Annotated in this window: 51 protein-coding genes (2 of these 51 running past the window's edge); 24 read left to right on the top strand and 27 right to left on the bottom strand. The window is 31.8% G+C overall.

The window, feature by feature from the left end; genetic code table 11:
* On the bottom strand, positions 1 to 1,032 hold the beginning of the coding sequence (locus Q0050_RS13155) for a TonB-dependent receptor (protein WP_298396672.1). It extends 1,410 nt beyond the left edge of the window; 1,032 of the gene's 2,442 nt are visible here — the first part of the coding sequence; the start codon lies at positions 1,030 to 1,032; its stop codon lies off the left edge, out of view.
* 99 nt (positions 1,033 to 1,131) lie between these two features.
* The gene (gene arsC / locus Q0050_RS13150) at positions 1,132 to 1,473 is read right to left on the bottom strand and encodes an arsenate reductase (glutaredoxin) (protein ID WP_298396669.1); all 342 of its coding nucleotides are present in this window, start codon (positions 1,471 to 1,473) and stop codon (positions 1,132 to 1,134) included.
* A 74-nt stretch (positions 1,474 to 1,547) separates the two neighbouring features.
* Here arsC and Q0050_RS13145 point away from each other — a divergent pair, with 74 nt between their 5' ends.
* The 3 genes from Q0050_RS13145 to Q0050_RS13135 are packed head-to-tail and all read left to right on the top strand — an operon-like array spanning position 1,548 to position 4,114.
* Positions 1,548 to 2,720: a CPBP family glutamic-type intramembrane protease gene (locus Q0050_RS13145; RefSeq protein ID WP_298396666.1), complete on the top strand. Its 1,173-nt coding sequence runs from the start codon at positions 1,548 to 1,550 to the stop codon at positions 2,718 to 2,720.
* A complete protein-coding gene (locus Q0050_RS13140) occupies positions 2,713 to 3,759 on the top strand; it encodes an AMP-binding protein (RefSeq protein WP_298396663.1) in 1,047 nt (348 codons plus the stop codon). Before Q0050_RS13145 ends, Q0050_RS13140 begins: the two co-directional genes overlap by 8 nt.
* A gap of 10 nt (positions 3,760 to 3,769) precedes the next feature.
* Positions 3,770 to 4,114, top strand: a complete 345-nt coding sequence (locus Q0050_RS13135) for a hypothetical protein (RefSeq protein ID WP_298396660.1) — start codon at positions 3,770 to 3,772, stop codon at positions 4,112 to 4,114.
* 1 nt (position 4,115) lies between these two features.
* On the opposite strand, the gene Q0050_RS13130 is transcribed toward Q0050_RS13135, so the two are convergent.
* The 3 genes from Q0050_RS13130 to Q0050_RS13120 form a co-directional block, all read right to left on the bottom strand.
* A complete protein-coding gene (locus Q0050_RS13130) occupies positions 4,116 to 5,732 on the bottom strand; it encodes a M1 family metallopeptidase (protein WP_298396657.1) in 1,617 nt (538 codons plus the stop codon).
* An 87-nt stretch (positions 5,733 to 5,819) separates the two neighbouring features.
* Complete coding sequence (locus tag Q0050_RS13125) at positions 5,820 to 6,356, bottom strand: hypothetical protein (RefSeq protein ID WP_298396654.1); 537 nt, start codon at positions 6,354 to 6,356, stop codon at positions 5,820 to 5,822.
* A 23-nt stretch (positions 6,357 to 6,379) separates the two neighbouring features.
* A complete protein-coding gene (locus Q0050_RS13120) occupies positions 6,380 to 8,008 on the bottom strand; it encodes an acyl-CoA carboxylase subunit beta (RefSeq protein WP_298396652.1) in 1,629 nt (542 codons plus the stop codon).
* Positions 8,009 to 8,164: 156 nt separating this feature from the next.
* On the opposite strand from Q0050_RS13120, the gene Q0050_RS13115 reads away from it, so the two are divergent.
* From Q0050_RS13115 to Q0050_RS13095, 5 genes are all read left to right on the top strand, one after another.
* A complete protein-coding gene (locus Q0050_RS13115) occupies positions 8,165 to 8,809 on the top strand; it encodes a DUF47 domain-containing protein (protein ID WP_298396649.1) in 645 nt (214 codons plus the stop codon).
* Positions 8,810 to 8,835: 26 nt separating this feature from the next.
* Positions 8,836 to 10,164 (top strand): inorganic phosphate transporter, encoded by a 1,329-nt coding sequence (locus Q0050_RS13110; RefSeq protein ID WP_298396646.1) that lies wholly within the window; start codon positions 8,836 to 8,838, stop codon positions 10,162 to 10,164.
* Between the two features lie 89 nt (positions 10,165 to 10,253).
* Entirely contained in the window at positions 10,254 to 11,477 is a 1,224-nt protein-coding gene (locus tag Q0050_RS13105) for a porin (protein WP_298396643.1), read from the top strand.
* Between the two features lie 145 nt (positions 11,478 to 11,622).
* Complete coding sequence (locus Q0050_RS13100; protein ID WP_298396641.1) at positions 11,623 to 12,123, top strand: hypothetical protein; 501 nt, start codon at positions 11,623 to 11,625, stop codon at positions 12,121 to 12,123.
* Between the two features lie 275 nt (positions 12,124 to 12,398).
* Positions 12,399 to 14,942 (top strand): zinc-dependent metalloprotease, encoded by a 2,544-nt coding sequence (locus Q0050_RS13095; protein ID WP_298396636.1) that lies wholly within the window; start codon positions 12,399 to 12,401, stop codon positions 14,940 to 14,942.
* Between the two features lie 128 nt (positions 14,943 to 15,070).
* Here the strand turns inward: Q0050_RS13095 and Q0050_RS13090 are convergent, their stop codons facing one another.
* Both Q0050_RS13090 and prfB read right to left on the bottom strand, forming a co-directional pair.
* Positions 15,071 to 16,300 carry a hypothetical protein gene (locus Q0050_RS13090; protein WP_298396633.1) on the bottom strand — a complete coding sequence of 410 codons (1,230 nt, stop codon included), beginning with the start codon at positions 16,298 to 16,300 and terminating at the stop codon, positions 15,071 to 15,073.
* A gap of 27 nt (positions 16,301 to 16,327) precedes the next feature.
* A protein-coding gene (gene prfB, locus Q0050_RS13085; RefSeq protein ID WP_298396630.1) for a peptide chain release factor 2 occupies positions 16,328 to 17,423 on the bottom strand; the annotation gives its coding sequence in 2 pieces (ribosomal slippage) (positions 16,328 to 17,359 and positions 17,361 to 17,423; 1,095 coding nt in all).
* Positions 17,424 to 17,470: 47 nt separating this feature from the next.
* On the opposite strand from prfB, the gene Q0050_RS13080 reads away from it, so the two are divergent.
* Positions 17,471 to 18,496, top strand: coding sequence for a low specificity L-threonine aldolase (locus Q0050_RS13080; RefSeq protein WP_298396628.1), 1,026 nt, complete (start codon positions 17,471 to 17,473; stop codon positions 18,494 to 18,496).
* Positions 18,497 to 18,557: 61 nt separating this feature from the next.
* Here the strand turns inward: Q0050_RS13080 and Q0050_RS13075 are convergent, their stop codons facing one another.
* Positions 18,558 to 18,881 (bottom strand): YbaB/EbfC family nucleoid-associated protein, encoded by a 324-nt coding sequence (locus tag Q0050_RS13075; protein WP_298396625.1) that lies wholly within the window; start codon positions 18,879 to 18,881, stop codon positions 18,558 to 18,560.
* 284 nt (positions 18,882 to 19,165) lie between these two features.
* Here Q0050_RS13075 and Q0050_RS13070 point away from each other — a divergent pair, with 284 nt between their 5' ends.
* Together Q0050_RS13070 and Q0050_RS13065 are read left to right on the top strand one after the other, a co-directional pair.
* Positions 19,166 to 21,226 (top strand): S9 family peptidase, encoded by a 2,061-nt coding sequence (locus tag Q0050_RS13070; RefSeq protein WP_298396622.1) that lies wholly within the window; start codon positions 19,166 to 19,168, stop codon positions 21,224 to 21,226.
* A 69-nt stretch (positions 21,227 to 21,295) separates the two neighbouring features.
* Complete coding sequence (locus Q0050_RS13065) at positions 21,296 to 22,336, top strand: PLP-dependent cysteine synthase family protein (protein WP_298396619.1); 1,041 nt, start codon at positions 21,296 to 21,298, stop codon at positions 22,334 to 22,336.
* Between the two features lie 103 nt (positions 22,337 to 22,439).
* Here Q0050_RS13065 and Q0050_RS13060 read toward each other — a convergent pair whose 3' ends face one another.
* The 7 genes from Q0050_RS13060 to Q0050_RS13030 form a co-directional block, all read right to left on the bottom strand.
* Positions 22,440 to 23,054, bottom strand: a complete 615-nt coding sequence (locus Q0050_RS13060; RefSeq protein ID WP_298396615.1) for a hypothetical protein — start codon at positions 23,052 to 23,054, stop codon at positions 22,440 to 22,442.
* Positions 23,047 to 23,460: a hypothetical protein gene (locus Q0050_RS13055; protein WP_298396613.1), complete on the bottom strand. Its 414-nt coding sequence runs from the start codon at positions 23,458 to 23,460 to the stop codon at positions 23,047 to 23,049. The genes Q0050_RS13060 and Q0050_RS13055 overlap by 8 nt, the downstream gene beginning before the upstream one ends.
* Positions 23,453 to 24,175, bottom strand: a complete 723-nt coding sequence (locus Q0050_RS13050) for a carboxypeptidase-like regulatory domain-containing protein (RefSeq protein ID WP_298396610.1) — start codon at positions 24,173 to 24,175, stop codon at positions 23,453 to 23,455. The genes Q0050_RS13055 and Q0050_RS13050 overlap by 8 nt, the downstream gene beginning before the upstream one ends.
* A 197-nt stretch (positions 24,176 to 24,372) precedes the next feature.
* Complete coding sequence (locus Q0050_RS13045; RefSeq protein ID WP_298396607.1) at positions 24,373 to 24,750, bottom strand: DUF4258 domain-containing protein; 378 nt, start codon at positions 24,748 to 24,750, stop codon at positions 24,373 to 24,375.
* Positions 24,751 to 24,806: 56 nt separating this feature from the next.
* Entirely contained in the window at positions 24,807 to 26,000 is a 1,194-nt protein-coding gene (locus Q0050_RS13040) for an alanine dehydrogenase (protein WP_298396604.1), read from the bottom strand.
* 78 nt (positions 26,001 to 26,078) lie between these two features.
* Positions 26,079 to 26,486 carry a tRNA (adenosine(37)-N6)-threonylcarbamoyltransferase complex ATPase subunit type 1 TsaE gene (tsaE, locus tag Q0050_RS13035; protein WP_298396601.1) on the bottom strand — a complete coding sequence of 136 codons (408 nt, stop codon included), beginning with the start codon at positions 26,484 to 26,486 and terminating at the stop codon, positions 26,079 to 26,081.
* Positions 26,487 to 26,558: 72 nt separating this feature from the next.
* Positions 26,559 to 28,112 (bottom strand): bifunctional response regulator/alkaline phosphatase family protein, encoded by a 1,554-nt coding sequence (locus Q0050_RS13030; RefSeq protein WP_298396599.1) that lies wholly within the window; start codon positions 28,110 to 28,112, stop codon positions 26,559 to 26,561.
* A gap of 136 nt (positions 28,113 to 28,248) precedes the next feature.
* On the opposite strand from Q0050_RS13030, the gene Q0050_RS13025 reads away from it, so the two are divergent.
* The 4 genes from Q0050_RS13025 to Q0050_RS13010 all read left to right on the top strand — a co-directional run bounded on the left by Q0050_RS13025 (position 28,249) and on the right by Q0050_RS13010 (position 33,262).
* Positions 28,249 to 30,282, top strand: a complete 2,034-nt coding sequence (locus Q0050_RS13025; RefSeq protein WP_298396595.1) for a M13 family metallopeptidase — start codon at positions 28,249 to 28,251, stop codon at positions 30,280 to 30,282.
* Between the two features lie 65 nt (positions 30,283 to 30,347).
* Positions 30,348 to 30,974, top strand: a complete 627-nt coding sequence (locus tag Q0050_RS13020) for a matrixin family metalloprotease (RefSeq protein ID WP_298396592.1) — start codon at positions 30,348 to 30,350, stop codon at positions 30,972 to 30,974.
* Between the two features lie 72 nt (positions 30,975 to 31,046).
* Entirely contained in the window at positions 31,047 to 32,777 is a 1,731-nt protein-coding gene (locus Q0050_RS13015) for a DUF885 domain-containing protein (protein ID WP_298396589.1), read from the top strand.
* A 194-nt stretch (positions 32,778 to 32,971) separates the two neighbouring features.
* Entirely contained in the window at positions 32,972 to 33,262 is a 291-nt protein-coding gene (locus Q0050_RS13010) for a putative quinol monooxygenase (protein WP_298396587.1), read from the top strand.
* Positions 33,263 to 33,426: 164 nt separating this feature from the next.
* Here the strand turns inward: Q0050_RS13010 and Q0050_RS13005 are convergent, their stop codons facing one another.
* The 12 genes from Q0050_RS13005 to Q0050_RS12950 all read right to left on the bottom strand — a co-directional run bounded on the left by Q0050_RS13005 (position 33,427) and on the right by Q0050_RS12950 (position 46,124).
* Positions 33,427 to 33,672, bottom strand: a complete 246-nt coding sequence (locus tag Q0050_RS13005) for a 4a-hydroxytetrahydrobiopterin dehydratase (RefSeq protein ID WP_298396584.1) — start codon at positions 33,670 to 33,672, stop codon at positions 33,427 to 33,429.
* Positions 33,659 to 34,405 carry an Asp/Glu racemase gene (locus tag Q0050_RS13000; RefSeq protein ID WP_298396582.1) on the bottom strand — a complete coding sequence of 249 codons (747 nt, stop codon included), beginning with the start codon at positions 34,403 to 34,405 and terminating at the stop codon, positions 33,659 to 33,661. The genes Q0050_RS13005 and Q0050_RS13000 overlap by 14 nt, the downstream gene beginning before the upstream one ends.
* A gap of 80 nt (positions 34,406 to 34,485) precedes the next feature.
* On the bottom strand, positions 34,486 to 35,394 hold the full coding sequence (locus Q0050_RS12995) for a fumarylacetoacetate hydrolase family protein (protein WP_298396580.1): 909 nt from the start codon (positions 35,392 to 35,394) through the stop codon (positions 34,486 to 34,488).
* Positions 35,394 to 36,578 carry a retropepsin-like aspartic protease gene (locus tag Q0050_RS12990; RefSeq protein WP_298396577.1) on the bottom strand — a complete coding sequence of 395 codons (1,185 nt, stop codon included), beginning with the start codon at positions 36,576 to 36,578 and terminating at the stop codon, positions 35,394 to 35,396. The genes Q0050_RS12995 and Q0050_RS12990 overlap by 1 nt, the downstream gene beginning before the upstream one ends.
* A 62-nt stretch (positions 36,579 to 36,640) precedes the next feature.
* Entirely contained in the window at positions 36,641 to 37,747 is a 1,107-nt protein-coding gene (locus Q0050_RS12985) for a cupin domain-containing protein (RefSeq protein WP_298396574.1), read from the bottom strand.
* Positions 37,748 to 37,759: 12 nt separating this feature from the next.
* Positions 37,760 to 38,329 (bottom strand): hypothetical protein, encoded by a 570-nt coding sequence (locus Q0050_RS12980; protein WP_298396571.1) that lies wholly within the window; start codon positions 38,327 to 38,329, stop codon positions 37,760 to 37,762.
* 4 nt (positions 38,330 to 38,333) lie between these two features.
* Positions 38,334 to 39,314 carry a carbon-nitrogen hydrolase family protein gene (locus Q0050_RS12975; protein WP_298396569.1) on the bottom strand — a complete coding sequence of 327 codons (981 nt, stop codon included), beginning with the start codon at positions 39,312 to 39,314 and terminating at the stop codon, positions 38,334 to 38,336.
* 103 nt (positions 39,315 to 39,417) lie between these two features.
* Positions 39,418 to 39,843 (bottom strand): thioesterase family protein, encoded by a 426-nt coding sequence (locus tag Q0050_RS12970; protein ID WP_298396567.1) that lies wholly within the window; start codon positions 39,841 to 39,843, stop codon positions 39,418 to 39,420.
* 45 nt (positions 39,844 to 39,888) lie between these two features.
* Positions 39,889 to 41,469, bottom strand: coding sequence for an FMN-binding glutamate synthase family protein (locus Q0050_RS12965; protein ID WP_298396564.1), 1,581 nt, complete (start codon positions 41,467 to 41,469; stop codon positions 39,889 to 39,891).
* Positions 41,470 to 41,506: 37 nt separating this feature from the next.
* Positions 41,507 to 43,099, bottom strand: a complete 1,593-nt coding sequence (locus tag Q0050_RS12960) for an AMP-binding protein (protein WP_298396561.1) — start codon at positions 43,097 to 43,099, stop codon at positions 41,507 to 41,509.
* 75 nt (positions 43,100 to 43,174) lie between these two features.
* Positions 43,175 to 45,475, bottom strand: a complete 2,301-nt coding sequence (locus Q0050_RS12955) for an FAD-dependent monooxygenase (protein ID WP_298396558.1) — start codon at positions 45,473 to 45,475, stop codon at positions 43,175 to 43,177.
* Positions 45,476 to 45,524: 49 nt separating this feature from the next.
* Positions 45,525 to 46,124 carry a flavin reductase family protein gene (locus tag Q0050_RS12950; RefSeq protein ID WP_298396555.1) on the bottom strand — a complete coding sequence of 200 codons (600 nt, stop codon included), beginning with the start codon at positions 46,122 to 46,124 and terminating at the stop codon, positions 45,525 to 45,527.
* A 258-nt stretch (positions 46,125 to 46,382) separates the two neighbouring features.
* Here Q0050_RS12950 and Q0050_RS12945 point away from each other — a divergent pair, with 258 nt between their 5' ends.
* From Q0050_RS12945 to acs, 9 genes are all read left to right on the top strand, one after another.
* Positions 46,383 to 46,802: a helix-turn-helix domain-containing protein gene (locus tag Q0050_RS12945; RefSeq protein ID WP_298396552.1), complete on the top strand. Its 420-nt coding sequence runs from the start codon at positions 46,383 to 46,385 to the stop codon at positions 46,800 to 46,802.
* A 97-nt stretch (positions 46,803 to 46,899) separates the two neighbouring features.
* Positions 46,900 to 48,276 carry a porin gene (locus tag Q0050_RS12940; protein WP_298396549.1) on the top strand — a complete coding sequence of 459 codons (1,377 nt, stop codon included), beginning with the start codon at positions 46,900 to 46,902 and terminating at the stop codon, positions 48,274 to 48,276.
* Between the two features lie 26 nt (positions 48,277 to 48,302).
* Positions 48,303 to 49,841 (top strand): MFS transporter, encoded by a 1,539-nt coding sequence (locus Q0050_RS12935; protein ID WP_298396546.1) that lies wholly within the window; start codon positions 48,303 to 48,305, stop codon positions 49,839 to 49,841.
* A gap of 11 nt (positions 49,842 to 49,852) precedes the next feature.
* Positions 49,853 to 50,068: a DUF6814 family protein gene (locus Q0050_RS12930; protein ID WP_298396543.1), complete on the top strand. Its 216-nt coding sequence runs from the start codon at positions 49,853 to 49,855 to the stop codon at positions 50,066 to 50,068.
* A 355-nt stretch (positions 50,069 to 50,423) separates the two neighbouring features.
* Entirely contained in the window at positions 50,424 to 53,117 is a 2,694-nt protein-coding gene (locus tag Q0050_RS12920; RefSeq protein ID WP_298396538.1) for an ATP-binding protein, read from the top strand.
* A gap of 3 nt (positions 53,118 to 53,120) precedes the next feature.
* Complete coding sequence (locus Q0050_RS12915) at positions 53,121 to 53,483, top strand: response regulator transcription factor (protein ID WP_298396535.1); 363 nt, start codon at positions 53,121 to 53,123, stop codon at positions 53,481 to 53,483.
* 93 nt (positions 53,484 to 53,576) lie between these two features.
* A complete protein-coding gene (locus Q0050_RS12910; protein ID WP_298396532.1) occupies positions 53,577 to 54,446 on the top strand; it encodes a helix-turn-helix domain-containing protein in 870 nt (289 codons plus the stop codon).
* A gap of 131 nt (positions 54,447 to 54,577) precedes the next feature.
* Positions 54,578 to 56,473 carry an acetate--CoA ligase gene (locus tag Q0050_RS12905; RefSeq protein ID WP_298396529.1) on the top strand — a complete coding sequence of 632 codons (1,896 nt, stop codon included), beginning with the start codon at positions 54,578 to 54,580 and terminating at the stop codon, positions 56,471 to 56,473.
* 202 nt (positions 56,474 to 56,675) lie between these two features.
* Positions 56,676 to 57,671 carry the 5' portion of an acetate--CoA ligase gene (gene acs / locus Q0050_RS12900; RefSeq protein ID WP_298396525.1) on the top strand. It continues 912 nt past the right edge of the window, so the window shows 996 of its 1,908 coding nt (coding positions 1-996); it begins with the start codon at positions 56,676 to 56,678; its stop codon lies beyond the right edge, outside the window.

Raw genomic sequence — 57,671 nt, 5'->3', positions numbered from 1 at the left:
ATTATCTTGGTTATCTCCAGTTGTCTTTCTGTAGTTAACAGTATTTGTCCAAGTTGTATTTTTATCTAAAAACCATTCAGCACCAAAGTTACCATTGTATCCTTTATTGATTCTGTCGTTATCTCTAGTTTCATTAATGAATCTTGGAGCTGTAGGACTTGCATTCAAATATTCAGTTTCTACTAACGAGTTACCCGGATTGTTTCTGTAGTTGTATCCTTGAGTTGTGAATAAATTAAACTCAGTTGTTTTGTAGTTTAAATTCCCACTCAAACCGTGATTATCAGGATAACCAGTGTTGGCAATAATTACGCCATTTAAACCATTAGTTTTACCTTTTTTAAGGATGATGTTTAATAAACCACCGCCACCTTCAGCATCATAACGAGCCGATGGATTGGTAATAACTTCCACTTTATCAATGGCATCAGCAGGAAGCATTCTTAAAGCGTCATTAATATTAATAGCGTTTGAAGGTTTTCCGTCAATTAAGATTCTAACATTTTCGTTACCTCTTAAACTTATGTTACCTTCAGCACTAACAGCAACCGATGGAATATTATCTAACACATCACTAACTGTTCCACCTTTTACCATTAAATCATTACCAACATTGTAAACTTTTTTATCAAGTTTGATTTCAACAGTAGTTTTCTCTGAACGAATGATAACTTCATTTAGTTTCGTACTTTCATCTTCAAGTGAAATAGTACCTAAATTAGTATTATCTTTAATTTCTTTTCCTTTAATTTCAAGTGGTTTAAAAGAAATAAATTCAACTTTTACGTTGTAAGTTGCTGGTGAAGCATCAAAATTAAATTCACCTTTAGCATCGGTAATTCCTCCTGCGGTAATTTTGTTTGTAGTAGTGTTGACTAAAGAAACGGTTGCATACTCAAGCGGTTGACTGCTTACTTTTTCTACGATTTTTCCTGATACTTTAACCTTTTTACCTTCAGGTCTTTGTTGCGAATAATTTAAAAATGTACTTAGCAACAACGCTAAAGTTAAAAAGAATTTAATTTTTTTCATAGTTTGATGTTTATATTTCATAATCCTAATTAGACTACAAAACTAATCCTTCGTTTAACCATCAAATCACAAAGGTTTGTTAAAAGAAGTTAAAGAACGTTAAAGTATACTTTTAACCTTGTCAAATGGTCTTGCAATCACTGCTTTATTGCCTTTCACAGCTATAGGACGTTCCATCAAAATTGGATATTCGACCATTGCATTAACGATTTGTTCATCTGATAAATCCTTTCCTTTGAAATTAGAAATCCAAATAGATTCTTTGGTTCTAACAACTTCTATTGGTTTCAAGTTTAGCTTTTTTATCAAAGTACTTAATTCATTGAATGTTAATGGTTTTTCTAAATACTTAATTACTTCAAACGCTTCATCAGAATTTTCTAAGAAAGCCAAACATTCGCGCGACTTTCCGCATCTTGGATTGTGGTAAATTGTTATCATATATTTTTTGTGTAAATTAAATAAATATTGCAATAATTATAGTATTTTTATTAAAATTTAAATTTGATAAAATTATGTTTTTAGAGCAAGGTGTAAAAAAAGAAAATCCCTTTTGGAAGTACTTGGTTGGTTCGTTAGTAATCTTTTTAGCGTCTGTAATCGGACAACTCCCATTTGGGATAGCTTTGATTTTTAAAACATTTGATGGTGGAGAAATTCCTACAGATAGTGCTGGAATGCTTAAAATGCTGGATTCTAATTTATCTTTATTTTTGATAATGCTTTCTTTTGTTTTTGGATTAGCTGGTGTTTTTCTTGTGGTAAAATATTTTCATAAACAAACTATTTTAGAAGTCACCACATCAAGAAGTAAAATCGATTGGAAGCGCGTTTTCTTTTCTTTCTTCTTATGGGCTTTGTTTACCATTGCCAGTGTTTTAGTTAGTTATTATTTGAATCCTGAAGAAATCGTTTGGAATTTTAAACCTGTTCCGTTTTTGATTTTAGTACTAATAGGAGTAATTTTTATACCGATTCAAACCAGTACAGAAGAATATGTTTTTAGAGGATATTTAATACAAGGATTTGCAAATGGTTCTTTAAATAAAAAATTTATTATTGGAATTTTTTATTCATTACTATTTGTACCAATTTTTTTAATGCTAAAATCAATAATTGCAACAATTATTGATATAGAATTTTTAGCACTTATTTGGAACTTTGTGTTGTTTATTATAACTTTAATAATACTCGTTTTGTTGGATATCTTATTAACAAAATTTAATTTTTTTGAAACTAATTTTTATGAAAAACTATTCAATATTGGAAAAAGTAAATTATTTCCATTGCTGATAACTTCATTTATATTTGGTGGAATGCATTTTTTCAATCCAGAAGTTGATAAAATGGGTAACCTAATAATGGTTTACTATATCGGTACAGGCTTATTTTTAGGAATCATCACATTGATGGACGATGGAATGGAATTGGCACTAGGATTTCACGCAGCCAATAATTTGGTTACGGCATTATTAGTAACTTCTGATTGGTCGGCACTGCAAACCAATTCTATTTTTAAAGATGTTTCTGAACCTTCGGCTGGTTTAGAAATAATTATTCCAGTTTTTGTTGTATTTCCATTATTACTTTTACTTTTTGGAAAAAAATATAAATGGACCGATTGGAAAGAAAAACTTACAGGCGAAATCAAATTAGAAACTAATTCAAACGAAATAAACAATGATTAATCCAACTTACGAAAACGTTCATAATTCATTTAAATTAAATGGATTTCATTTTGATAAAGATGACTTGTGCCGTGTGGCTTACAGTTTTATAAAAGAAGGTGACGATTGGGAAAAACCCGTTGGCGATTTTCTTTTGGATTGGTTCGACGGAAAATCCTATGTTGAAATGAAAACTTCAGGCTCAACAGGAATTCCAAAAACAATTAGAGTTGAAAAACAAGCTATGGTAAATTCAGCTTTAGCTACAGGTGATTTTTTTGGTTTACAACCTGGTAATCGTGCGTTGCAATGTTTACCAGTAAAATACGTTGCCGGAAAAATGATGTTAATTCGTTCGATAATTCTTGGTTTAGATTTAGATTATGTTGCTCCAACATCGCATCCGATGGAAAATTTGGATGATACCAATTATGATTTTGTCGCGATGGTACCAATGCAAGCTCAAAATTCTCTTAAAGAATTAAAAAATGTGAAAAAATTAATTGTTGGAGGTGCAAGAATCAGTAAAAATTTAGAAAAAGATCTTGCTAAACTACCAACTGATGTATACGAAACTTATGGTATGACCGAAACCATAACACATATTGCAGCTAAAAAAGTAGGAGAGAAGGCATTTACAGTTTTACCAAATGTGACAATTAGTTATGATGAAAGAAATTGTCTAGTGATTCACGCACCAAATGTTATTGCAGAAGATACTGTAATCACAAATGATTTAGTAGAATTGGTAAATGAAAACCAATTTTTGTTTCTAGGAAGAATAGATAATATTGTGAATAGTGGTGGCGTAAAAATTATGCCCGAGCAAGTAGAGAAAAAATTAGACGGAAAAATAAACCGCAGATTTTTTATCGCATCCAAAGAAGATGCTGAATTGGGCGAAAAAGTAATTTTGATTATTGAAGGCGAATCCTATGATATTGATAAAGTTATATTTGAAGGTTTGGACAAATATGAACGTCCGAAAGAAATTGTCTTTGTTTCAAAATTTAAAGAAACTGAGAACGGTAAAATTTTGAGAAAAGAGAGTTTAACTTAAATAGATTATTATGAAAAAAGTGGCATTAATTATACTAATTGGTTCCTTACTGTCGTGTTCTACAACGAAAACAAAGGAAACAACTACAACTGAATCAAATGATACTTCAATTGTTTCAGGTGTTCAAGATGGTTCATCTTATGAAAATGCGATAATTATCAAAGCAAAAGATGAAATGACAGGTGTTTCTAAAGTTTATTCAAAACTAAAAGAAATGTATCCAGGTTACAAATTGGTAAGCCAAGGTTCAGGTTCCAAAAACGGAAAACAATATGACACGATGCGAATTATAACTTCAAATGGTGAAGAAAAATCGGTTTACTTTGACATATCAAGTTTTTATGGCAAATTCTAGACTATTTTGAAACTTTTACAAAATACTCATTTGTAAGCACTTCAACCTCGTCTAAAGATTTGATTTTGAATTTCGATTTTTTCCATTTGTTGGTTGGCTCGATTCTAATTTCTTGACCATTAACTTTAATATCAATAGGCATTTTGAAATCGGTTACATCGGTTTTCCATTCAAATTCTAATTTGTTTTTACTTAGTTTTAGTTCTAAGACTGGTATTTTTTTGTAATTCAAATATTGATTGAAAATTGGCGTAAGATCCATTTTACTTTCTTCATTAAAAAAGGCAATTACTGTTGGTGTATCGATGATTTTATGACGGAATGTTTCAGAATATTTCAAAATTGTTTTCCACCACAACTCGTCGTTATTAAAAACGTGACGCAATGTATTTAAAAGTAAAGCTCCTTTTGGATACATATCACCTGAACCTTCGTGATTAACACAACAAGTTCCGATTATTGGTCGATCACCTTGTACATTTTTATGCAATCCACGTGCATATTTCATAGCTTTTTCATAACCATACTGACATTCGATATAAACAATTTCGGTATATTGCGTGAAACCTTCGTGAATCCACATATCTGCAATATCAGCCGATGTGATGCTGTTTCCAAACCATTCGTGGCCACTTTCGTGAATAGTTATATAATCAAATAAAAGGCCAACTCCAGTCATTGATAAGTCACTTCCCATATAACCTTTTTTGTACTTATTGCCATAAGCTACAGCACTTTGATGCTCCATACCTAAATAAGGAGTTTCAACCAATTTGTAGCCATCATTAGCAAAAGGATACGTTCCGAATTTCGCTTGAAAACAATCCATCATTGGTTTTACTTCTTCAAAATGTTTTTTGGCTGTTTCTTCATTATCACGCAAAACATAATAATCTAAATCAAGTCCGTCGTGATTATCGTGAATGTGAGCGTAATCGGCAATATTCACTGTGATATCATAATTGTTTATCGGATTTTTTACTTCCCAATCCCAACGTGTATAGCCGTTTTTTAAATCTTCAGATCCAGTAAATCGGCCATTAGAAACATTCATTAATCCGTTTGGTACAGCAACTTTGATAGTCGCACCAAGGTTAGGTTCATCAGTTTGTGAATCTTTAACTGGATACCATAAACTAGCTCCAGTTCCTTGAACTGCAACTCCAATCCAATGCTTTGATTGTTTGTCTTTTCTAAAAACAAATCCGCCATCCCAAGGTGCATTTTTGGCCACTTTAGGTTTACCAGAATAATAAAAACGAATTTTTTCAGAAGCATTAATTGTCAAATCATTTGGAAAATCAATAAAAACTGCATCAAATTCGCGCTTGTATTCTAGCTTTTTTCCATTGAAAACAATCGAATCAACTTTCATATTTTCAAACAAATCGACTTGAATTTTAGCTGATTTTTCAACTACTTTAAATGAAATATCATTGAATCCTACTATAGTTCTTTCCTCTGGATTTATAGTGATATTTAAATCATATCGTTGCACATCGTAACAAGTACGTTCTAGACGCAAACCGCCTTGCAAAGAATCTCTTCTTGTAAAGTTTTGTGAAAATATAGTTTGAAAACCAATAAAAGCGAAACCAATAATAAAGATTTTTTTCATAACGATAGTATTTGATAGTATATGTAGTTTCTTTTGATGATTTGTTACTAAGAAGAAAATAATAACGGTTGCAACTTTACTTTTTAATTATTTTTTAGAGTTATTTAATTTGTAATATTCTATTTCTTGGTTAATAGTTGAACTAAAAAGTTTTACATTTTTATTGTTCAAATGGATGTGTATTTTTAACAATTCCAATTCACCATGAGAACAATGATCCATTACAAGAATAACTTTATTTTCGAAAATTAAAACAAAACTTTCATTACTTTTAGTAAGTATTTTTTTTGCGACTTTCCACTTTTTTCTTCCGCTTTCATTTAAATTTATATCAATCGCACGATCATCACTTTTTTCGTTAATACACGTTTCATTGGAAATAGCAACATCAAGAAAATCACTGGATGTTAAAATTGGATTCTTTTCAATTCCATAGACAATATTATAGTTTGGATTTATATCATTGACCAATTTACTATCTTTTTCATTTTCAGATAAATAATAAAAACCGTTTTCTAAATTATTTTGTTCTTTTTGATTAAAAGATGTTGTTAAAAAGCAAACAATATTTAATAAAAAAATAATAAACAGTTTTTTCATATAGTTAATTTTTAGATTTTCCAATATCTACCTTGAGTTTGAAAACACTAAACCTGAATCACACCCAAGTTAAACTTTTTCTCAATAGGTGAGTGGTTTGCGGCTTCAATTCCCATTGATATCCAAGTTCTTGTTTCTAATGGATCGATGATAGCGTCTGTCCACAATCGTGATGCTGCATAATAAGGAGAAACCTGTGCGTCATATTTTGCTTTGATTTTATCAAACAATTCTTTTTCTATTGTTTCATCGACCGTTTCACCTTTAGCTTTTAATGAAGAAGCCTCAATTTGTGCTAATACTTTTGCAGCTTGCGTTCCACCCATAACAGCTAATTCGGCACTTGGCCAAGCAAAAATTAATCTTGGATCATAAGCTTTGCCACACATTGCGTAATTTCCTGCACCATAAGAATTCCCCACAACAACCGTAAATTTAGGCACAACCGAATTAGAAACAGCGTTTACCATTTTGGCACCATCTTTAATAATGCCGCCGTGTTCTGATTTACTTCCAACCATAAAACCAGTTACGTCTTGAAGGAAAACTAACGGAATCTTTTTTTGATTACAATTGGCAATAAATCGGGTAGCTTTATCAGCTGAACTGGAGTAAATTACACCTCCAAATTCAATTTCACCTTTTTTAGTTTTAGAAACGGTTCGTTGATTAGCCACAATTCCCACAGCCCAACCATCGATTCGTGCATAACAAGTGATTATTGACTTCCCGTAATCAGGTTTGTACATATCCATTTCAGAATTATCAACCAATCGTTTGATAACCTCCATCATATCATATTGATCTGAACGAGACTTTGGAATGATTCCGTAAATATCTTGTTCGTTTAAAGCCGGTTTTTGAGGTTTTTCTCTATTGAAACCCGCTTTATCGTAATCGCCAATTTTTCCAACAATATTTTTAATGCGATCTAATGCATCTTTGTCGTCTTTTGCTTTGTAATCAGTAACACCTGAGATTTCGCAATGTGTTGTTGCTCCACCAAGTGTTTCATTGTCGATGTTTTCTCCGATAGCAGCTTTAACTAAATAACTTCCGGCAAGAAAAATACTTCCTGTTTTGTCAACAATCATTGCTTCGTCACTCATTATCGGAAGATAAGCACCACCAGCAACACAGCTTCCCATCACTGCGGCAATTTGCGTAATTCCCATACTTGACATTATCGCATTATTTCTAAAAATTCTACCAAAATGTTCTTTATCGGGAAAGATTTCGTCTTGCATAGGCAAATAAACTCCAGCAGAATCGACCAAATAGATTATTGGAAGACGATTTTCCATTGCAATTTCTTGCGCACGGAGATTTTTCTTTCCAGTGATAGGAAACCACGCACCAGCTTTTACAGTAGCATCATTGGCAACAACAATACATTGCTTTCCTGAGATATATCCGATTTTAACCACAACGCCACCAGAAGGACATCCTCCGTGTTCGGCATACATTCCGTCACCTACAAAAGCACCAATTTCAATGCTATTAGATTTATTGTCAAGCAAATAATCAATACGTTCTCTTGCAGTCATTTTACCTTCTGCATGTAATTTTTCTATACGTTTTTCGCCACCTCCAAGTTTGACTTTGGCAAATTTTTGTTTTAAATCAGATAATAAAAGTTTGTTATGATCTTCGTTTTTGTTGAAGTTTAAATCCATAAAATATTGCTTATTTTTAGTTTTGCTAAAGTACGAAAACGTTTGAAAAAAAGAAGTTCTTGTAATAAAATTCAAAATAATATTATTTACCTAGATTTCTTGTAACTTAACATTCTCTTAATATTAGTTGAATACATTTGCACAAAATTATATAAAATGACACTAAACAATATTTTTCAATTTTTTGTACCGAAAGATAAAAAGTTCTTTCCTTTATTTGAACAAGCTGCAGCAAATTTAATAATTTTAGCTGATACGCTGCACGAAGCTGTAAATGCTCCAAAGGCTGAACGTGAAGAATATTTCAAAAAAATAGAAGAACTTGAGGCAACAATTGAAGAAATAACTCACAAAACACACTTAGAATTAAGCAGAAATTTCATCACTCCATTTGATAGAGAAGATATACACTCCTTAATTAAATCTATTGATAACGTGGCCGATAATATGCACGGTGCTGCTAGTAGAATTAGATTATATCAAGTTGATAAAATTACTAAATCTATTAGAAAATTAACTGAGATAAATCTTGAAGCTTGTCAATTAATAGGAGAAGGCATCAAGCAATTGAAAGATATGAGTAATATCAAAATGATTAAGGAAACTTGCAAAAAAATCAATAAACTTGAAAGCAAAGCTGATGTAGTATTTGATAAAGCAGTAGCAGATATTTTTGAAAACGAAACGGATGCTAAAAATATCATCAAATATAAAGAAGTACTTTCAGCTTTAGAAATGGCATCAGACAAATGTAAAAGTGTTTCTAACGTAATGGAACAAATTTCTGTAAAACATTCATAAATAATTTTACTTAAAATTCTCTATTTATGGATTTTACTTTATTAATAGTAATTATATTTCTTGCCTTAGTATTTGATTATATTAATGGTTTTCACGATGCTGCAAACTCAATTGCTACCATCGTCGCTACTAAAGTATTAACGCCTTTTCAAGCGGTTCTTTGGGCAGCATTTTTTAACTTTTTAGCTTATTGGGTTTTCGGATTTGGTGTAGCCGATACTGTTGCAAAAACAGCACACACGAGTAGTATTGATTTAACTGTAATTTTAGCAGGTGTTATTGCAGCAATTATTTGGAATATCATCACTTGGTTAAAAGGTATTCCGTCTTCATCATCACATACTCTTATTGGCGGATTTGCTGGTGCTGCAGTTGCACACGGTTTTTCTGGTGTAACCGACGTTGAACACGCTGGTTTCAGAATTGTAAATTGGTATAAAGTTGCAAAAGAAGGTGAATTATTACCTTCAGGTGTATTTATTGTTATTTTATTTATCGTTTTGGCTCCACTATTAGGAATGATCATTTCTTACTTTATGTCGATTTGGTTAATGTATTCTTCTAAGAAAAATATTTATCCTAAAATCGTGACTCTTATTTTAATGGTTTTAGTAGCTTGGTTTTTAGTTTCTGTTATGGTGAACTATGAAGATATTAAAAAACCAAGATTTGAAAGTCATTTTTGGAGCGTTGTTACCGAACCTCACAATATTAAATGGTTTTTAGTTGCTTTTATATTTTATAGTTTAGCCATCTTTAATTTATTCTTTAGTAGTTTTTCAACAGCTACGGCTGAAAAGGTTTTAAAGAAAATGCAACTTTTATCCTCTGCTGCCTTTAGTTTAGGTCACGGTGGAAATGATTCGCAAAAAGTTATGGGAATTATTGCTGCTGCAGTAGCAGTATTTATTAAAGATAATCCGAATTTTGATTTATCTGGATATTGGTTAGATCTAAACGTAAAACTTCCGTCCGATGCAAATGGTGTTCATTTTGATGGCGTTATGCCCGAATGGATTCCGTTAACTTGCTACACAGTTATCGCTTTAGGAACATTAAGTGGTGGATGGAAAATTGTAAAAACAATGGGTTCTAAAATTACGAAAGTAACAGCGTTTGAAGGTGTTGTAGCCGAATCTGCTGGAGCTTTAACCTTGTTTACAACAGAACATTTTAAAATTCCTGTATCAACAACACATACTATCACAGGTTCGATCATCGGCGTAGGTGTTACCAAGAGAGTTTCTGCTGTACGTTGGGGTGTAACCGTGAAATTACTTTGGGCCTGGGTTTTAACCATTCCGGTTTCGGCTGTTTTAGCCGCGCTAATGTATTATTTTATTAAATTATTTTAGACAAATTATCTATTCATTATATAAACTCCTAAATAAAGTATGCTTTTTTAGGAGTTTTTTTATATTTGCTACTATCAAATTCTAAATAAATGAAATTATTTTTCGCGTTCATTTGTATTCTTTTCTTAAATTTTTCTTGTGCTCAAATTACTATAAATCAATCTAAAATTGATAATGATTTAAAGTTATCTGCTTTGCCTTATTATAGTTTTGGAAAAGGATTAGGATTGACTTCTCCTGATAGTTTATTTCAATTGAACATTCGATTTAGAATGCAAAACAGGGTTACCTATATTGAAAATGATGGTGAAAATGGCGCTTATGATGGACAAATTCGTCGTTTGCGATTGCGTTTTGATGGTTATGTTGGAAATCCAAAATTTCTTTATGCTATTCAATTATCTTTTGCGCCAGGCGATGTTGGCGAAATCAAAGAAGGTGAAAATCTAAATATTATTCGTGACGCTGTTGTTTTTTATCGTCCAAATAACCATTGGAATATTAGTTTTGGTCAAACGAAGTTACCCGGAAATAGGCAACGCGTAAATTCTTCTGGTGGATTGCAATTAACCGATAGAACAATTAACAATGCTCGATTTACAATTGATAGAGATTTTGGATTTCAAGTCCACAATATTAATGAGTATACAGATAAATTCTCCTATAATTTAAAAACGGCAATTTCTTCAGGTGAAGGCAGAAATAGTACTGATAATCCGGATGATGGAATTGCAATTACCGGAAAAGCAGAGTTGTTTCCTTTTGGTGCTTTCGCTAAAGACGGAACCAATTTTGAAGGAGATATTGTTAGAGAAAAGAAACCCAAGTTAATGGTATCGGGTGCATTTCAGCAAAATAACCAAGCACGACGAACGCAAGGACAACTCGGAAATGATTTGTTTGAACCACGAACAATGAAGTCAGTTTTACTTGATGCTATGTTTAAATACAATGGTTGGGCTGCGATGACAAGTTATATGTCAAGAACTACTAATGACAATGCGGTTACTTTTAATCCGTTAAATCTGTCGGAATCAAATTATGTTTTTGTAGGCAATGGATTTGATTACCAGTTAAGTTATAATACAAAAACCAATTACGAATTTATAGGAAGATATTCTATTCAAAAAGTTGGAAATGATATTGAGCAACTTACTCCAAACACTAAACAGTTTAGTTTAGGACTAACCAAATACATTTGGGAACATTCCTTTAAAGTTCAGGGCGAAATCAACTATGATGTTTTAGATTTCTATGATGGAACTTCAAAAAATAACTGGTATGTTCGTTTTCAAATAGAGATAGGTATATAAAAATATAGCACTTCAAATTTTAATGTCCAATGTTAAGTTTTCAGCCAAATCAAAAACTTAACATTGGATAATCGTTTTATGTTGTATTTTTGTTAACATAAATTTACATTGAATTTACACAAAATAAATATAAGATAACCTCATAATGATGAACAACACAGAAAACACAGAAGAGAATAACTTAGAAGCAGTAACTAATTTAGAAGAGTCAGCAATTGTTTCGACGGAAACTAAAGCTGAAGAAGTAGCTGCTGAAAAACCTAAAACACGAACTAGAGCGCCTAGAACAACAACTCCAAAAGCGACTCCAACTCGAACAAGAACAAAAGTTGTTAAAGAAGCAACAGTAACCGAAGTAAAAGCAGAAGAAGTTTTAGAGGAAGCTACATCTGGAAATACAGATAACATTGAAATTATTAATGATTCAGAAAAAGAGAAAAAGTCTAAAGCTAAAGAAAAAGCAAAAAAGAAAGCGGTAGCCAAAAAAGAGACTCAAAAAGAGAACGATAAGGATAAAAAGAAAAAAGCTAAGAAGAAAGAGAAAGCTAAAAAACAAAAAGCTAAGGATAAAGCCAAAGCTAAAAAGAAAGAAAAAGCAAAGAAAAAAGCTAAAGCTAAAAAGAAAGCTAAGGCAAAAAAGAAATAATTAGAAAGGGATAAAAGTATTTACTTCCTTTAAAAGTACCAAAAAGCCATCTTAATTAAGGTGGCTTTTTTTTATTCAATAACTATATAAAAATACAAAAGCCGATCTGGAGCGATCGGCTATTGTGGTGAGGTGTAACTTCCTTTCGGAATCCTCGATGCAAAAGTAAGCTAATATTTCGAATAAATTCATAATTTTTTATTAAACTTTATTTAACTGCGAATAATTCAACTTTTTTCAAATTATATTTGTTCAAATTAACTAAACTAAATTTTATGATTAAAAAATCTCTTCAGATTATTTTTTGTTTAGCTCTTTTGTCAAATACAACAAGTTTTTCACAAAAGAATGACAAAAAGAAAGGCAACACTCCAGCTCCACCAATTGCTGCGGAAGCCAAAAAACCAGATGCAAAAAAAGAGCCTAAACCTTATAAAAAGGTTATTGATTCTACCGCTGTAACTCAAAAAGGTTTAATTGATGTACACAAAGTTGGTGACAAATATTTATTTGAAATTTCTGAATCATTATTAGGTAAAGAAATTATGACCATTACAAGATATTCTAAAACACCTGCTGGTGGAGGAATTTTTGGTGGTGAAGAAATTAATCGTCAAGTGGTGCGTTTTGAGAAAGGAATGAACAACACGATTTTATTACGTTCTATTACGTATGTGATTACAACTCCTGATGAAAATAAGCCAATTACAAAATCGGTTAAAAATTCGAGTGCTGATCCAATCATTGGTATCTACGATGTTTTAGCCTACAAAAAATCAGAATCAGGAAAAGAAAATGAAGCTAGTGTTATAGATATGACAGCGGCTTTTGATTCGGATACTCAAATTTTTTCATTGAATCCGGTAAACAAGCAATTGCTAAGTATTCAGGCTTTTCAAAAAGATAAATCGTTCATTCAATTTGTAAAAAGTTTTCCGATAAATACTGAAATAAGAACTACAAAAACTTTTTCAACCGTTGCTCCTCAAATTTCAAGAAATCCAACGCCTAAAATTGGAACTGATTTTCCTGCTGCGTTAGATGCTGGAGTGGTTACAATGGAAATAAATACTTCATTTATTTTATTACCAGAAAATCCGATGCGCAAGCGTGCTTTTGATAAAAGAGTAGGATATTTTGCCAATGGATATGATGTTTTTGAAGAAGATTCTCAAAAAGCAGATTCAGAAATTTTTGCTGTTAGATGGAGATTAGAACCAAAAAATGCAGAAGATGCTGAAAAGCAAAAGCGTGGAGAATTAATTGAACCTAAAAAACCAATTGTTTATTATTTAGATCCAGCAACTCCTGATAAATGGAAGCCTTTTATCAAGCAAGGTATTGATGATTGGCAAGCTGCATTTGAATTTGCAGGATGGAAGAATGCCATTCGCGGCGAATATTGGCCAGAAAACGATCCAACAATGAGTCTTGAAGACGCTCGTTTTTCGGTTGTACGATATTTTGCAGCAGAAATTCAAAATGCTTACGGTCCAAATGTACACGATCCAAGAACAGGTGAAATTATGGAAAGTCATATTGGTTGGTACCACAATATTATGAGTTTGTTACGTGACTGGTATTTGATTCAAACCGCAGCAGTTGAACCTAAAGCGAGAAATAAAAAGTTTGATGACAAATTAATGGGTGAATTAATTCGATTTGTAGCTGCTCACGAAGTTGGACACACACTAGGTTTACGTCACAATATGGGTGCAAGTAACGCTACGCCTTTAGAAATGCTAAGAAATCCGGAGTTTCAAAAGAAAAACGGACATACTTCTTCAATAATGGATTATGCAAGATTTAACTATGTTGCGCAACCTGAAGATGGTGTTACTGATTTGTTCCCGAGAATTGGCGATTACGACAAATGGGCGATCAAATGGGGTTATTCTTATTTTAATGATGCCAAATCAGAAGATGCTGAGAAAGCATTGTTAAATGAAATGACCAAAGAGGCTTATAAAAATCGTAGATTATGGTTTGGTACAGAATCAAGTCCGTTTGATCCACGTTATCAAACTGAAGATTTGGGCGATAATGCAATGAAAGCATCAGAATATGGAATCAAAAACCTAAAAAGAATTTTGCCAAACTTAATTGAATGGAGCAAAGAAAAAGGTGAGGACTATTCTGAACTAGAAGGTTTATACAATTCTTTAATAGGTCAATTCCGTCGCTATACGGGTCACGTTACCAAAAATATTGGTGGAATTTATGAAAATCCTAAAACCTATGATATGGTTGGAAACGAATATGAAGTGGTTCCATCGGCTATCCAAAATGAAGCTGTTGCTTTCTTAAATGAGCAAGTATTTAAAACGCCAACTTGGTTATTAGATCAAAATATTATCGCTAAAATTAGTCCAGATAATGGAGTAGAATTAATGAAAAGTGTTCAAGATGGAACATTATCTAATGTATTATCGCTTGACAGAATGGCGCGATTAATAGAAACTTCCTCTTTAAACAAAGCAAACTATTCTGTAGATGAATTAATGACAGATTTAAAGCGCGGTATTTTTTCTGAATTAAAAACTAATGCAGCCATTGATGTATACAGAAGAAATTTGCAAAAAGGTTTTGTAACAAAATTAATTGATGCCATCAGTTTAGAAAGAAATGTAACTGCCAATTTCAACGGAAGAAGAATTGTTATTGCCGATACCGATTTACCTTCGATTGCAAGAGGACATTTGGTTGAATTAAGAACTCAATTAAAAATTGCTTCAACAACTGCAACCGATAGATTAAGCAAATTTCATATTGCTGATTTAGTGGCAAGAATTGACAAAGCATTAAATCCGAATAGGTAATCAAAATTCTTATAAATTTTAAATCCCCAAATAGTTATAAACCGTTTGGGGATTTTTTTTACTTAGCCGTTAATGTATTTCAATTAATGATTTCCAAAAGTTACTATTTTAACTTCACAAATCTTTTTTTAGAACAATTTATATTTCAAGTTTAATGACATATTTTTGAAAGTATCCGAAACATCTTCATTTGAAACCGTTTTTAATTCTAAATTACTATACTGAACAAGTTCAATGCTTATTTTATTAAATTGATATCCAATTCCTAATAGGAAATTAAATCTATTACCTTCGTAATTTATAGTTCCTTGTCTTTCAACATTAAGTTCAGATTTTTTACTTATAAAAGTTAAATTCATACCAAAATTAAGAAATAACTTTGATTTAGGTGAAAAATGAAAATACCTTCTTCCTGCAATTGGAATATTTAAATAATTTAAATTAGCCGAAACTGCATAATACGGAGTAATATATTGTGGATAATATAGAGTAGCATTTCCATCATAAGTATTGTAAGTAGGTTGAATATAGAATGACCAATTATTATTGTTAAAAGGTAGTATAAATTCAATTTCACCACCAAAGGATAATGAAACTTCTTTTGATAAATCGTGACTACCATTAATATTTCCGAATTTTCGATAAATATTAATGGAACTATTATTTATTCCTATTACAGGTTTAAAATTAACTTTAATGGATTTATCTTTAGCAGCGAAGCTATTATTTGCAATTCCGTTACAACTGTTAGCTTTAATAAAAAAATCTGCCAATTTATTTTTTCTATATTCTAAATTAGCAGCATTTAAAATTATGTTTTCTGGACAAGTAACCGTTTTATTAAGTTCAATTTTATAAGCTTCATTACTGTAAACATTAGTTTGACCACTGTCAGAATTCATATATCTTTTATAAACTAATTGTTTAATTTCTGAATTATCAACTTTATAAAAAAAGCGCTCTGAAATAGCTTCACTTTCAAAGTTGTATAAGGAATATTTACCTTCAACTAAGACTTTTAAAAATACAGTAAAACTTTTAAAAATTGGCTCTTTGGACTTCGTTAAAGTATTGTAACCACCATCAGGAGAAGTATCAATATCTACTGTTTGTTTGATAAACTTTGATTCATTATCAATAGAAAATTCTTTACATTCTTGAATTGTAATATCTATATTTTGAGAATCTAATGTTTGCTTAGTTTCAATTTTTGTTGGATTGTTTTTCCAGTCATAATTTTTAATGTAGCAATCAACTTTAGTACCATTATTAAGAATATAATGTCCTTTTTGATATTTGTTTTGAGCCACCATTATAGAGGTGAAAAATAAGAGCAAATAGATTTTTGTTAGTTTCATAAATATTTTGGTTTGAGTTAAATTAGATTACTCTTCTTTTTGTCCCATCATCATTAAATAGGCTTTTAAAAACTCGTCAATTTCACCATTCATTACACCATCAACATCGCTAGTTTCTTTTCCTGTTCGAACATCTTTGACCAGTTTGTAGGGTTGCATTACATAATTTCTTATTTGTGAACCCCATTCAATTTTCATTTTTCCTGCTTCAATATCGGCTCTTTGTGCTAATTGTTTTTTTAATTCAATTTCATACAATTGTGAACGTAACATTTGCATAGCACGATTTCTATTATCGTGTTGCGAACGAGTTTCTGAGCACTGAATTTGAATTCCGGTTGGTTTGTGAACTAATTGTACTTTGGTTTCAACTTTATTTACGTTCTGTCCACCAGCACCACTTGATCGCGCCGTTGTAATTTCAATATCAGCGGGATTGATTTCAATTTCGATAGTATCATCAACCAAAGGATAAACATAAACAGAAGCAAATGAAGTATGCCTTTTAGCATTGCTATCAAATGGAGAAATTCGAACTAATCGATGTACGCCATTTTCTCCTTTGAGATATCCAAAAGCAAAATCACCTTCAATTTCTAGCGTAACGGTTTTAATTCCGGCAACGTCTCCTTCTTGAAAGTTCAATTCTTTTATTTTAAATTTTTGCTTTTCGGCCCACATCAAATACATTCGCATTAACATTGAAGCCCAATCGCAACTTTCTGTACCGCCAGCACCAGCAGTAATTTGCAAAACAGCACTCAAATTATCACCTTCATCAGATAGCATATTTCTGAATTCAATGTCTTCGAGATGTGTTCTTGTAAGTTCAAATTGCAAATCAAGCTCTTCTTCTGAAGCATCACCTTCTTTATAAAAGTCATAAGTCATTTGAAGTTCTTCAGTAAGCGAATGTGCTTTCTCAAAATCTTCTACCCATTTTTTCTTAGAGCGAAGGTTTCTGACGAGAATTTCAGCTTCTTTGGCATTGTTCCAAAAATCAGGTGCGAAGGTCTTTTCTTCTTCGTTGTTTATTTCGATAAGCTTGGCATCAATGTCAAAGATACCTCCTCAACGCACCAAGACGTTCTACAATACCTTTAATTTGTTCGGTATTTGTCATAAATAATGTAATTTTGTAGTCACAAATATAATGCATCAGAATTTGATATGGAAATAAATTTAATAAGTGATACGGTAACTAAACCAAGCAACGAAATGTTGCAGTTTATGTTTAATGCTAAAGTAGGTGATGATGTATACAAACAAGATCCAACTGTAAATGAACTAGAAGCTGCTGTTGCTCAATTATTTGGAATGGAAGCAGCTTTGTTTTTTCCGAGTGGAACTATGGCAAATCAAACGGCAATAAAACTTCATACGAATCCAGGAGAACAAGTAATTTGCGATAAATATTCCCATATTTTTCATTATGAAGGTGGTGGCGCGTCATTCAATAGTGGCGTTTCCTGCTGTTTAGTTGACGGAAAACGCGGAATGATTACCGCTGATTTAGTAAAAAATGCTATTAATGATCCTGAATTTTATCACGCACCTTTGAGTACTTTGGTTAGTATCGAAAATACAACTAACAAAGGTGGTGGCGCTTGCTATGAAATTGGTGAACTGAAAAAAATCAAACAAGTTTGCGTTGAAAATAATCTTAAATACCATTTAGATGGTGCACGATTATGGAATGCAATGGTCGCTAAAAAACAACATCCAAAACAATTTGGAGAATTATTTGATACTATTTCGGTTTGTTTATCTAAAGGACTTGGTGCACCAATTGGTTCTTTATTATTAGGAACAAAAGCAGATATGAAACGTGCTTTGCGAATTAGAAAAATTTTAGGTGGTGGAATGCGTCAATCGGGCTATTTGGCCGCTGCAGGAATGTATGCTTTGCAAAACAATATTTTAAGATTGGAGGAAGATCACAAAAGAGCAATAGAACTGGGCGAACTTTTAAGCACACTTTCGTGGGTTGAAAAAGTAGAACCAATTGAAACTAATATTCTTATTTTTTCAGTGAGAGCAAGTCTTGAAGAAAAATGGGTGATTGAAAAATTAAAGCAAAAAAACATCCACATAAGTTCAATGGGACACGGAAAACTAAGAATAGTAACCCACTTAGATTATAAACAAGTGATGCATAACTATGTTATGGAAGCACTTGCTAAAATTCAATTCTAAAAATACCAAATTCCAATTTTTAATTATTGAAAATTGGAATTTGAAATTTAATTTTTGGACTTTATTTAAACATATCCATTCCAGGAATATTTGGCATTCCTTCTTTTGCAACAGCTGCAAGTTCAGCTTCATTTACATTGGTAGCCTTTGCAATAGCTTTGTTCAAAGTTAAAATCAGGTAATCTTCTAGTTGTTCTTTATCTTGCAATAAACTTTCATCAATTTCTATTGATTTTATCGTTCTATTGGCAGTTAACGTAACTTTGAGTAAATTATCGCTACTTTTTTCATCAACCAAAACCGTATCTAAACGTTTTTTAGTTTCTTCAATTTTTTGCTGGGTTTCTTTAAGTTTTCCCATCATTCCCATCATATCTCCAAACATAATATTAAGTATTTAGTAAGGCAAATTTAGGAAATTCATCTTAAAAAATCATCTTCAAAAATCAACTTCAAAAATCAACTTCAAAAATCAACTTCAAAAATCAACTTCAAAAATCAATTTCAAAAATCAATTTCAAAAATCAATATACAACAATACAATATACAATCATGCATAATGAAATAGTGGAACAAAAAATGTCAATAACAATGTTAATATCAATATCAATAGTTAACATTTATTAAAGACTAGTTTGCAATACATTTGCTTTGAATTTTAATACAATTATGAGTACAAAAATACAACCGCCCATTGCTAAAATAATTCCGCATACTCTTGAAAAGCACGGTCACGTTAGAACCGATAATTATTATTGGTTAAATGATAGAGAAAATCCTGAAGTGATTGATTATCTTAACAAAGAGAACGATTATTACAATCAGTCAACAGCTCATACCAAAGATTTTCAAAAGGATTTATTTGAAGAAATGAAAGCTCGAATTAAGGAAGATGATTCCTCAGTTCCTTATTTTTATAATGGTTATTTTTACATCACCAGATTTGAAAAAGGCAAAGATTATCCAATTCATTCTCGCAAAAAAGGTTCGTTAGATGCCGAGGAAGAAATCATGTTTGATTGCAACGAAATGGCTAGCGGATTTTCTTATTTCAATTTAAACGGAATCAGCATTAGTGAAGATAATAAATGGGTATCTTATGGTGTTGATACTGTTTCTAGACGTCAATATACAATTCAAATAAAGAATTTAGAAACGAACGAAATTCTGCCATTAAAAATTGAAAACACTACTGGTGGAGCAACTTGGGCAAGTGACAATCAAACGTTATTTTATTCAAGAAAAGATGATGTAACATTACGACCTGATAGAATTTACAAACATAAACTAGGAACAAATCCTGAGGACGACAGTGTAGTTTATTTTGAAAAAGATGATACTTTTAATGTGTCGGTTTATAAATCGAAATCTAAAAAATACATCATTATTTCGTCTGAAAGCACCTTAACATCTGAATTTCAAATACTTTTATCAGCTACGCCTGATGCTAAATTTAAAATTTTTCAAAAACGTACGCGTGAGTTAGAATATTCTATTTCGCATTATGAAGATAGTTTTTATATCGTTACCAATAAAGATGATGCTACCAATTTTAAAGTAATGAAAACTCCTGAGAATAAAACATCTAAAGATAATTGGGTAGATTTAATTCCGCATAGAGAAGACGTTTTATTAGAAGGTATTGATATATTTAAAGACTATTTGGTGGTTTCTGAACGATTTGATGGTTTAAATAAAATCCGAATTATGCCTTGGAGTGGAGAAGGAGAATATTATTTGCCTTTTGAATTAGAAACTTATACGGCTTATACCACTACAAATATCGATTTTGATACCGAAATTCTACGTTATGGCTACCAATCAATGGCAATTCCGTCATCGGTGATTGATTTTAATATGCGAACTAAGGAAAAAACCATCTTAAAAGAGCAAGAAGTTTTAGGAGGAAAATTTGATAAAAATAATTATTCCGAAGAACGTATTTGGGCTACAGCCGAAGATGGAACTAAAATTCCGATTTCAATGGTTTATAGAAAAGGAGTGGAGCTAAATGGTAAAAATCCATTTTTATTATATGCTTATGGTTCTTACGGAATGACAATGGAACCTTATTTTTCAACTACGCGATTGAGTTTACTTGATAGAGGATTTATTTATGCTATTGCTCATATTCGTGGTGGAGAAGATATGGGTAGAATGTGGTATGAAGACGGAAAATTGTTAAAAAAGAAAAATACTTTTACCGATTTTATTGATTGTTCTAAACACGTTATTGCTCAAAAGTATACCTCTGCTGAGCATTTATATGCCGAAGGTGGATCAGCTGGAGGATTATTAATGGGAGCAATTATTAATATGAATCCTGAATTGTATAATGGTGTCATTGCTCAAGTACCTTTTGTTGATGTAGTTACGACAATGTTAGACGAAACAATTCCGTTAACTACAGGAGAATATGACGAATGGGGAAATCCTAACGTTAAAAAGTATTATGAGTATATGTTGTCTTATTCACCTTATGATAATGTAAAAGCACAAGATTATCCAAATTTATATATAGCTACCGGATTGCACGATTCTCAGGTACAATATTGGGAACCAGCAAAATGGGTAGCCAAATTAAGAGCTTTAAAAACCAATTCTAATCAATTATATTTTGATGTAAATATGGATGCAGGTCACGGTGGTGCATCTGGAAGGTTTGAATCCCTTAAAGAAGTTGCAAAAGAATTCAGTTTTTTGTTAGATTTAGAAAAAGTTAAAAATTAATTTATTAAATTTGCAAGGTTTTGTGGCAAGCTAATTTTAAATATTTGCCCCGACACTAATTTTTTATTTATGAAAGAAGAAATAAAAGCCTATAATAATGTTTTGGAATTGATAGGAAACACACCTCTTATTAAGCTGCATAAAGTAACCGAGAATTTAGAAGGTAACTTCTATGCCAAAGTTGAAGCTTTCAATCCAGGACATTCTTCAAAAGATAGAATTGCATTATACATTATTGAGGAAGCTGAAAGAAAAGGTATTTTAACTCCAGGCGATACCATCATTGAAACTACTTCGGGTAATACAGGATTTAGTTTAGCAATGGTTAGTATCATCAAAGGATATAATTGCATATTAGCCGTAAGTTCAAAATCGTCTAAAGACAAAATTGATATGCTTCGTAGTTTAGGAGCAAAAGTTTATGTTTGCCCAGCACACGTATCTGCAGATGATGAACGCTCTTATTATAATGTAGCCAAACGTTTGCACGAAGAAACTAAAGGTTCTGTTTATATCAATCAATACTTTAATCAATTAAATATTGATGCGCATTACTTAACAACTGGACCAGAAATTTGGGAACAAACTTCAGGTAAAATCACGCATTTAGTTGCTTGTAGCGGAACAGGAGGAACAATTTCTGGTATTGCAAAATTTCTTAAAGAAAAAAATCCAAATATTAGAATTCTTGGTGTTGATGCCTTTGGTTCGGTTTTGAAAAAATACCACGAAACCAAAGAATTTGATAACGATGAAATTTATCCATACAGAATTGAAGGTTTAGGAAAGAACTTAATTCCAACAGCTACCGATTTTGAATCAATAGATAAATTTATGAAAGTTACCGATGAAGAAAGTGCACATACTACAAGAGAAATAGCTAAAACAGAAGGTTTATTTGTTGGATATACATCTGGTGCAGCTTTACAAGCGGTGAAACAATTCGCAGAAGAAGGTGAATTCACATCTGAAAGTAATGTTGTGGTAATTTTTCCAGATCACGGTTCAAGATACATGAGTAAAGTATTTAGTGACGATTGGATGAATGAACAAGGGTTCTTTGACAGTATCAATGCCGAAGAAGTACAAAAAATAGAATTTATCAAGTAATAGTTTGCTTTTTATATAAAAATAAAAACTCCAATATAACATTGGAGTTTTTTTATGGCATTGAATACCGAATTTCTAAATTATTTTAAAAAATAAATGATTTTTAAATTTTCTTTTTTACTGAAATGACATAGGTACAAAACGGATGATTATTTATATTGATATGAAAATCATACAAACCAGCTTTGGCGAAAGAATACTTTATTTTTAGTGTATCATTTTTCAATTGTTCTATTTTTGGTTTAATGAGTTGCGTATTTTTTCCAGAATTTATTTGAATATAAATAGTATTTACATCAATTCCTTTTAAATCTTTAACGATGAAATAAAGTTCTTTGCTTTTTTCTACTTCCAAACGCATTAAAGCTGGTTCCATTGGGAAAATGGAATATTTATAAGCATTATCATAAATAATTGGCGAATTAAAAAAATCGGATATCGGTATACTATTATTCAATAATAACCAAGAACTATCATTTGGTAAATGATCTTTTGCAAATAATTCAGGTGTTGCTAAAAAATAACCATCATTGTAATCAAATTCAAAAGCATAATTTCCCAAATTAAAGGCTCCACTTGACCAAGTAGCATCGCACAAATACCACTTATCGTTGAGTTGAACCGCATTCCAAGTATGATTTGGAAATTTCAATTCAGAGGTTGCTGTATTTTCATTTCGACCATAACCATCAACTAGTTCACATTTAATATTAGCCAAATTTGCTAAGTTTTTTTATCAAATAGGCATAACCAGTACATATCGTTTTCTTCTCTTTTAACAATTTTATAAAGACTTGTTTGCTAAACCCAGCATTCCATTTGTATTGTTCTATAGTATCCTTTTGAAATTTTACTCTTTTTGAATGATTTTTTCTATAACCGTAATAATCATTTTCAATATTGGTGCAAACCCAGGTATAAATGGCTCTAAATTTCTCAACATCAGAAGTCAAACTGTTAGTAAGATTATAGGCCAAACCTGGCAAATTGGATAAATCAGCACCTTTCAAATTCAAAGCAATTTTATCTGCATTTTCAAAATTAACCGATTTAAAATCTGATAATTGAGCTTCAATATTTGTTTGAAATAAAAAGAAAAGCGCTGAAAAAAACCACTTAGTCATTTGTAAAAAGAGATTTTATTTTCTGAAAAACGGTGCGTTTAGATTTATAAATTTTATCAGTTGAAACTTCTCCTAACATTATGCGCTCATAAGTATCAAGCTTAATATTTAAATTGATAGTATCCGATTGATTTTGTCTTGAAACTTTAATTTCTTGATTTTTATATCCAATATAAGACACTATTAATACATCATCGGTTGTTAATTGTTGCGGAAATGTAAATTTGCCTTGCGAATTGGTTTGAACACTAATGTTTTTATTTTTTACGTAAATATTTACATCTGCCAAAGGTCCAATTTCATTAGAAACTATACCCGAAACTGTAAATTTATCATTTGAATCCATTTGATTTGACTCTTTAGAAACTGCAGTTTTTTCTTTTTGTACTACTTCAGATTTACTACTTTTTTCTTGTGCATAACTCGTAGTAAAAGCCAATATTGATAGGAGTGAAAGTCCAAAAATACTAGAAAGAAAAGGATTTAGTTTTTGTTTAGCTACATCCGAATAACTTTTTAATTGCGAATCGAGAAACAATCCACAGGTTTTAACTTTTTGATCACTAAAGTATTTGATAATTTCTTCATCGCTCATTTTAGTGAAATCAATTACCGATTTATTACAAGATTTGCAGAAACCTCCTTTTTCAGTTTTTGAAAAAGTATTGAAATTTTCAGAGCATGGTTGGTTGATTTGAATGTTAATTTTTTCCATCTTTATACTATTTAGTTTATTATATAGAGATGATTTTTAAAAGAAAGGTTGGAATAACAATCAAAAAAAATTATTGATATAAAAATTGCTATTTTGAAAAGTGATAATTATTTGTTTTAAAACACTGAAAATCAAACAAAAAAAAAGAGTCCGAAATGATATCGAACTCTAATTTATTTTTTGCTATTTATATAAACTTATTTTTTTCTAATGATATCCTCTAAAACGGCTTTTGAAGGATAATTGATAACTCTTAAGGTAATCGTATCGTTTTTTACAGTTTTACCTTCAATAATGTATAATTTCCCTTTTTGGTAAGTAACATTACTTTTATCAAAGTCTACATCACCATAGGTTAAAGTATTTTTAATATCAATGGTATCAATCCAATCTTCAGATAATTTTCTTGATGCTTCAATACTATAATTAAAAGGTTTATTTCTTAAATCATTTAAAACACGAGCATTGGGAAAATAATTGCAACGCGTATCTTTCCCAGTTAAAACAAGAGCCACCACAAATGAGCCCAAAACGAATCCAACTAAATAATAGGCTAATCTTTGATAAAATTTCATTTTTAATTTTTTTGCAAATGTAAGCTAAACTCGATGATCTAGACAATAATTATGATTTAAAAAACTATTAAATTGATATCGCTATCAGGTAAATTAAACCAATCACCAATAGCTTTGTTGGTCAAAATTCCGTGGTACAAGTAAATGCCATTTTTCAACCCTTTATTGCATCTAATAGCACTTTCTATTCCACCATCTTCAGCAATTTGAAGTAGGTAAGGAGTGATGATATTACTAATTGATAACGAAGCAGTTTTCGAATATCTAGAAGGAATATTGGGTACACAATAGTGAATTACATTACTTTTAATGAATGTTGGTTTTTCGTGTGTTGTAATTTCAGAAGTTTCAAAACAACCTCCGGTATCGATGCTTACATCTACAATCACAGCACCTTTTTTCATATGTTCAACCATAGTTTCCGTAACTACAACTGGACAACGATCTTTTCCTCTCATTGCACCAATGGCTACATCACAACGACGAAGTGCTTTTAACAATGATTTGGGCTGTATAGTAGAAGTAAAAACGCGTTGATTTAAATTATTTTGAAGTCTTCGTAATTTTGTAATTGAATTATCAAATACTTTTACGTTAGCACCAAGACCAATTGCCGTTCTTGCAGCAAACTCTCCAACAGTTCCAGCACCAAGAATCACAACATCTGATGGTGGCACTCCAGTAATATTTCCGAAAAGTAAACCTTTACCAAATTGATTGTTAATCATTAATTCAGCAGCAATTAATATCGATGCTGTTCCTGCAATTTCACTCAATGATTTCACTGCAGGATAAGAACCATCTTCATCTTTTATATATTCAAAAGCAAGTGCTGTAATTTTTTTTCTAGTTAATGCTTCGAAATATTCTTTTTTTCTAGTTTTTAATTGAATAGCTGAAATTATGATTGCATTTTGGTTCATCATTTCTATTTCAGTCATAGTTGGTGGTTCAACTTTGAGAAGCATTGGGCACGAAAGCACCTTTTTGGTATCGTTAGTGATTTCAGCACCAGCATCACTATATTCTTTATCAGTATAACTAGAACTTTCTCCTGCTCCAGCCTCCATCATCACACGATGTCCGTGGGAAGTTAGTGAATTTACAGCATCTGGAGTCAAGCAAATACGTCGCTCTTGGTAGCTAGTTTCTTTTGGAATACCAATAAATAATTCGCTTTTATGACGAGCAATTTCAAGTTTCTCTTCTTGTGGTAGAAGTTGTTGTTTTGTAAAAGGTGTAAGTGACATAGTTACAAATGAATTATGGCACAAGTTACAAAAAATATGATAGTAACAACTATTGTAAAATCAAAATTATACACTAATCTAGGTCAACGTTAAGTGTCTTTTTCCGTCGGGAAGAATTTCTATTTTAATAATAGAATGCTCGTCAGGAATAAGGTTCGGAATGTTTTCGGCCCATTCTATAAAACACCAATTGCCAGAATACAAATATTCATCGATTCCCATATCTAAGGCTTCTGATTCTTTTTTTAATCGGTAAACATCAAAATGATAAATATACTGATTATTAGCTATATGATACTCATTAACTAAAGAAAAGGTTGGGCTACTTGTTGCGCCGTTTACACCCAATGTTTTTGCTAATGATTTAATCAAGGTTGTTTTTCCAGCACCCATATTACCATTAAAAAGCAAGATTTTTTTAGGATTTTCTGATAGCACTTTTTTTGCTACTTGATCAATTTCATCTAACGAAAATATAATTTCCATATGTTGTAGTATTCAATTATTTAGTAATCAGTGTTGCAAATTTAGTCGATACAACACTGATTACAAAAAAAATTATCGCGGATTAAATACTAAAAACGGTACGATTACTTCTTCTAAGGAAATTCCACCGTGTTGATAAGTATTTCTGTAGTAACTTACATAATGATTGTAGTTGTTGACGTAGGCTAAAAAGTTATCATTTTTTGCAAATATGTAAGAACTACTCATATTTATAGCAGGTAAACCAATAATCTTCGGATCTTTTACAGCATAAACATCCTTGTCTTCATAGGTTAAACTTCTTCCAGTTTTGTATCTTAAATTCAAACTAGTGTTTTTATCACCAATAACTTTAGATGGATTTTTTACGTTAATCGTTCCGTGGTCTGTTGTAATGATTAATTTGAATCCTAACTTTTGACCTTGTTGAATAATATCTAACAACGGAGAATTTTTAAACCAACTCAAAGTCAACGAACGATAGGCTTTATCATCGGATGCTAATTCTTTAACAACATCCATTTCAGTTTTTGCGTGAGATAACATATCTACAAAGTTATACACGACTGTAACTAAGTTATTGTCTTTAAGCGCACGAAAATTATCTGCTAATTTTTTTCCGGCCGCAATATTTGTGATTTTAAAATAATCTTGTTTTATGTTCAATCCTAATCGCTTTAAATGCGCTGTTAAAAACTCAGCTTCAAATAAATTTTTTCCGCCTTCTTCCACATCATTTTTCCAATATTGTGGAAATTGTTTTTCCATTTCTAAAGGTGTTAACCCTGAAAAAATAGCATTTCTAGCATACTGCGTTGCTGTTGGAAGAATAGCATAATAAGGTACTTCTTTCTCTAATTTATAATAATTATTGACCGTACTTTCCATTGCTTTCCATTGGTCGTATCTTAAATTATCAATAACAATAAAAAGTACAGGCTTGTCTTTTTTAACTAATTCAGGAACAACTAATTCTCTAAATAACGTATGGGATTGAATAGGTTTATCTGCTTTTGGAGCAAACCAATCTTCATAATTTCGTTCGATAAATTTTCCGAATTGTGAATTAGCTTCTACTTTTTGAGACTCTAAAATTTCAATAAGATTGGTGTCCTCAATATTTTCTAATTCTAATTCCCAGAAAATTAGTTTTTTATACAACTCAATCCAATCTTCATAGGAATTAACCATTGAAAGTTCTAAAGCAATTTTTCGAAATTCCTTTTGATAATCAAGTGTTGTTTTTTCAGATATTAATCTTGAATGATCTAAATTCTTTTTCAAACTCAATAATATCTGATTCGGATTTACGGGTTTAATCAAGTAATCGGCTATTTTAGAACCAATTGCTTCTTCCATAATATATTCTTCTTCACTTTTAGTAATCATAATTACTGGTGTAGAAGATTTTTTTTCTTTAATCTCTTGTAACGTATCCAATCCGCTCATACCAGGCATATTTTCGTCTAAAAAAACAACATCAAAATTGTTTTCAGCAAAAACATCGACTGCGTCTCGACCATTATTACAAGTGGTTACTTCATAGTTTTTCTTTTCTAAAAAAAGTATGTGTGGTTTCAACAAGTCAATCTCGTCATCAACCCAAAGTATTTTTATTTTGTCCATAATGGTAATTAATTTGGTGCAATTTACTATTAATAGAACGATAGATGTATTAAAATTATTGTAAAATAATTAGTAATAAATAATTTGATAAATGGAATACTAAAATTGACTAAATTTGAAATTTAAAATAAATATTATGATAGTACTAAAACGATTGTCGCTTATTACATTGGTTTCTTTAGCAGTTGTAAGCTGCGATAAGAAAGAAAAAGCCTTTGTTGATCCACTTTTAACTAACAGAGATACAACAATTAATCCATCAGATGATTTTTTTAATTATGCTAATGGCGGATGGTTTAAAAAACACCCAATTCCATCTTCTGAAAGAAGCAACGGAATTTTCAGAATGATTCAAGATACTATCAACAATCAAATAAAATCTATTTGTGAAACCTCTGCCGAAGCTGGTGCTGATAAAGGTAGTAACAAACAAAAAATAGGCGATTTTTATGCATCTGGAATGGATTCTGTTGCAATTAATAAAGCAGGAATTACGCCATTGAAAGAGGAGTTAGCAAAGATTGAAGCAATAAAAGATGTACCAAGTTTATTAAAAGAAATTGGTCATTTACATACCATTGGTTCTGGTGCTGGATTCGGATTTTATGTAGGACAAGATGATAAAAACAGCTCTAAAAATGCTATATTCTTGCAACAAGGAGGTTTAGGTTTAGGACAAAGAGATTATTATTTTAACACCGATGAAGAAACAGTAACTATTCGAAAGGAATACGTAATGCACATTGAAAAAATGATGCAATTAATTGGTGTAAAAAACGATGTTGCAATCAAAAACGCGGCTTCAGTTATGAAACTTGAAACGGAATTAGCTAAGGCGTCAAGAAAGTTAGAAGTACTACGTGATCCAATTAAGAATTATAATAAAATGAGCGTGGCGCAATTGAATGCAATAACAACTAATATAGATTGGAATGCTTCATTGAAAGACTTCGGAATTGCAAAAGCCGATACAATAATTGTTGGTCAACCAGAATTTTATAAAGCTTTTAATGGGATGCTAAAATCATATTCTATTGCCGATTGGAAAACCTATCTAAAATGGGATTTAGTTAATACTTATGCGTCTTATTTAAACAAAGAAATTGAAGATCAAAATTTCAAATTTTATTCTACAGTCTTAAGTGGTATTAAAGTACAAAAACCACGATGGAAGCGCATTGTTGAACAAACTGATGGTGCTTTAGGTGAGCTTATCGGTCAAGTTTATGTTGATGAATATTTACCAAAAGGAACTAAAGAAAAACTTCTTGAAATTGGTAATAACATTCGCGATGTCTATGCTGTTAGAATCAAAAATCTTGATTGGATGAGCGAACCAACTAAGAAAAAAGCTTTAGATAAATTGAGCAAAATTGTTATGAAAGTTGGTTATCCTGATAAATGGAAAGATTTGAGTTCGGTAACAATTGAACGAAATGAGTATCTAAAAAACATTATGGCTGTCAACAAATGGTCTTACAATTATATGATAAATAAATATGGTAAACCAGTTGATCGAACTGAATGGGGAATGTATCCACAAACCTATAATGCCTATTACAATCCGAGCAATAATGAAATTTGCGTACCTGCGTGTAATATAATCGTACCCGGATATGAAGGAAGAATGCCAGATGATGCTATTTTATACGGAATTATTGGTGGTTCAACTTTTGGACACGAAATCACACACGGTTTCGATGACCAAGGAAGTCAATATGACGATAAAGGAAATTTAAACAATTGGTGGACTGCTGAAGATTTGAAGAAATTTAAACAAAAAACAGCTTTAATTGTTGCGCAGTATAGCAAATTCAAAGTAGGCGATAAGAATGTTAATGGCGACGCTACACAAGGCGAAAACATTGCAGATTTAGGTGGAGTAGTTATGGGATATGAAGCTTTTAAGAAAACAAAGCAATATAAAACCAATGAAAAAATTAGTGGTTTAACACCTGACCAACGTTATTTCTTAGCCTATGGTTATGCTTGGATGGTTAATGGAACCAAAGAGTATTTATCGCAACAAGTAATGACCGATGTGCATTCTCCAGCAAAATATCGAATTAATGGTCCGTTGGCCAATATTCCTGAGTTTCATAAGGCATTTAATATAAAACCAGGCAGCACAATGTATCAACCTGATTCCTTAAGGGTTGTAATTTGGTAAAAATTAAAAGAAATTAGTAAAAGAAAAGGCACAATTATTGTGTCTTTTTTTGTTTAAAATTCAAAATGAAATTTGTTATCTTCTTATTGTTAGTAACGCTTTTTTCTTGTTCAAAATCAGATAAAATTACAGCCAATAAAGTTGTTGGTATTCAAATTTATGATGGATTTCCGAAAGAAAAAGCTAAAGTTATAGCTCAAGAAATATTCAAATTTTATAAAATTAAAACAATTGTTTTATCAGAAATTGAGTTGCCCAAACGAGCATATGTCACAATTAAATCACCAAGATATAGAGCTGATAGCCTAATCGCAATTCAAAACAGAACTATAATTGATAGTTTAGATTTCGTTTTAGGAGTAACGGACAAAGACATTTCAATTACTAAACATAATAAGCAAGGAAAAATTAAAGAACCCAAATGGAAATACAACGATTTTGGAGTTATGGGATTAGCGTATTGTCCTGGAAAAAGCGCCATTATTTCGTCATTTCGACTAAAAAATAAAGACAAAAAACTTGAATTGACAAGACTTAAAAAAGTTGCTATTCACGAGTTTGGTCACAACTTGGGCTTATCTCATTGTTTAAACAAAAGTTGTGTTATGACCAGTGCTTCAGAAAAAATTAGTACCATAGATAACGAAAAAATGCAATTGTGTGAGAAATGCAAAACACAATTGAAAATTTAAAGTAGGCTCATAATTTAAAATGTGTTTTAAATAATACTTGAAAATCGTATATTAGCATATTAAATTATTTTTATGAAAAAAAGTATTGTTGCTTTAAGTCTTGTTTTACTGATGGCATCTTGTAAAAAAGAAGAACACGTTAATACAGATTCAGAATTTGAAAATTATAAAAAAACCTTTGTAGACCATCTTTGGAAAATGAATCCAGGTTGGGCTTCTAGTGTAGGTTTTCATAAATATGATAGTGTTTTGGTTATTCCAAATGCTGATTATTCTAAGAAATTGGTAGATTTTGCTAAAGCCAATTTAGATTCGTTAGAAACTTTTTCGGTAGAAAATTTATCCGATAATAATAAAACGGATTTTTACATGATTAAGAATTATGCTGAAAGTTCTATTTTTTCAATAAACGAATTAAAATCTGATACTTGGAATCCTTCTGATTATAATGTATGTGGTGCTTTCGCAGAAATATTAAATGGAAATTACGACACTTTAGAAACTCGATTGAAAAATTTCGGAACTAAAATGAACAATATTCCGGCTTATTATGAAGCTGCAAAAAAGAATGTTAAAAATCCAACAATTGAGCATACACAATTGGCTATTGATCAAAATTTGGGTGGTATTTCAGTATTTGAATCCGATTTAAAAGCATCATTAGATAAAAGCCAATTAACTGAAACAGAAAAATCGGCTATTTTAATAAAAGCTAAAAAATCAGTTGAAGCTATTAAAAGTTACGTTGCTTGGTTGCAAAAACTAGAGCACAAAACACCAAGATCATTTCGATTAGGAAAAGAATTGTACGCTAAAAAATTTGATTTTGATATTCAATCAAGTTATTCAGCCGACGAAATTTATCAGAAAGCAATCAATCATAAGAAAGATTTACATCAAAAAATGTATGTTTTAGCGGATAAATTATGGTCAAAATATTTAGGTTCAGCTCCGAAACCATCAGATAAATTGCAAGTTATTCGTCAAGTTATTGATAAAATATCATTGCAACATACAACGCCAGAAAAATTTCAATCGGAAATCGAAAAGCAAATTCCAGAGCTTACGGCTTATGTAAAAGCTAAAAACTTACTGTATATTGATCCATCAAAACCTTTAGTCGTAAGAAAAGAACCTGATTATATGGCTGGTGTTGCTGGCGCATCTATTTCTTCGCCTGGACCATATGACAAAAATGCTAATACGTATTACAATGTTGGAAGTATGTCAGGTTGGGACACAGAACGTTCTGAAAGTTATTTGCGAGAATACAACGATTATATATTACAAATTTTAAACATTCACGAAGCCGTTCCTGGTCATTACACCCAATTAGTTTACAGCAATCAATCGCCAAGTATTATCAAATCTATTCTAGGAAATGGCGCAATGGTTGAAGGTTGGGCCGTTTATACCGAACGAATGATGTTGGAAAGTGGCTACAAAAACTCCGACGAAATGTGGTTGATGTATTACAAATGGAACTTACGAACTACTTGTAATACGATTTTAGATTATAGCGTTCACACCAAAAATATGTCGAAAGAAGAAGCAATAAGTTTGTTAACCAATGAAGCCTTTCAGCAACAAGCTGAAGCTGATGGCAAATGGAAGAGAGCTACTTTATCACAAGTGCAATTGTGTTCTTATTTTACAGGTTACACCGAGATTTATGACTTTAGAGAAACCTTAAAAAAGAATGAAGGCGACCAATTTGATTTAAAGAAATTCCACGAAAAGTTTTTAAGTTATGGCAGTGCGCCTGTAAAATATATCAAAGAATTGATGCTGGATAAAAAATAGAACACGTTCTATTAATTTAGTGGATTATTTGAGTTATTTCAGTAATTTGATCATCAATTTATCTCTGTCTAGTTAGATAAAGGTATTTGAATTAAATTTTAAAAATGAATAGAACACAATGATCTAAACAACTGTCCAATTGAAATAATTGTAGAATCACAAAATCGTTCAAGTTAAATAAATAAAAACCAACAATGAAAATAAATATTACAGTACTATTAAAATCTAAAATAGAAACAGCCGACAAACTAAATGCATTACTAGAAGGATTAGTTGAAAAATCTAGAAAAGAAGAAGGTTGCATTCAATATGATTTACATCAAGATGTCGAAAACTCAAATGTTTTTATTTTACATGAAGTATGGCAAAACAAAGCAATTTTTGACTTACATAACTCACAAGAATATGTAAAACACTTTTTCAGCAATGTACCTGAATTACTTGGCGAAAAACCTCAAATTATTTTCACTAACAAGATTGCTTAAATAAAGGAGTTCAAACAATTTTGAACTCCTTTTTTTTATAAAATTTTCTTCACTAACCAATAAACTACAATAAAAACAATTACGGTTCCAAAGCAACCAAATTTTGTTTTCTTGGCGGCAAAAAATGCTGCGATGAATGCAATTAAGTTTTTCATACTATCTATTTATTTGATTAATACATCTATTTTTTGTGCTAATTGATAATCTAAATCCGTAATTTCATTTTTATCGTGTGTAAATAATGAAATTTCTAATTGAAAAGCTTTATGAATTTTACAATCTGGATGATGATTCATTTCATCAGCAACTTTCGCAATTTTCAAAAGGAGTTCAACCAACTCAGTTTGTGATTTGAACTTTAAATTAGTTACTAATTTTCCGTTTTTGGTTTCCCAATTAATATGTTCCATTTAATAGTGCGCCACCAATGGCAGATTTAGCTTCGATTCCTAATTTTTTCATCATTTCATATGTTGTGCAAACGGCAGCTGATGTTACAGGAATACCACATTCTGCTTGAATTAAATCAATAGCTTCGAGTGATGGCATTTGCACACAAGCCGAAACCACTAAAACATCAACATCAGTTAAATCCAATTGTTTATAAATTTTTAGCAAGTTCATCGGATTTTGAGCTGCAACTTCCAAATTATCGGGAATTTCTAAAGCTATACTTTCTTTAACTTTTATTCCTTGATGTTCAATGTAATCAACAACCATATCCGTTAATGGACGCATGTAAGGTGTTATGATTGAAATTTGTTTAGCACCTAAAACTTTCAAACCATTAATCAAAGCTCCAGCTGATGTTATAATTGGAGTAGGAAAGTCGTTAGCAACAGTTTCCTGATGCAAATTAACTTCTGAAACACAATGATAACCTCGTCCCATACTCATAATTGCTACCAAACAAGCATAACCCATAACATCAACATGAGCGTCTGAAAGTTCTTGGGCGCATTTCAAACTCATAGCATCCATAGCTTCCAATTCTTCTTTGGTTACTTTTTTCATTCGCATTCTACTGCTATGAAATGTAAAGCGTTCAGGCAAAATAGTTTCGCGTGAACGGAAGATTGCTGGTATTTCGGTTTCCATCGTTACGTTTGATGATGGAACTATTTGTCCTATTCTGTATTTCATTTATGTTTATTTAACCGCAAAGACACGAAGGTTTTCGCAAAGTTCGCAATGTCTATTTTCTTTTCTCTTTATTCTTAAATTTAAATCTCTTTGACTGTATTCACAATCGTTCCAATTCCTTCAACAGTTGCTTCTACAACATCGCCATCATATAACCATTCTTGAGGATTTCTTCCTGCGCCAACACCTGCTGGAGTTCCTGTTGCAATTATATCACCTGGTTCTAAAGTGAAAACGGTACTCAAATCTTCAATTAAATCATTAATATTAAACAACAAGAATTTTGTATTTGAATTTTGCTTTTCAACACCATTTACTTTTAAAGATAAATTTAAATTATGCGGATTTTCGATTTCATCTTTAGTTACCAAAATCGGTCCCATTGGTGCGAAAGTGTCTTGTCCTTTTGAAACAATCCATTGTCCTTCACGACGGCAATCACGAGCGGAAATATCATTGATTACTGTGTAACCAAAAACATAATCCATTGCCTCAGCTTTTGGAACGTATTTTCCTTTTTTACCAATAACCACTGCCAATTCAACTTCCCAATCTAGTTGTTCGGTTAGTTTGGTGTTTTTTATGATTTCTGTATTGGTAGCCGTTACTGTTGTTGGAGGTTTTGAAAATATAATCGGTTTTTGAGGTAGTTTTCCGGTAGTATCTAACGTTCTTGCGCTTTCGGCAACGTGTTCAGTATAATTTAAACCAATACCGATAATGTTCTTTCGTGGTTTTTCAATAGGAGCAAGGAAGGTTACTTCGTCAATTTCATAAGAGATTTCATCGAAAAACGATTGCTCTGTTTCTGCAATCATATCGTTAAGTTCTTCGACCAATTCAAATCCCATATCAATTAAATCCAACATATTGTCGGGCAAAGGAAAATTAGATATTTCTCCAAAATCTTCCATATCAATTACTTGATTGTTGTGTAAGAAGCCTAATCTTGGTTCTGTATCTTGTGTTTTGTAGGTAAGTAGTTTCATTAGTTTTCGATTTTTAATATAAAGGTAGTGTTGTCTTTTCTTAAAATTTCCATTTCGTATGAAGGATTTGACTTTATAATTTGTCTAGCTGACATAATATCACAAATATTCATTTCTTTAAAATTATAGTTATTCAACCGAATAATCTCGTCTCCAAAATTAATTTCTTTTTGGTATTCTTTATTCCAAACATGACCGACAATAATTTTATTATCTTTAAATGAAGTACTTATTACCGGTGGTTTTTCATTTAAAGTAATATCATTTTCTGCCTCGAAATAGAACTTTTTATTTTTAAAATCAATTATTATATCGCCGTATTTCAACAAGTCTAATCCTATTCTGGAATTGTCATCATCAGTAGTTTCTGTAATAATATTTTCAAAAGAAGTTGAATTAATTTTCATCTTATTAACTTGCATAAGTTGTTGCTCCTTTTCGTCATTAACTCCAAAAAGACCTATACCTGAAACACCACTGCTTTGAGCTATTTGCGTTAAAATTTCTTCTTTTTGAAAAACTGCATTGGCTCTATTTGAAATATCATAAAATCCATCCATTCCAGTATCTAATAAGGCATACTCAGTTGCTATAACATTATTCTTTCCCGCTAATTCTAGCTCAATAAAGGGAGATTTTTGTTCTTGAACCAATTTTAATTTAGTTGGTTTTGCTTTAGTTTTTAATTTTCGAATGTCGTCGGTTAGAATTATCTTTTTATTTTTTAAACTAATTTTTACAATTGAATTTTGTAATAAGTTACTTCCGATAAAACCATCGATTTTAAAACATTTAAGTAGAGGATGATTATTTAAATCAGAAAGAACTGCAACTGTGTTTTCAAAATTTAAACCATTAATTTTTATAGAATTTACAGCAACCAAACTCATTTCTTGCGATTTATTGTTGGCATCTAGAATTAAAATATTTTGTTTGTCGCTAGTTTTCAGAGCTTCATATACTGTATTTGAAATTAAATTTGGTGCGCCAGTGTCTAATAAAAACTTATATTCATTGTTATTTATGGTAACAGGAATAATGATTTTTTGCATTACAAGTTCAAAATTTACTTCTTCGTAATAGCTTTTTTGATTTATTTTCCCTTGAGAAAGATTAATCTTTTGTGAAGCTACTGAATTTGCTATAAAAAAAACTAAGATTATATAATTGAGTGTTTTAATCATTATTGCCTATTTAATTTTCAAAAATATTATTTGATAAATTATTACTTATTATTGACAAATTATTAAATTGCTTGATGTCCATCATTTTCTTCCAAATCTCTTGATTGATATAATCCCAAACTTTCAATTACTGGTAAATCATTGAAATTAAACAAACAAGCCTCTTCAGTGTTTGATAAATTGTGGTGTTCATGCCAAGCCCAACTTGGAACACAAAAAATATCTCGTTCTTTCCAATCAAATCTTTTGCCGTTGATTATGGAAAATCCTTTTCCTTTAGCACATTGATATACAAATGAACCCGTATGTTTGTGTGCTTTTCCTTTGAAACCTGCTGGTAATAATTGCATCGCCGCACCCATAGTTTGCATCACGTGTCCGCCAGTTAACGGATTGGAATATTGCATAAAAATTCCATCAAACGCATTGACTTCATTTACTTTTTGAGCTTCTAATAAAGCTGGATAAACATTTATCCAAGAATATTTGAATAAAGGAGAATAAGGTTTATCCCAAGTTTTATCAGCCGGAATCAATCCTGCACAACCGTAAGTTATTGGCGAATAATTTAATGGTTTTATTAATTCTTGTTTGCCATCGTAAACCGCATAATCGTTAGCTTCTAATGCATTAACTAGTGGAATATCCAAACCATCTTGCCAAATGCACGTTTTTCCGCCTTCTTCAACGCCGTGTTCGTGCCAAGTTGAATTTGGAGTAATCACAAAATCATTGACTTCGAGCATAATTTTATTGCCATCCACAACAGTATATCCTTTTTCACCTTCCATAATAAAGCGTAGGGCAGAAGCACGATGACGATGAGCCGATGTGCTTTCACCCGGACGTGTAACTTGAATTCCTGTGTACAACCAACCAACAGCAGCGGAAACGTCTTTTCGTTTATCATTAACTAAATAAACTACGGGTCTTCCTGCTTGTTCTGGTGTAACTAATTCAGATGATTTTAAAACTAATTCGCGTAAATCATCATATTTCCAAAGCATTGGAACCGATGAACTTCTTGGTTCCCAAGGTTCAATATCATTGGCAACAGTCCATAAAGCACCTGCGCCAAGCGTTTCTAATTCTTTGTAATAAGCTTCTAATTCAGGTGTATCTTGAACTCTTGCTCTACCTATTTGATCGTCTGAAAATTTATCTTCCATTTTATAAATTTTTTATTGCATAAATGCTTTTAAAATATTTTCTCGATAGTCTTCATCTTTTTCATTTAACTCAAGAATTTTATTAGTTAAATCTATATTGATATAAAATTCAGAATATAATTTTATTTCATCTGAATCATCATAGAAAACTTTAAATTTAAATTTACCTTTTTCTAATTTCGCAACATAATTATTTAAAGGAAAAACTGTGTATAATAATTTTTGATTAGTAAATTTTTGAATACTTTGGATGCCATATAATGAAGAAATTGCATATATAAAATTATCACTTTCTTCTCCAATTCCAACAATTGCTAATCCTTCTTGAACAAACCTTGTTTCATCAATTTTATCATTATTTATTCCAGGTTCAATATTGTCAATAATAAATAATCTAAAGCCAACAACCAAATTTTCATACTTTGCTTTGCAAACAAATGTCCAAATATTATTTTCTATTTTGCTGCTTTCAACAATATCAAAAACCAAATCTTTCCAACTATCTTCTTCAATTTGATTTGAAGTTATATTTCTCAATTTTTCATTAGAATTACTTCTAAAAATATTTTTGAAAAAACTCATTATACTATCTTTTATTAAACTCCTCGTGATTATTAATAAACGTAATTTTTCGAGTTGGAGCAATATTTACTCTTAAATCAAAAATATCAAATCTATTGTAATGTCCGAGAATGTCGTGCATTTGTTTAGGTTGAATGCATTTTTCAAGATCAATATCAGCGTAAACCATTCCTTCATCGTCAATCAAAGGTTCACCAATTACAGCACCATTTGGACCAATAAATCCGGAAAATGCAGAGTTTTTTCTAGTTAAAAGTTCATCAACATTGGGGACGTCTTCTCGCAAAGCGTCTTTAATTTCTTGTGAAATTGTAGAACACGAGACAATTGTAAATAATTTTCCTTCAAATGAATGAGCTGCTGCACGAATTTTAATTGCCTCTGCCATATCATAATCTGGTGGTGCAACTGGAAGTGAAATATAATTAGCAATGTGAATTAGTTCGCCTTGTGAAAGTAGTGTAAAACGTGCTAAAGTATTTGTGTTTTCTCCACAAGCTAAAGTTCCAATAGGACCAATTTCTGTATTATAAACTTTTAAAGAAGAACCATCACCGCTTGTCCAAGTTAATTTTTCTGCCCAAGTTGGAACTAACTTTCGGTGTTTTCCAATTAATGTTCCGTTGTTGTCTATGATTAAGTTGGTGTTATAAATTTCACCATAACTATCACCACGTTCGTTGATTCCTATTACGATGTGTATATTGTTGTCTTTTGCAGCTTGAAACAACGGTTGCATAGTTTCATCATCTGTTTTTACAGAACATTTGTATAGTTTTTCATACCATTTGCTTCCTTGAACTGGTGTCATAATCCAATTCCAATAAGGATAACCAGCGATGAAAACCTCTGGAAATGCAATTAATTGTACTCCGTTTTGACTGGCTTCTTTGATAAAAGATATAGCTTTATCAATTGTTTTTTCTACGTTTAAAAAAACTGGTGATGTTTGAACTGCGGCAGCTTTGAATTTTATAAAGTCCATATTTAATTTTTTAGAACACAGATTAAAGAAATTAAAGAAATTAAAGAAATTATTAAAATTTTTATCTGTGAAAATTTTTCAAATTTCTTCGATCTGTGTTACTTTATATAAGTTCGTATTTTTTTATTTTCTCTTTCATTTCCTCATTAAAAGGTTCTGCTTTGATGCTTTGTCTGTCTTCTTGGATTTTTACGTTTACCAAAGTTACTTCGCCTTCTAAAACGGTTTGTTCGTTTTGATTACCAAATTGAAATCCGCAAATTATTGATGACGTTTTCAATTCCTTTACCCAAAGTTTTTTGGTTAGAGTTTCTCCAATTCGAGCAGCATTTTTGAATTGTACTTTCAAGTCAACTGTTGGAATTCCGTTAGTTTCGTGCATTTTGGAGAAAGGTCGTTCTAAGGCTTCTTCAAACCAATCTTCTACTAAATCATTAAGCATTTCAAGAAAACGAGGATAGAACACTATTCCAGCGTAGTCAATGTGTTTGAAACGGATTTTTTCTTGTTTTATGAAAGGTTGGCTCATATTGCTTAACAATTGAAGATTAACGATTTTTGATTGTTGAACAAATTAAAATTGCTCACTACTTGCTTTTCTCCAAAAATACAAAAATTCTTTCGGAACTGTACTTTCAAATAACAAACAACCGGTTTCTAATTCGGGAAATATTTCGGCAAAGGTTTCTACTTTGTTACGGTCGATTCTTGTTGTGATTACGTCACGAGTTACTTCATCAGGATGCGATAATCCTGCAGATGCCATTAAATCCATTGCAGATTTTACGGTTTCGTGTTGGAAACGTGCTACACGAACGCTTTTTTCTTCAGGAACTAATCCTTTCATTAAATCGGGATTTTGCGTCGCAACTCCAGTAGGACAAGTGTTGTTGTGACATTCGAGCGCTTGAATGCAACCCAAAGCAAACATCATTCCGCGAGCTGAGTTACATAAATCGGCACCTAATGAAAGTGTGCGTACAATATCAAATCCTGTAATGACTTTTCCAGAAGCAATAATTTTAATTTGATCTTTGATTCCGAAACCGTTTAATGAATCGTAAACAAAAGCAATTGCGTCACGCAAAGGCATTCCAACGTGATCGGAATATTCTTGTGGTGCTGCACCAGTTCCACCTTCGCCACCATCGACAGTGATGAAATCTAAATAAGTTTTGGTTTCGACCATTGCTTTGCAAATCGATAAAAACTCCGATTTATTTCCGATGCAAATTTTGATTCCGATTGGTTTTCCTTCCGAACCTTTTCGTAATAATTTTACAAAATCCATTAATTCTAAAGGTGTTGAAAAAGCAGAGTGCGTTGGTGGTGACAATATATCTTTTCCTTTTGAAACCAAACGAATGGCTGCAATTTCATCGGTAACTTTTTCTTTAGGTAAAATGCCACCGTGACCAGGTTTTGCTCCTTGCGAAAACTTAATTTCAATCATTTTGACATTGTCTAAAGTGGCTCTTTTTTCATATTCGTCGTAATTGAATTTTCCTTCATCGGTGCGGCAACTGAAATAACCTGTACCGATATTCCAAACGACATCACCACCTTGAAGATGATAAGGAGAAAGTCCGCCTTCGCCAGTATTATGATAAAATCCGCCTTGTTTTGCTCCATTGTTCAGTGCTAAAACGGCATTTTTACTTAACGAACCAAAACTCATCGCACTAATATTAAACATACTTGCATCATAAGGTTTTGTACATTGAGACGAACCAATATGAACTTTAGGATTTTCATTTACTTTAGAAAAAGGAATGGCACGAATACTATGATTAATCCATTCGTAACCGTCTTCGTAAACATCTAATTGTGTTCCAAAAGGCATAGAATCTGATTCTTTTTTGCTTCGTTGGTAGACAATACTTCTTTGCAAACGGTTGAAGGGTTTTCCGTCTAAATCGGTTTCAATGAAATATTGGCGCACACCTGGGCCGAGACTTTCAAGCAAATAACGCATTCTACCAAGTAAAGGAAAATTTCTACGAATGGTTTTTTTGGATTGAAACATATCATAAAATCCCATTAAAATCAAGGGTAAAAATATCAATAACAGAAAACTGAATTTCCAATTGATATAAATTAGAATTCCAGTTAAGGAAAGAATGGTGATGCTTATTATTAGGAACGCTTTTCTCATTGTATTATAATTATGGACTATTTACTAATCACTTTTATTAATTTTTCAACTTAAATCGTTGGATTTTGCCTGTTTCTGTTTTTGGTAAATTTTCTATAAAATTTATAACTCTCGGATATTTATATGGTGCAGCTACTTCCTTGAACCAATGTTGAATATGACTTTTCATTTCGTCTGTAGCTTTAGTACAATCTTTTAAAACGATATGGGCACAAACTAACATTCCTCGGTCTTCATCAGGCATTCCTACCACAGCACATTCCAAAATATCATCGTGGGTTAAAAGTACGGATTCTACTTCAATTGCGGCAATATTATAGCCAGAAGAAATGATCATATCATCGCCACGAGCTACAAACCAGAAATAGCCTTCTTCATCTTGACGGAAAATATCACCTGTAATATTCCAACCGCTTTCAACATATTCTTTTTGTTTGTCGTTTCTATTCAAATATTTACAACCCGTAATTCCTCGTATGGCCAATCTTCCAGCTTCATTTCTTGGCAATTCGTTTCCTTTAGTATCAATTATTTTAGCTTCATAACCTGTAATTGCTTTTCCTGTTGCGCCAGGTTTCATATTTTCTTCATTTGATGAAATAAAAATATGTAGCATTTCAGTAGCTCCAATTCCGTCAATAATCTTTAATCCTGTAGCATCATACCAATCTTGCCAAACCTTTAAGGGTAAAGTTTCACCAGCAGAGACGCATTTGCGCAAGCTGGAAATATCAAAATCTTTAACTTTAGTTGTGATGATTCTCCATGCAGTTGGTGCTGTAAAACAAATAGTGATTTTATAGTCTTGAATAGCTTTTAATAATAAGTCCGGACTTGGTTTTTCAATCAAAAATGTAGAAGCGCCAAAATACATTGGAAACAAAACCAATCCGCCTAATCCGAAGGTAAATCCGAGTGGTGGACTTCCTGTAAAAACATCATTTTGAGTTGGTTGTAGAGAATATTTTGGAAAACATTCGCAAATATTCAAAATGTCTTTATGAAAATGAGCTGTCATTTTGGGTAAACCTGTGGTTCCTGATGTAAATCCGATTAAGGCAACAGCATCTGATTTGGAATGATAATTATCAAATGCTTTGGGTTTAGAATCCATCAATTTTTCTAACTCTGAATTACCATAGAAACAAGTTTTCTTTAAAAAATTTGATTGTATCAAATGGATTTCTTCTTCTAATTCTTTGTCGCAAAAAGCATATGAAATTTCAGCACAATTAATAATGGTAGTTAATTCTTTGGAACGAAGTAAAGGCATTGTTGCAACAACAATTCCGCCAGCTTTTAATATAGCAAACCAACAAGCCACCATCATTGGATTATTAGCAGAACGAATTAGCACTCGATTACCTGATTTCAAACCTAAATCATCAACTAAAACGTGTGCAATTTGATTGGCTTTTTCATATAAATCTTGATAAGTCCAAGTTTCTTCAAATGTTCTGATGCAAATAGTATTGCCACGACCATCTTTAATGTGATTATCCAATAATTTTTCCACACAATTCAGCATTTCAGGATGTTGAAATTGTGGTAAATCAGTAAAAACATAATTAGGTTTTAAGTCTAAACTTGGTAGATTTAGGTGTGCAAAATTATCTTCGTAGTGTTTCATTTGAAAATTCCAATTTTAAAAAATCCAAATTCCAATTTTTAGTTGTATTGGAATTTGGGATTAGATTTTTGTAATTTATAATTTATTACTCTTCGGTTTTAAAGCTTTTTTCATTCCATCAGCTTGTTTTCTTTCAGAAGCTTTAAATGGATATAAATGTGAAATTCCCATTTTGTATTGATTCGGAATATCATCTGGCTGAAACTGTTCGTATGCCTGAGCATTTCTAGCAAAATTTGCATCTAACAATAAAGGCTTTCCTAACGCTACTAGATCAGCTCTTCCATTCAAAATAATTGTATTAATTTGATCTATATCTTGAATTGTTCCAGCGGTTATTGTCGGAATATGTACCGTATTTCTTACTGTATCTGAAAATGGAGTTTGCCACATTCTTCCTGTAATTGGTTTTTGGTTAGCGACAGTATTACCTGTTGAAACATTGATAATATCGGCACCAGCTTTTTTAAATGCGGTTGCAATTGCAATTACATCTTCTTCCGAAATTCCGTTTTCTGCCCAATCAGTTGCAGAAATTCTAACTGACATTGGTTTTTCTTTTGGGAAGGCAGCTCGCATTTCGTTGAAAACTCTTAATGGGAATTTTAATCGGTTTTCAATCGAGCCACCAAATTCATCGTTCCTATTATTGGTTAATGGCGATAAAAATGATGCTAGTAAAAATCCGTGATGCGCTTGTAATTCGATCATATCAAATCCGGCTTTATCGGCATTTATTGTAGCTTGAACGAATTGTGAAACAACCAAATCCATATCGACCAAAGTCATTTCTTTTGGAACAATTCCACCTTCATTAAATGGAATTGCTGATGCTGAAAGTAATTCCCAATTTTCTCCAGAAAAAGTTTCTTCCCAAGGAATTTTCGAACAACCTTTTCTACCCGAATGACCTAATTGAATTCCGATTTTGCATTGTGTATTTTTATGAATAAATTCATTTATTCTTTTCCATTCAACTATTTGATTTTCATTGTAAATACCTGTGCAACCTAAAGTAATGCGTCCAGTTTCTAAAATAGCGGTCATTTCAGTCAAAATCAATCCCAATCCGCCAATTGCTCGTGAGGTATAATGTTGAAAATGCCAATCGTTAACCAATCCGTTTTCTGCAGAATATTGTCCCATTGACGACATTACAATTCGATTTTGTAATTCTAATTCTCTTAACTTGAATTTTGAAAATGCAGCAGGAATAGGTTGTAGGTTTTGGGTTGTAGGTTGTAGGTTTTGATTAAACTCTTGTAAAACTTTGTCTGTAAATGATTTATCACGCAAACGTAAGTTTTCATAAGTTACTTTTTTGGAGCGTGTCATACATCCGAAAGCAAATTGCTGGAACGAATGTTGGTTGTGTCGGTTCATATTTTCAAACCAATCTAACGATACTAATGCCGCGTACTGAATCATTTCGACAGTAGTTCTTCGTGATTTGTCATATTGTTCAAAAGCAGCTTGAACATTGGTAGGATTGGCAATTATGGCATCTGACAAACCAATGGCAGAATCCATTGCCAATTTTGTTCCTGAACCAATTGAATAATGTGCTGTAGCTTTAGCATCGCCTAACAAAACAATGTTATTGTGATACCAATTTTTGTTAGTCACGTGTGGAAATTGACGCCAATGTGATTTGTTAGAAATTAGTGGATGACCATCTAATTCTTCTTTAAAAATTTCAGCGATTTTTGTAATTGTATCTTCTTCGTTAGTAACTTCAAATTCGAGTTTTTGCCAAGTTTCATCAGAACATTCAAATATCCACGTACTCATTCCATCTTCATATTGGTAGGAATGCGCAACTATTAAACCGTGTTCGGTATTTCTGAAAAAATAGGTAAAGGCATCTAATGGTTTTGTTGATCCTAGCCACACAAATCGATTTTGCTTTAATTCGATTTTGGTGCCAAATTCTGATGCAAACTTAGTTCGTATTTGACTTCCAATTCCATCACAAGCTACAATAATATCAGAATCACTGAATTGATTTAAATCGTCTACATTTTGTTCGAAATGCAAATTCACACCTTCTTCAACGCATCGTTGATGTAATAATTTAAGTAATGTTTTACGAGAACAACCGCAAAAACCATTTCCGGCAATGGCAACAGATTCGCCGTCGCGCGCGATGATAATGTCGTCCCAATAGGCGAATTGACTTCTTATTAATTCATAAGATTTCATATCACGTTTAAGAAATTCACCCAAAGTTTCATCTGAAAATACAACACCAAAACCAAAGCTGTCTTCAGGTTTATTGCGTTCGTACACATCAATTTGGCAATGAGGCATTGCTTTTTTTGTAAGGATAGAAAAGTAAAGTCCGCCTGGACCACCACCAATTATTGTTATTTTCATTTATACCGAACTTGTTAAAGTATCTTTTTAAGATATTTATATTATTTAATTAAATTCTTTTAATAGAAAAAATTTCTCCTATTTTACTGTAATTTGAACCAGCTAATCTTGAAACCGGTTTGTAATTTTCCATATTAATTTTGTAATTATCTAATAGTACCCTATTATCAAAATGCATCATAACTATTTCACCAACAATCATTGTAGCTCCATTGTTTTCTGGATGTGGCATTGTGTAAGTGTGAATCATTTTACATTCAAATGAAATTTTAGATTCTTTAACTCGTTTGGGTTTAATCAATTCACTGTCAATTGGAGTAACTTTTGCATAAACAAACTCATCTTCATCGGAAGGCAATTCAGCTGCTGTAGTATTCATTGCTTCAGCTAACTCTTCGGTTACCATATTTAGAACAAATTCTCCATTGGATAGTATATTACTAAGTGTATCTTTATTTTGATCTTTATTTTTGGCTGTCGAAAACATAATGTGCTTTTCACCAACAATATTGAAATATGAGAAAGGAGCAAGGTTATTGATTCCATTGCTATCAATTGTTGCTATCCACGCAATTGGCCTTGGAATAATGGAACCCGTAATAAGCTTGTATAATGAGGAAGAATCTAAATTATTAGGATCAAATTGCATTTTTGTTATATTGTTTCTACAAATTAAATGAAATTATTAGGAATATTTTAAAAGCTGTAGCCAAAAATTATCAACTAAATACTATTAGTAACTTTTAAACCAAATAAAATGTAAGAAAGTTTGTTATTAGCTAAAAATTGTTATAAATGTAATTTTTTTCTAGTAAAATTGCACAGTCTATAATTTTATAGTAAAAAAAATAGCAAAAATGTTTTTGTATAATTGCTAATTTAATATATTTATGCAAAATTTATATATATGGAGATTTTAGCGTGCCCGAAGTGCCAAAGCGATACCATTGTAAAAAGTGGTGTCATCAAAGACAGGCAACGGTATTTATGTAAAAAATGTAATTACTATTTTACGGTCAATAAACTCGGAAAAAAGATAGATAGTTACTACGTAACCAAAGCTTTGCAATTGTATCTGGAAGGCTTAAGTTATCGAGAAATCGAGCGAATTATAGGAGTTTCGCACGTTACAATAAGTAATTGGGTGAAAGAATATAAAGTAACAAAACCTAATCATACCGACTATCATCCTACTTACAAGATATATAATCACTTAGAATTGGTAGAATTTTTAAAAAACAAAGACCAATTAAAAGGTGCAGGAATGATTATAACAGAACTTGGCGACAAATTTATGCTTATTAAATGGGAGCGCTTCAAGGATTAACTATACACTTTACATAAATATATATCATAATTTTTTTCATTAACAAAATTTTAGAATTTGGTCAAGCAAAAAACAATTAACAACCAAATTTTACAAAATGAAAAAAACCTTATTAACGACAGCACTTTTAATTGCTGCATTATCATTCGGACAAGGTTCACCCGATTATGGCGGTGGACTAAAGTTTAACATCAATCCTGAAGGAACCAAATACATGCGTTTTATTGCGTGGAATCAAATTTGGTTGCGTTCCTCTCAAATGAATCCTGGAACAATGATTGGTGAAGAAGGAATTACAAATCAAGAAGATATTGGATTAAGACGACTTCGTCTTTTGGCTTATGCTCAAATATCACCTCGTTACATGATTGTAACGCACATTGGTATAAACAATCAAACTTTTATTAATGGTGGTGCTTCTGGTTCTGCTGGAACTGGTGGATATGGAGCCGGAAAAAAACCAGGAATATTCTTTCATGATGCTTGGAATGAATATGCTGTTGTTTTACCAAAAGAATCTAAACCATTTAGTTTATCAATGGGTGCAGGACTTCATTACTATATGGGATTATCTAGAATGACGATGTCGTCTACATTGAACTACATGACCATCGATGCACCAATTTTTAACTGGGCATTAATTGAAAATTCTGATCAGTTTGCAAGACAAATAGGAGTTTTTGCAAAAGGAAAATACAATAAATTTGAATACCGTTTCAGTATAAACAAGCCTTTTGCGACTAACCAAGCAGTAGTTAATGCAACATTACCAGAAAATGCTGTTGCAGTAGACAACAATAATAATTCAAAATGGTCGAAAGCTGGATATGTTGAATATCAAATTTTTGACAAAGAATCTAACTTTTTACCTTTTAAAGTTGGCTCTTATCTTGGTACGAAGAAAATGTTAAACATTGGAGTAGGATTTTATACTACACCAAGCGCAACCAAAACATCAGTCAATGGAATTTCAGAAAAGCATCCAATTAATCTTTTTGCTGGAGATATTTTTGTGGATATGCCTGTTGGTGATAAAAAGAAAAAAATGGCCATCACTGCTTATAGTGTATTTTACGATTATGATTTTGGTCCAAATTATTTAAGAAATATTGGAATTATGAACGAAGGTGTTGCCGATACTGGTTTTACTGGAAACAAAGCTTTAGCTGGTGCAGGAAATCTTCAACCAATGATCGGAACTGGTAATATTTGGTACACACAAGCAGGATTTTTATTACCAAATAAAGCAGAAAAACCGAAAGTAAGAGTACAACCATTTGCGGCTTATACTTACAAAAATTTTGATGCCTTAGATAAAGCTAGTAATCAATTTGATTTCGGAACTAACTTATTTTTAGATGGACATCATGCTAAAATAACAGCTCAATATTCTAACAGACCAATTTATATTGCAAAAGATAATATTGAATCTTACAAAGGAGAATTTTTATTACAATTACAAATTTACTTATAACCAAACCAATTAAAAATTTATAAAATATGAGCGACAAAAAGACAACAGGAATTTGGAAAGTTATTTCCGCTTCCTCAATGGGAACAATGATTGAATGGTATGACTTCTACATTTTTGGTAGTTTAGCCGTAGTTTTATCAACTAAGTTCTTTCCGACTGATAATCCTACAGCGGCATTCTTATCGACACTTGCAACTTTCGCGGCGGGATTTGTAGTTAGACCATTTGGTGCACTTTTCTTCGGTAGATTAGGTGACTTAATTGGAAGAAAATATACTTTTATGGTAACCTTGATGTTAATGGGTGGAGCCACTTTTGTAATTGGATGTATCCCAAGTTATGAAACTATAGGCTTTGCTGCACCGATATTAGTTTTAATTCTACGTTTGCTGCAAGGTTTAGCCCTTGGAGGAGAATATGGTGGAGCAGCAACTTATGTAGCAGAACACGCTCCGGCTGGAGAAAAAGGCTATTGGACGTCTTGGATTCAAACCACTGCAACAGTTGGATTATTTATTTCTTTAATGGTTATTTTAATTACGAAAGCATCTTTATCAAAAGAAGCATTTGATGAATGGGGTTGGAGAGTACCATTTTGGGTATCAATCTTAATGGTTTTTGTTTCGTATTTGATTCGTAAAAACATGCACGAATCGCCAGCATTTGCAAAAACCAAAGCTGAAGGTAAAACTTCAACAAACCCTTTAAAAGAAAGTTTCGGAAATAAATACAATTTAAAATTTGTTCTTTTAGCTTTATTTGGAGCAACAATGGGACAAGGTGTGGTTTGGTACACAGGCCAATTTTATGCTATGAACTTTTTAAAAACGGTTCAAAGTATAGATTCTTCTCAAGTTGATATGCTTTTAGGAATTGCTTTGATTTTAGGAACGCCGTTTTTCGTGGTTTTTGGATGGTTGAGCGATAAAGTGGGAAGAAAATCAATTATGATGGCTGGTATGCTTTTAGCAATACTATTATACCGACCGATATACAGAGCAATGTATAATACAACTGATTTAACAAAGAAATCTGAAATCGTTGCTCAAACTAAAGTAGTGCCATCGATAAAAGAAGTTGATGCTACAAAAATGGATTCGATTTATACAACAACCAAAGCTTATACTGACGGAACGACTGTAGAAGAAATCAAAACCATTCATTTTGATGCTGGAAAAGTGATGGTAGATGATAAAGGAAAAGACAAAATTGAAACTAAAGTTACCAAAATGATTAACAACAGCGACCGATGGTTTTTAATTTTTATGGTTTTTATTCAAGTGATTTTTGTAACGATGGTTTACGGTCCGATTGCCGCATTTCTTGTAGAAATGTTCCCAGTAAAAATTAGATATACTTCAATGTCATTGCCATATCACGTTGGAAATGGAATTTTTGGTGGATTACTACCGGCTATTTCAACCTATTTTGTATCACAATCTAAAGAAGCTGGTGATGTCGAATTCTATCTCGAAGGATTATGGTATCCAATTGGTATTGCCGCAGTTTGTTTCGTAATTGGAATGATCTATATTGACCGAAAAATTAATACTCTTCACGACTAAAAAATAGTACTATGAACGCAATAAAAAAATATTTAGGAATAGTTTGGATAGCACTTGCCATTGCAGTAGCATACTATTCAATTGAGATTTTTGGAGGAAAATTAACCTCGGGAAAACAAGATGATTTGGTATTTGGAATTATTATATTCTTTATTTTATTACCAATGATTGTAACTGGTTTATCCATATTTGGTTATTATGCAATCACTAATGAATACGATGAATAAATAATAATTTGGTTAGTCTCAAAAAGCTCTTATTAACTTAAGGGCTTTTGAGCATTTTACGAAGTTTATGAGATTAAAAGTTTAAAAAGTTTAAAAGTTTGTGTATTTTCGTAAGATATTCATTTACATATAAAAACTTTGTGACTTGGTGCCTTTGTGGCAAATACAATGAAAAAAAGACATCAACAAAAATTGGTTATTGTTTCAATCCTTTTATTAATTGGATTAAATCTTCCTATTGCTTTACTTTTTGATTCTTCTCAAAATTTTCTAGGCTTTCCTGTGATCTATGTCTATTTTTTTTCAATTTGGTTGTTTTCAATTTTAGTTTCACTAATAATAGTAAAGAGATATAATGAATAGTGCAGGACTTTTACTAATACTCTTAGGCTATTTAGCAGTTCTTTTTTATATTGCTCATTGGGCTGAAAAAAAAGGAAATAGCAAATGGACAAATAATCCGTATGTATACACTTTGTCGTTGGCTGTTTATTGCACGGCTTGGACTTATTATGGCAGTATTGGAGTAGCAGCTGATAGCGGTTTGAGTTATTTACCAATTTATCTCGGACCAATTATTATTGCGCCATCGTGGATTTTAATTCTGAGAAAGATTATCCGAATTTCACGTGTCAACAAAATATCTAGTATTGCTGATTTTATTTCACTTCGATACGGAAATAGCCGTTTTCTTGGCGCAATTGTAACCGTAATTTGCCTCACTGGAATTATTCCTTACATCGCTTTACAACTTAAAGCTATCGCTGAAACTTTTCACGTAGTTACAAAAACTAAAATTCGATCTTATATTTTTGATGATACAACAACTTTTGTAGCCATCGCCTTAGCGCTTTTTGCCTCTTATTACGGAACTCGATATTTAGATGCTTCTGAAAAAAGAAAAGGAATTGTAACTGCTGTTGCTATGGAAAGTGTTTTAAAACTTGTTTTCTTTGTAATAATCGGCGTTTATGTAACCTTTTTTGTCTTCGATGGTTTTGACGATATTTATCAAAAAGCAAGTTTATTAGAACATTTTAAAGAACGAAATACTATTGGAGGATTACCTCAAGCTATTAATTGGTTTTTACTTTGCGTACTTTCAATGTTTGCTATTTTTCTTTTACCAAGGCAATTTCAGGTTTCAGTAATTGAAAATAATCGCGAAAACCATATCAATACTGCAGTTTGGCTGTTTCCTTTATACCTTTTATTATTCAATATTTTTGTCTACCCAATCGCTTGGGGCGGAAATATTTTGTATGATGGAAAAAATGTAAATTCAGATACCTATTCTTTATTAATACCACAATTATTTGACGAAAAAACCTTGACAGTAATGGTTTTTCTAGGTGGATTTTCCGCGGCAATTTCAATGATTATTGTTTCTTCAATCGGATTATCGACTATGATAACTAACAACATATTAATTCCTTACAATCTATTAGGTAAACTTAAAAGTGAAGACGCCGTTAGTAATAAAAGTATTTTAAACAGCAGGAAAATTGGCATATTTTCACTTATTATTTTGTCTTATTTGATTTATAGATTCTTCGGACTCGATTACAACTTAGTTTCCATCGGATTGGTTGCTTTTGTTATCATTTCGCAATTGGCACCAGCTTTTTTTGGAGCCTTATTTTGGAGAAGAGGTTCGCGACTTGGTGCAGTTTATAGCATTTTAGTAGGATTTGCAATTTGTATCTATACCTTACTTATTCCATATTCTATAGGAATTACTAATAGCGATAGTACTTTTATTTCTGAAGGTCTTTACGGAATTAGTTTGCTAAAGCCTTTTCAACTTTTCGGATTAGATTATTTGCAACCAGTTCCACATGCATTATTTTGGAGCTTGTTGTTTAATTCGGTGACTTATTTTGCAGTTTCTGTTAGTTTCAAAGGAAATTATCGCGAACGAAATTATGCCGAAATGTTTGTTGATATCAATAAATACATTACCAATCACGAAGATGCTTTTATTTGGAAAGGAACTGCTTATCGTAATGATATTGAAAAAGTTTTGATACGTTTTCTTGGCGAAGAACGAACCAAACGAGCAATGAATATTTTTAATGTAAAATATAATGTGGATAAAAAAATAGAACTCGCCGACGCACGATTAATTAAATTTTCTGAAAATCTATTGACAGGACACATCGGAACAGCTTCTGCTAGAATTTTGATTTCAAGCGTTGTAAAAGAAGAAAAAATCACATTACCCGAAGTCTTAAAAATTTTAGAAGAATCGAAAGAAAATATAATAATCAATAAAAAACTGACCGAAACTTCAAATGAGTTAAAGGTAATCACAGCAAAATTGCAAAATGCCAATGAGTCATTAATTTTAAAAGACAAACAAAAAGACGAATTTTTAGATACCGTTACACACGAACTTAGAACACCGATTACCGCAATACGAGCAGCGAGTGAAATTTTACACGATGATGATGAAATTCCCGATGAATTAAAAAAACAATTTCTTCAAAATATCATTTCAGAATCCGATAGATTAAATCGTTTGATAGACAAAATTTTAGATTTAGAAAAATTTGAAACCGGAAAACAAACCATTCATTCTACAAAAAATAATTTGGTTCAAACTGTTGAAAAATCAATTGAGCCATTGCAACAACTTATTAGAAATAAAAACATTACGATTCACATTGAAAGTAAAGATAAAGTCAATGCCTTTTATGATGAAGATAGAATTGTGCAAGTGGTAACTAATTTATTATCAAATGCTATCAAATTTTGTCCAGAAAATGAAGGATTAATCACTATTCAAATTATTGAAAAAGATAATTTTATTCATACTTTCGTACAAGATAATGGTAAAGGAATTAATCCAAATGATTTTGATGCTATATTTGATAAATTCTATCAGTCAGTTAATCAAAACATAAAAAAACCAGTTGGTAGCGGATTAGGATTAGCTATCTGCAAACAAATTATAGAACATCACAAAGGTGAAATTTGGGCACAATCAAGTTTAAAAGGTGCTTGCATTGTCTTTACTCTACCGAAAAATAAGAATTTAGAAATTTAAGCTATGAAAAAGATTTTAATTGTCGATGACGAACCCAACATAGTTATGGCATTGGAGTATACTTTCAAAAAAAATAATTTTGAAGTATTTATTGCACGTGATGGTCAAGAAGCTTTGGATATTCTAAAAACCAACTTTCCTGATATGATTATACTCGACGTGATGATGCCAATGGTAGATGGTTATGCAACGCTTGAACAAATTCGCAAAGACGATAATTTAAAACATACCAAAGTGATTTTCCTTTCAGCAAAAAATAAAGAAAGTGATATCGAAAAAGGTATGGCACTTGGTGCAGACGCTTATTTAACAAAACCGTTTTCAATAAAGAAAGTAGTCGACCAAGTTATGGAATTGCTTTCCTAATTTTTTAGGTTTTAAATGTGTATTTTTTGTAAAAAAATGTAAATCTTTCCTAAATACATTTCTATTAAACTAAAAACTAAATACTTTTGGTTTATGAAACAAAAGCATTTTTACGTAGTATTACTACTTGCATTAGCGATGGTAACAATTCCGATTACATACTTCTACATATCAACATCGACAAATAGTCAACTAAAAAATGAAATTCTTCTCAGAAAAATTGGCCACGATGTATTGCTAAGTTCTAATGATAAAACTTCCAAAGTTGAACCAATAAAAAGTATTTCAACTAATAAATTTCAAATTCGATTTGAAAATAAGTTTGCTTTTAGTCCAGATTCTTTAATCTATATTGTTCAAAATAATCTTTCAAAAAGTACTTTTCCCAAAGAATATTCAGTCGCAGTTCAAAAAAATTCAAATGATGCGATTGTTTATGGTTTTCATATGGATTCTGAATCCAATAAAAATGTAATTACCTGTATTGGAAGAAAAATGCCCTTGGATTATTACAAAATAACTATCACATTTGTTCCTAAAAATGATGTTTCTAGTACAAAATACCTTCTTTTTGTCCCGACACTATTAATTGTTTTGATTGGTTGCTGGATAATATTTAAAAGTAGAAAAACTACAACTGACGTAGAGGTTAAAAACGATGAATCAGTAATAATAATTGGACAATATGAATTTTACTTTAAGCAAAATCTTCTTCAATTGGATGATAAACTACTATCGTTAACTCCTAAAGAATCTAAATTATTATACATTCTTTCTTCTTCGCCCAACGAAGTTATTGACAGAACCACTTTACAAAAAGAAATCTGGGAAAATGAAGGCGTAATTGTTACAAGAAGTTTGGATATGTTCATTTCTAAACTCAGAAAAAAACTAGAACAAGATTCGTCTATTGCTATTGTGAACATTCACGGAATAGGATATAAGTTAGAAATAAAGTGCTAAACTTATAGAACGGTAAAAGATTTACGCAATCGATATCGTATATATCTATTTAGCAAGAAATTTTGTTGCTATATAGTTTAATTAGCTACTTTTACTTTGCTATTTAAACCTATACAAACCAAACAATACCAATGAATTACAAAGATATTTACGACCAAAGTATTCAATCTCCTGAATCTTTTTGGAACGAACAAGCTGATCAAATAGATTGGTACAAAAAACCTTCCGTTATTTTGTCAAAAGATGAAAATGATTATCCATTATGGTTCGCAGATGGTGAACTTAACGCCTGTTATTTAGCATTAGACAAACATATTGATGATGGTTTTGGTGAACAAATCGCAATAATTTATGATTCACCAGTTACCCAAACTGTAAAAAAATACACTTACAACGAAGTAAAATCTGAAGTAGCTAAACTAGCTGGTGGAATGATTTCTTTAGGATTGAAAAAAGGTGATATGGCTGTGATTTATATGCCAATGATTCCACAAGCTGCCTTTGCAATGCTAGCTTGTGCGAGAATAGGAGTTACACATTCGGTAGTTTTTGGTGGATTTGCACCACACGAATTAGCCATAAGAATTGACGATTGCAAACCAAGATTAATACTAACAGCATCCTCAGGAATCGAAATTGATCGCTTAATTGCCTACAAACCGTTAGTTGATGAAGCTATTGCATTAGCCTCTCACAAACCTAAAAAAGTAATCGTTTTTAATCGAAAATTAGGCGCTAGAATTCCATTCAAAAAATACGACGTCGATTATGACGCAATTGTTTATGGTTCAGAAGAAGTAGCTTGCTTACCTGTTAATGCATCGCATCCTTTATATGTTTTATACACCTCTGGAACTACAGGAAAACCTAAAGGAATTGTCAGAGATACCGGAGGTTGTTTGACAGCACTTAAATTTTCAATGCAATACATTTATGGTGCCAAACAAAATGAAGTTTTTTGGGCGGCGTCTGATGTTGGTTGGGTTGTTGGACATAGTTTTATAGTTTATGGACCATTATTAAATCGCAATACAACAGTGATTTTTGAAGGAAAACCAATTCGAACTCCAGACGCAAGTACATTTTGGAGAGTAATCGCTGAGCATAAAGTTAGCGTTATGTTTACTGCGCCAACTGCAATTCGTGCCATTAAAAAAGAAGATCCAAATGGCGAGTTTATTAAACAATATGATTTATCTAGTTTACGAACACAATTTTTAGCTGGTGAACGTTGTGATATTGCAACATTAGAATGGTATCAAAAAAATATTCCAATACCAGCAATTGATCATTGGTGGCAGACAGAATCGGGTTGGCCAATGATTTGTAATATGATGAGTGTTGAATATTTACCTATCAAACCAGGCTCGGCTGGCAAAGCAGTAGCAGGATATGATATCAGAATTTTTGGAGAAAACGGACAAGAATTAGGTCCAAATCAAGAAGGTTATGTAGTAATTAAACTGCCGTTGCCTCCAGGAACTATGTTAGATTTATGGAAAGATAACGAGCGATTCAAATCGGGTTATTTGAATAAATTTCCGGGCTACTATTTTTCCGGCGATGGCGGATTTAAAGATGAAGATAATTATATTTTTATAACTGGTAGAGTAGATGACGTAATCAATGTTGCAGGACATCGACTTTCAACCGCTGAAATGGAGGAAATTGTATCATCTCATCATTCCATTGCAGAATGCGCAGTTGTAGGTATAAATGATGAGCTAAAAGGGCAAATTCCACTGGCGTTAGTTGTGACCAAATCGGGCGAAGATATAGAACATTTTCAGTTACAATATGAAGTAGTGCAACTCGTTCGTCAACAAATTGGAGCGGTTGCTTCATTACGTGATGTGGCTATTGTGCAACGTTTACCGAAAACACGCTCTGGAAAAATCTTGAGAAAATTAATAAGAAGTATTGCCGATGGTGAGAATTTTCAAATTCCGTCAACCATTGATGATGAAGCCATCATCGAAGAAATTAGAGAAGAATTTACAAAAGCAAAAATCGGTTTTTATAAATAACTTGAATAAAATAAATAAAAGATGTTGGCACTCTAAACTGCTTAGTCATCTTTATATACTTGTGATTATTCACTTTTTATATTAAACTAGGCACTATCTATACTAATTTAGCAAGAAATATCTTTTTTACATTTATAGATTATTTATATTTACAGAAATAAACGACTAATTACTAGTCATTAATTACTAATTACTGAAGAAAATGAGTTACTATACAATAGACAATTTAGAGCATTATTTTAAAATGTATAAAAAGTCGGTTCGTGAACCAAGAAAATTTTGGGACAGAATAGCTGACGAACACTTTACTTGGTACCAAAAATGGGATAAAGTAATGGAATTTGATATGCAAGAAGCCAAATTCAAATGGTTTTTGGACGCTAAAGTAAACATTACTAAAAACTGTATTGACAGACATTTAGCTAAACGTGGAGAAAAAACTGCCATCATCTTTGAACCTAATGATCCAAATGAGGAATCACAACATATTACTTATAATGAATTGTATGCAAGAGTTGCTAAAATGGCCAATGTTTTGCGCGAACAAGGCATAAAAAAAGGCGATAGAGTTTGCATTTATCTTCCAATGATTCCAGAATTGGCTGTAGCTGTTTTAGCTTGTGCCCGAATTGGTGCAATTCACTCAGTAGTATTTGCAGGTTTTTCTGCATCGGCTGTTTCAGCTCGTATTAATGATTCTGATTGTAAGGTAGTTATCACTTCTGATGGAAGTTATAGAGGAAATAAAGCCATCGATTTAAAAGGAATTGTAGATGAAGCTTTAGATAAATCGCCGTGTGTAGAAAAAGTTTTGGTTGTTAAAAGAACCAATACCGAAGTAAATATGAAAGACGGTCGCGACATTTGGTTGCAACCACTTTTAGATAACGCAATTCCTAACAATGTCGCTGAAATTATGGATGCTGAAGATCCGTTATTTATCCTGTATACTTCAGGTTCAACAGGAAAACCCAAAGGAATGGTGCATAGTACTGCGGGTTATATGGTTCAAACGGCCTACTCATTTAAAAATGTTTTTAACTACCAAGAAAATGATGTGTATTGGTGTACAGCCGATATTGGTTGGATTACGGGCCATTCTTATATTTTATACGGACCACTTTTAAATGGAGCAACAACAGTCATTTTTGAAGGTGTTCCGTCTTATCCAGATTTCTCACGTTTTTGGGAAATTATT

This window comes from Flavobacterium sp., from assembly GCF_027483985.1.
GTDB lineage: Bacteria > Bacteroidota > Bacteroidia > Flavobacteriales > Flavobacteriaceae > Flavobacterium.
Note: the sequence above shows the minus strand (reverse complement) of the source record. Positions and strands in the feature narration are given on the sequence as shown.

Excerpts from the sequence above, each read along its gene's own strand:
- arsC (WP_298396669.1), bottom strand. The coding sequence starts at position 1,473 with ATGATAACAATTTACCACAATCCAAGATGCGGAAAGTCGCGCGAATGT.
- Q0050_RS13145 (WP_298396666.1), top strand. The coding sequence starts at position 1,548 with ATGTTTTTAGAGCAAGGTGTAAAAAAAGAAAATCCCTTTTGGAAGTAC.
- Q0050_RS13140 (WP_298396663.1), top strand. The coding sequence starts at position 2,713 with ATGATTAATCCAACTTACGAAAACGTTCATAATTCATTTAAATTAAAT.
- Q0050_RS13135 (WP_298396660.1), top strand. The coding sequence starts at position 3,770 with ATGAAAAAAGTGGCATTAATTATACTAATTGGTTCCTTACTGTCGTGT.
- Q0050_RS13130 (WP_298396657.1), bottom strand. The coding sequence starts at position 5,732 with ATGAAAAAAATCTTTATTATTGGTTTCGCTTTTATTGGTTTTCAAACT.
- Q0050_RS13120 (WP_298396652.1), bottom strand. The coding sequence starts at position 8,008 with ATGGATTTAAACTTCAACAAAAACGAAGATCATAACAAACTTTTATTA.
- Q0050_RS13115 (WP_298396649.1), top strand. The coding sequence starts at position 8,165 with ATGACACTAAACAATATTTTTCAATTTTTTGTACCGAAAGATAAAAAG.
- Q0050_RS13110 (WP_298396646.1), top strand. The coding sequence starts at position 8,836 with ATGGATTTTACTTTATTAATAGTAATTATATTTCTTGCCTTAGTATTT.
- Q0050_RS13105 (WP_298396643.1), top strand. The coding sequence starts at position 10,254 with ATGAAATTATTTTTCGCGTTCATTTGTATTCTTTTCTTAAATTTTTCT.
- Q0050_RS13100 (WP_298396641.1), top strand. The coding sequence starts at position 11,623 with ATGATGAACAACACAGAAAACACAGAAGAGAATAACTTAGAAGCAGTA.
- Q0050_RS13095 (WP_298396636.1), top strand. The coding sequence starts at position 12,399 with ATGATTAAAAAATCTCTTCAGATTATTTTTTGTTTAGCTCTTTTGTCA.
- Q0050_RS13090 (WP_298396633.1), bottom strand. The coding sequence starts at position 16,300 with ATGAAACTAACAAAAATCTATTTGCTCTTATTTTTCACCTCTATAATG.
- Q0050_RS13080 (WP_298396628.1), top strand. The coding sequence starts at position 17,471 with ATGGAAATAAATTTAATAAGTGATACGGTAACTAAACCAAGCAACGAA.
- Q0050_RS13075 (WP_298396625.1), bottom strand. The coding sequence starts at position 18,881 with ATGTTTGGAGATATGATGGGAATGATGGGAAAACTTAAAGAAACCCAG.
- Q0050_RS13070 (WP_298396622.1), top strand. The coding sequence starts at position 19,166 with ATGAGTACAAAAATACAACCGCCCATTGCTAAAATAATTCCGCATACT.
- Q0050_RS13065 (WP_298396619.1), top strand. The coding sequence starts at position 21,296 with ATGAAAGAAGAAATAAAAGCCTATAATAATGTTTTGGAATTGATAGGA.
- Q0050_RS13055 (WP_298396613.1), bottom strand. The coding sequence starts at position 23,460 with ATGACTAAGTGGTTTTTTTCAGCGCTTTTCTTTTTATTTCAAACAAAT.
- Q0050_RS13050 (WP_298396610.1), bottom strand. The coding sequence starts at position 24,175 with ATGGAAAAAATTAACATTCAAATCAACCAACCATGCTCTGAAAATTTC.
- Q0050_RS13045 (WP_298396607.1), bottom strand. The coding sequence starts at position 24,750 with ATGAAATTTTATCAAAGATTAGCCTATTATTTAGTTGGATTCGTTTTG.
- Q0050_RS13040 (WP_298396604.1), bottom strand. The coding sequence starts at position 26,000 with ATGTCACTTACACCTTTTACAAAACAACAACTTCTACCACAAGAAGAG.
- tsaE (WP_298396601.1), bottom strand. The coding sequence starts at position 26,486 with ATGGAAATTATATTTTCGTTAGATGAAATTGATCAAGTAGCAAAAAAA.
- Q0050_RS13030 (WP_298396599.1), bottom strand. The coding sequence starts at position 28,112 with ATGGACAAAATAAAAATACTTTGGGTTGATGACGAGATTGACTTGTTG.
- Q0050_RS13025 (WP_298396595.1), top strand. The coding sequence starts at position 28,249 with ATGATAGTACTAAAACGATTGTCGCTTATTACATTGGTTTCTTTAGCA.
- Q0050_RS13020 (WP_298396592.1), top strand. The coding sequence starts at position 30,348 with ATGAAATTTGTTATCTTCTTATTGTTAGTAACGCTTTTTTCTTGTTCA.
- Q0050_RS13015 (WP_298396589.1), top strand. The coding sequence starts at position 31,047 with ATGAAAAAAAGTATTGTTGCTTTAAGTCTTGTTTTACTGATGGCATCT.
- Q0050_RS13010 (WP_298396587.1), top strand. The coding sequence starts at position 32,972 with ATGAAAATAAATATTACAGTACTATTAAAATCTAAAATAGAAACAGCC.
- Q0050_RS13005 (WP_298396584.1), bottom strand. The coding sequence starts at position 33,672 with ATGGAACATATTAATTGGGAAACCAAAAACGGAAAATTAGTAACTAAT.
- Q0050_RS13000 (WP_298396582.1), bottom strand. The coding sequence starts at position 34,405 with ATGAAATACAGAATAGGACAAATAGTTCCATCATCAAACGTAACGATG.
- Q0050_RS12995 (WP_298396580.1), bottom strand. The coding sequence starts at position 35,394 with ATGAAACTACTTACCTACAAAACACAAGATACAGAACCAAGATTAGGC.
- Q0050_RS12990 (WP_298396577.1), bottom strand. The coding sequence starts at position 36,578 with ATGATTAAAACACTCAATTATATAATCTTAGTTTTTTTTATAGCAAAT.
- Q0050_RS12985 (WP_298396574.1), bottom strand. The coding sequence starts at position 37,747 with ATGGAAGATAAATTTTCAGACGATCAAATAGGTAGAGCAAGAGTTCAA.
- Q0050_RS12980 (WP_298396571.1), bottom strand. The coding sequence starts at position 38,329 with ATGAGTTTTTTCAAAAATATTTTTAGAAGTAATTCTAATGAAAAATTG.
- Q0050_RS12975 (WP_298396569.1), bottom strand. The coding sequence starts at position 39,314 with ATGGACTTTATAAAATTCAAAGCTGCCGCAGTTCAAACATCACCAGTT.
- Q0050_RS12970 (WP_298396567.1), bottom strand. The coding sequence starts at position 39,843 with ATGAGCCAACCTTTCATAAAACAAGAAAAAATCCGTTTCAAACACATT.
- Q0050_RS12965 (WP_298396564.1), bottom strand. The coding sequence starts at position 41,469 with ATGAGAAAAGCGTTCCTAATAATAAGCATCACCATTCTTTCCTTAACT.
- Q0050_RS12960 (WP_298396561.1), bottom strand. The coding sequence starts at position 43,099 with ATGAAACACTACGAAGATAATTTTGCACACCTAAATCTACCAAGTTTA.
- Q0050_RS12955 (WP_298396558.1), bottom strand. The coding sequence starts at position 45,475 with ATGAAAATAACAATAATTGGTGGTGGTCCAGGCGGACTTTACTTTTCT.
- Q0050_RS12950 (WP_298396555.1), bottom strand. The coding sequence starts at position 46,124 with ATGCAATTTGATCCTAATAATTTAGATTCTTCCTCATTATACAAGCTT.
- Q0050_RS12945 (WP_298396552.1), top strand. The coding sequence starts at position 46,383 with ATGGAGATTTTAGCGTGCCCGAAGTGCCAAAGCGATACCATTGTAAAA.
- Q0050_RS12940 (WP_298396549.1), top strand. The coding sequence starts at position 46,900 with ATGAAAAAAACCTTATTAACGACAGCACTTTTAATTGCTGCATTATCA.
- Q0050_RS12935 (WP_298396546.1), top strand. The coding sequence starts at position 48,303 with ATGAGCGACAAAAAGACAACAGGAATTTGGAAAGTTATTTCCGCTTCC.
- Q0050_RS12930 (WP_298396543.1), top strand. The coding sequence starts at position 49,853 with ATGAACGCAATAAAAAAATATTTAGGAATAGTTTGGATAGCACTTGCC.
- Q0050_RS12920 (WP_298396538.1), top strand. The coding sequence starts at position 50,424 with ATGAATAGTGCAGGACTTTTACTAATACTCTTAGGCTATTTAGCAGTT.
- Q0050_RS12915 (WP_298396535.1), top strand. The coding sequence starts at position 53,121 with ATGAAAAAGATTTTAATTGTCGATGACGAACCCAACATAGTTATGGCA.
- Q0050_RS12910 (WP_298396532.1), top strand. The coding sequence starts at position 53,577 with ATGAAACAAAAGCATTTTTACGTAGTATTACTACTTGCATTAGCGATG.
- Q0050_RS12905 (WP_298396529.1), top strand. The coding sequence starts at position 54,578 with ATGAATTACAAAGATATTTACGACCAAAGTATTCAATCTCCTGAATCT.